At 59.1% G+C, this 57,671-nt stretch carries 47 protein-coding genes and 1 tRNA gene (2 of these 48 only partly in view); 26 read left to right on the top strand and 22 right to left on the bottom strand.

Annotated features, from left to right (window positions below; translation table 11 throughout):
• Positions 1 to 1,283, bottom strand: partial view of a glycine--tRNA ligase gene (locus NFR47_RS04350; RefSeq protein ID WP_251214358.1) — the 5' portion only. The gene continues 262 nt to the left of window position 1, outside the view; only the first 1,283 of its 1,545 coding nucleotides appear in the window; the start codon lies at positions 1,281 to 1,283; its stop codon lies off the left edge, out of view.
• A gap of 154 nt (positions 1,284 to 1,437) precedes the next feature.
• Entirely contained in the window at positions 1,438 to 4,656 is a 3,219-nt protein-coding gene (locus tag NFR47_RS04345; protein WP_251214357.1) for a glycosyltransferase family 117 protein, read from the bottom strand.
• Between the two features lie 219 nt (positions 4,657 to 4,875).
• Here NFR47_RS04345 and cysS point away from each other — a divergent pair, with 219 nt between their 5' ends.
• The 5 genes from cysS (at position 4,876) to NFR47_RS04320 (ending at position 10,618) form a co-directional block, all read left to right on the top strand.
• The gene (cysS, locus tag NFR47_RS04340; RefSeq protein ID WP_251214356.1) at positions 4,876 to 6,351 is read left to right on the top strand and encodes a cysteine--tRNA ligase; all 1,476 of its coding nucleotides are present in this window, start codon (positions 4,876 to 4,878) and stop codon (positions 6,349 to 6,351) included.
• Positions 6,352 to 6,485: 134 nt separating this feature from the next.
• Entirely contained in the window at positions 6,486 to 7,880 is a 1,395-nt protein-coding gene (locus tag NFR47_RS04335) for an MATE family efflux transporter (protein ID WP_251214355.1), read from the top strand.
• A gap of 1 nt (position 7,881) precedes the next feature.
• Positions 7,882 to 8,523: a cytidylate kinase-like family protein gene (locus NFR47_RS04330; RefSeq protein WP_251214354.1), complete on the top strand. Its 642-nt coding sequence runs from the start codon at positions 7,882 to 7,884 to the stop codon at positions 8,521 to 8,523.
• On the top strand, positions 8,520 to 9,632 hold the full coding sequence (prfB, locus tag NFR47_RS04325; protein WP_251214353.1) for a peptide chain release factor 2: 1,113 nt from the start codon (positions 8,520 to 8,522) through the stop codon (positions 9,630 to 9,632). Before NFR47_RS04330 ends, prfB begins: the two co-directional genes overlap by 4 nt.
• 20 nt (positions 9,633 to 9,652) lie before the next feature.
• On the top strand, positions 9,653 to 10,618 hold the full coding sequence (locus NFR47_RS04320) for a type I phosphomannose isomerase catalytic subunit (RefSeq protein ID WP_251214352.1): 966 nt from the start codon (positions 9,653 to 9,655) through the stop codon (positions 10,616 to 10,618).
• Here the strand turns inward: NFR47_RS04320 and NFR47_RS04315 are convergent, their stop codons facing one another.
• Positions 10,619 to 10,993 (bottom strand): DUF2752 domain-containing protein, encoded by a 375-nt coding sequence (locus NFR47_RS04315; protein WP_251214351.1) that lies wholly within the window; start codon positions 10,991 to 10,993, stop codon positions 10,619 to 10,621.
• Positions 10,994 to 11,010: 17 nt separating this feature from the next.
• The gene (locus NFR47_RS04310) at positions 11,011 to 11,286 is read right to left on the bottom strand and encodes a CD225/dispanin family protein (RefSeq protein ID WP_251214350.1); all 276 of its coding nucleotides are present in this window, start codon (positions 11,284 to 11,286) and stop codon (positions 11,011 to 11,013) included.
• A 294-nt stretch (positions 11,287 to 11,580) separates the two neighbouring features.
• On the opposite strand from NFR47_RS04310, the gene NFR47_RS04305 reads away from it, so the two are divergent.
• From NFR47_RS04305 to NFR47_RS04290, 4 genes are read left to right on the top strand one after another with little or no spacing between them, the layout of a single operon-like run.
• On the top strand, positions 11,581 to 12,855 hold the full coding sequence (locus tag NFR47_RS04305; RefSeq protein WP_251214349.1) for a replication-associated recombination protein A: 1,275 nt from the start codon (positions 11,581 to 11,583) through the stop codon (positions 12,853 to 12,855).
• 23 nt (positions 12,856 to 12,878) lie between these two features.
• On the top strand, positions 12,879 to 13,403 hold the full coding sequence (locus tag NFR47_RS04300) for a porin family protein (protein ID WP_251214348.1): 525 nt from the start codon (positions 12,879 to 12,881) through the stop codon (positions 13,401 to 13,403).
• Positions 13,404 to 13,408: 5 nt separating this feature from the next.
• Positions 13,409 to 13,906, top strand: coding sequence for a metallophosphoesterase family protein (locus NFR47_RS04295; protein WP_251214347.1), 498 nt, complete (start codon positions 13,409 to 13,411; stop codon positions 13,904 to 13,906).
• 27 nt (positions 13,907 to 13,933) lie between these two features.
• Positions 13,934 to 14,461 carry an energy transducer TonB gene (locus NFR47_RS04290; RefSeq protein ID WP_251214346.1) on the top strand — a complete coding sequence of 176 codons (528 nt, stop codon included), beginning with the start codon at positions 13,934 to 13,936 and terminating at the stop codon, positions 14,459 to 14,461.
• 65 nt (positions 14,462 to 14,526) lie between these two features.
• On the opposite strand, the gene NFR47_RS04285 is transcribed toward NFR47_RS04290, so the two are convergent.
• The gene (locus tag NFR47_RS04285) at positions 14,527 to 15,615 is read right to left on the bottom strand and encodes an alkaline phosphatase (RefSeq protein ID WP_251214345.1); all 1,089 of its coding nucleotides are present in this window, start codon (positions 15,613 to 15,615) and stop codon (positions 14,527 to 14,529) included.
• 86 nt (positions 15,616 to 15,701) lie between these two features.
• On the opposite strand from NFR47_RS04285, the gene ung reads away from it, so the two are divergent.
• Entirely contained in the window at positions 15,702 to 16,364 is a 663-nt protein-coding gene (gene ung / locus NFR47_RS04280) for a uracil-DNA glycosylase (protein ID WP_251214344.1), read from the top strand.
• Positions 16,365 to 16,643: 279 nt separating this feature from the next.
• On the opposite strand, the gene NFR47_RS04275 is transcribed toward ung, so the two are convergent.
• The 4 genes from NFR47_RS04275 to NFR47_RS04260 form a co-directional block, all read right to left on the bottom strand.
• Positions 16,644 to 18,680 (bottom strand): transketolase family protein, encoded by a 2,037-nt coding sequence (locus tag NFR47_RS04275; RefSeq protein ID WP_251214343.1) that lies wholly within the window; start codon positions 18,678 to 18,680, stop codon positions 16,644 to 16,646.
• Positions 18,681 to 18,789: 109 nt separating this feature from the next.
• Positions 18,790 to 20,067, bottom strand: coding sequence for an ATP-dependent Clp protease ATP-binding subunit ClpX (gene clpX, locus NFR47_RS04270; protein WP_275556998.1), 1,278 nt, complete (start codon positions 20,065 to 20,067; stop codon positions 18,790 to 18,792).
• Positions 20,064 to 20,735 carry an ATP-dependent Clp endopeptidase proteolytic subunit ClpP gene (gene clpP / locus NFR47_RS04265; protein ID WP_251214342.1) on the bottom strand — a complete coding sequence of 224 codons (672 nt, stop codon included), beginning with the start codon at positions 20,733 to 20,735 and terminating at the stop codon, positions 20,064 to 20,066. The genes clpX and clpP overlap by 4 nt, the downstream gene beginning before the upstream one ends.
• Positions 20,736 to 20,824: 89 nt before the next feature.
• Positions 20,825 to 22,150: a trigger factor gene (locus tag NFR47_RS04260; protein WP_251214341.1), complete on the bottom strand. Its 1,326-nt coding sequence runs from the start codon at positions 22,148 to 22,150 to the stop codon at positions 20,825 to 20,827.
• Positions 22,151 to 22,395: 245 nt separating this feature from the next.
• Here NFR47_RS04260 and NFR47_RS04255 point away from each other — a divergent pair, with 245 nt between their 5' ends.
• The 7 genes from NFR47_RS04255 (at position 22,396) to NFR47_RS04225 (ending at position 33,630) form a co-directional block, all read left to right on the top strand.
• The gene (locus NFR47_RS04255; protein WP_251214340.1) at positions 22,396 to 23,205 is read left to right on the top strand and encodes a glutaminyl-peptide cyclotransferase; all 810 of its coding nucleotides are present in this window, start codon (positions 22,396 to 22,398) and stop codon (positions 23,203 to 23,205) included.
• A 1-nt stretch (position 23,206) separates the two neighbouring features.
• A complete protein-coding gene (gene metH / locus NFR47_RS04250; protein ID WP_251214339.1) occupies positions 23,207 to 26,815 on the top strand; it encodes a methionine synthase in 3,609 nt (1,202 codons plus the stop codon).
• Positions 26,812 to 27,777, top strand: coding sequence for a methylenetetrahydrofolate reductase (locus tag NFR47_RS04245; RefSeq protein WP_251214338.1), 966 nt, complete (start codon positions 26,812 to 26,814; stop codon positions 27,775 to 27,777). The genes metH and NFR47_RS04245 overlap by 4 nt, the downstream gene beginning before the upstream one ends.
• 3 nt (positions 27,778 to 27,780) lie before the next feature.
• Positions 27,781 to 28,893 (top strand): M20 metallopeptidase family protein, encoded by a 1,113-nt coding sequence (locus NFR47_RS04240; protein WP_251214337.1) that lies wholly within the window; start codon positions 27,781 to 27,783, stop codon positions 28,891 to 28,893.
• Positions 28,890 to 31,154 carry a ribonuclease R gene (gene rnr, locus NFR47_RS04235; protein WP_251214336.1) on the top strand — a complete coding sequence of 755 codons (2,265 nt, stop codon included), beginning with the start codon at positions 28,890 to 28,892 and terminating at the stop codon, positions 31,152 to 31,154. The genes NFR47_RS04240 and rnr overlap by 4 nt, the downstream gene beginning before the upstream one ends.
• A gap of 119 nt (positions 31,155 to 31,273) precedes the next feature.
• The gene (locus NFR47_RS04230; protein ID WP_275556997.1) at positions 31,274 to 33,097 is read left to right on the top strand and encodes an acyltransferase family protein; all 1,824 of its coding nucleotides are present in this window, start codon (positions 31,274 to 31,276) and stop codon (positions 33,095 to 33,097) included.
• Between the two features lie 359 nt (positions 33,098 to 33,456).
• Positions 33,457 to 33,630: an Lcl C-terminal domain-containing protein gene (locus NFR47_RS04225; protein ID WP_251214334.1), complete on the top strand. Its 174-nt coding sequence runs from the start codon at positions 33,457 to 33,459 to the stop codon at positions 33,628 to 33,630.
• 72 nt (positions 33,631 to 33,702) lie between these two features.
• On the opposite strand, the gene NFR47_RS04220 is transcribed toward NFR47_RS04225, so the two are convergent.
• From NFR47_RS04220 to NFR47_RS04185, 8 genes are all read right to left on the bottom strand, one after another.
• Complete coding sequence (locus NFR47_RS04220; RefSeq protein ID WP_251214393.1) at positions 33,703 to 34,134, bottom strand: ATPase; 432 nt, start codon at positions 34,132 to 34,134, stop codon at positions 33,703 to 33,705.
• Between the two features lie 152 nt (positions 34,135 to 34,286).
• Positions 34,287 to 36,116 carry a V-type ATP synthase subunit I gene (locus tag NFR47_RS04215; protein ID WP_251214333.1) on the bottom strand — a complete coding sequence of 610 codons (1,830 nt, stop codon included), beginning with the start codon at positions 36,114 to 36,116 and terminating at the stop codon, positions 34,287 to 34,289.
• 8 nt (positions 36,117 to 36,124) lie between these two features.
• Positions 36,125 to 36,733 carry a V-type ATP synthase subunit D gene (locus NFR47_RS04210; protein ID WP_251214332.1) on the bottom strand — a complete coding sequence of 203 codons (609 nt, stop codon included), beginning with the start codon at positions 36,731 to 36,733 and terminating at the stop codon, positions 36,125 to 36,127.
• 6 nt (positions 36,734 to 36,739) lie between these two features.
• Complete coding sequence (locus NFR47_RS04205; RefSeq protein ID WP_251214331.1) at positions 36,740 to 38,059, bottom strand: V-type ATP synthase subunit B; 1,320 nt, start codon at positions 38,057 to 38,059, stop codon at positions 36,740 to 36,742.
• 4 nt (positions 38,060 to 38,063) lie between these two features.
• Complete coding sequence (locus NFR47_RS04200; RefSeq protein WP_251214330.1) at positions 38,064 to 39,818, bottom strand: V-type ATP synthase subunit A; 1,755 nt, start codon at positions 39,816 to 39,818, stop codon at positions 38,064 to 38,066.
• Between the two features lie 9 nt (positions 39,819 to 39,827).
• Positions 39,828 to 40,661 (bottom strand): DUF2764 family protein, encoded by an 834-nt coding sequence (locus NFR47_RS04195; RefSeq protein WP_251214329.1) that lies wholly within the window; start codon positions 40,659 to 40,661, stop codon positions 39,828 to 39,830.
• Positions 40,662 to 40,666: 5 nt separating this feature from the next.
• Positions 40,667 to 41,281 carry a hypothetical protein gene (locus NFR47_RS04190; protein ID WP_251214328.1) on the bottom strand — a complete coding sequence of 205 codons (615 nt, stop codon included), beginning with the start codon at positions 41,279 to 41,281 and terminating at the stop codon, positions 40,667 to 40,669.
• 184 nt (positions 41,282 to 41,465) lie between these two features.
• A complete protein-coding gene (locus tag NFR47_RS04185; RefSeq protein ID WP_251214327.1) occupies positions 41,466 to 42,899 on the bottom strand; it encodes a DUF4301 family protein in 1,434 nt (477 codons plus the stop codon).
• An 88-nt stretch (positions 42,900 to 42,987) separates the two neighbouring features.
• Here NFR47_RS04185 and murB point away from each other — a divergent pair, with 88 nt between their 5' ends.
• The 9 genes from murB to fic all read left to right on the top strand — a co-directional run bounded on the left by murB (position 42,988) and on the right by fic (position 50,623).
• Positions 42,988 to 43,998: a UDP-N-acetylmuramate dehydrogenase gene (gene murB / locus NFR47_RS04180; RefSeq protein ID WP_251214326.1), complete on the top strand. Its 1,011-nt coding sequence runs from the start codon at positions 42,988 to 42,990 to the stop codon at positions 43,996 to 43,998.
• A 152-nt stretch (positions 43,999 to 44,150) separates the two neighbouring features.
• Positions 44,151 to 45,491 carry a tRNA lysidine(34) synthetase TilS gene (tilS, locus tag NFR47_RS04175; protein WP_251214325.1) on the top strand — a complete coding sequence of 447 codons (1,341 nt, stop codon included), beginning with the start codon at positions 44,151 to 44,153 and terminating at the stop codon, positions 45,489 to 45,491.
• Between the two features lies 1 nt (position 45,492).
• Positions 45,493 to 46,563 carry a DNA polymerase III subunit delta gene (gene holA, locus NFR47_RS04170; RefSeq protein ID WP_251214324.1) on the top strand — a complete coding sequence of 357 codons (1,071 nt, stop codon included), beginning with the start codon at positions 45,493 to 45,495 and terminating at the stop codon, positions 46,561 to 46,563.
• Positions 46,560 to 47,273, top strand: a complete 714-nt coding sequence (locus tag NFR47_RS04165; RefSeq protein ID WP_251214323.1) for an aminotransferase class IV — start codon at positions 46,560 to 46,562, stop codon at positions 47,271 to 47,273. Before holA ends, NFR47_RS04165 begins: the two co-directional genes overlap by 4 nt.
• A gap of 205 nt (positions 47,274 to 47,478) precedes the next feature.
• On the top strand, positions 47,479 to 47,949 hold the full coding sequence (gene coaD, locus NFR47_RS04160; RefSeq protein WP_251214322.1) for a pantetheine-phosphate adenylyltransferase: 471 nt from the start codon (positions 47,479 to 47,481) through the stop codon (positions 47,947 to 47,949).
• Positions 47,950 to 47,959: 10 nt separating this feature from the next.
• Complete coding sequence (gene lpxD, locus NFR47_RS04155; protein ID WP_251214392.1) at positions 47,960 to 48,991, top strand: UDP-3-O-(3-hydroxymyristoyl)glucosamine N-acyltransferase; 1,032 nt, start codon at positions 47,960 to 47,962, stop codon at positions 48,989 to 48,991.
• 37 nt (positions 48,992 to 49,028) lie between these two features.
• Positions 49,029 to 49,619, top strand: coding sequence for a crossover junction endodeoxyribonuclease RuvC (gene ruvC, locus NFR47_RS04150; protein WP_251214391.1), 591 nt, complete (start codon positions 49,029 to 49,031; stop codon positions 49,617 to 49,619).
• A 180-nt stretch (positions 49,620 to 49,799) separates the two neighbouring features.
• Positions 49,800 to 49,873 (top strand) — tRNA-Arg (locus NFR47_RS04145).
• Positions 49,874 to 50,074: 201 nt separating this feature from the next.
• The gene (gene fic / locus NFR47_RS04140; protein ID WP_251214321.1) at positions 50,075 to 50,623 is read left to right on the top strand and encodes a protein adenylyltransferase Fic; all 549 of its coding nucleotides are present in this window, start codon (positions 50,075 to 50,077) and stop codon (positions 50,621 to 50,623) included.
• 925 nt (positions 50,624 to 51,548) lie between these two features.
• Here the strand turns inward: fic and NFR47_RS04135 are convergent.
• The 5 genes in view from NFR47_RS04135 to NFR47_RS04115 are tightly spaced (at most 51 nt apart) and all read right to left on the bottom strand, a layout consistent with a single transcriptional unit that may run on beyond the window.
• A complete protein-coding gene (locus NFR47_RS04135; RefSeq protein ID WP_251214320.1) occupies positions 51,549 to 51,953 on the bottom strand; it encodes a hypothetical protein in 405 nt (134 codons plus the stop codon).
• Between the two features lie 51 nt (positions 51,954 to 52,004).
• The gene (locus NFR47_RS04130; RefSeq protein WP_251214319.1) at positions 52,005 to 52,700 is read right to left on the bottom strand and encodes a M48 family metallopeptidase; all 696 of its coding nucleotides are present in this window, start codon (positions 52,698 to 52,700) and stop codon (positions 52,005 to 52,007) included.
• Complete coding sequence (locus NFR47_RS04125; protein ID WP_251214318.1) at positions 52,700 to 55,831, bottom strand: type I restriction endonuclease subunit R; 3,132 nt, start codon at positions 55,829 to 55,831, stop codon at positions 52,700 to 52,702. Before NFR47_RS04125 ends, NFR47_RS04130 begins: the two co-directional genes overlap by 1 nt.
• A gap of 3 nt (positions 55,832 to 55,834) precedes the next feature.
• The gene (locus NFR47_RS04120; RefSeq protein ID WP_251214317.1) at positions 55,835 to 57,304 is read right to left on the bottom strand and encodes a TIR domain-containing protein; all 1,470 of its coding nucleotides are present in this window, start codon (positions 57,302 to 57,304) and stop codon (positions 55,835 to 55,837) included.
• Positions 57,305 to 57,306: 2 nt separating this feature from the next.
• Positions 57,307 to 57,671, bottom strand: partial view of a restriction endonuclease subunit S gene (locus tag NFR47_RS04115; protein ID WP_251214316.1) — the 3' end only. It continues 793 nt past the right edge of the window; 365 of the gene's 1,158 nt are visible here — the last part of the coding sequence; the start codon falls outside the window, past its right edge; its stop codon occupies positions 57,307 to 57,309.

Here is a 57,671-nt window from a genome sequence, read left to right as displayed (position 1 = left end):
GCGATTTCGGGCATGCCGTCCTTCTTGACGAGCGGCAGGATGGCCGCCTTGACGGGAGCCAGTGCCGCGGGCAGGCGCAGCACCACGCGCGAATCGCCGCCGTCGAGCTGCTCTTCGGTATAGGCCGCCGACATGACCTGCAGGAACATGCGGTCGACGCCGATCGACGTCTCGACGACATAGGGCACGTAGCTTTCGCCCGTCTCGGGGTCGAAGTACTGGATTTTCTTGCCCGAGAACTTCTGGTGGTTGCCCAAGTCGAAATCGGTACGCGAATGGATGCCCTCGACCTCCTTGAAACCGAACGGGAAATTGTACTCGACGTCGGTAGCGGCGTTGGCGTAGTGGGCCAGCTTGTCGTGGTCGTGGAAACGGTAGTTGTCGTCGCCGAAACCGAGGGCGCGGTGCCAGGCCATACGGGTATTCTTCCACTCGTTCCACCACTCCATTTCGGTGCCGGGACGCACGAAGAACTGCATCTCCATCTGCTCGAACTCGCGCATGCGGAAGATGAACTGCCGGGCGACGATTTCGTTGCGGAACGCCTTGCCTATCTGCGCGATACCGAACGGCAGCTTCATGCGGCCGGTCTTCTGCACGTTGAGAAAGTTGACGAAGATACCCTGCGCCGTCTCGGGGCGCAGGTAGATGGTGCTGGCGCCGTCGGCCGTGGAACCCATCTGCGTGGAGAACATGAGGTTGAACTGCCGCACCTCGGTCCAGTTGCGCGTACCCGAAATGGGGCAGACGATTTCGCAGTCGAGGATAATCTGCCGCAGCTCGTTGAGGTCGTTGTCGTTGAGCGCATCGGCGAAACGCTTGTGCACGGCATCGCGCTTGGCGAGGGTCTCCTGCACGCGGGGCGAAGTCTCGCGGTACTTGGCCTCGTCGAACTGCTCGCCGAAGCGCTTGCGGGCCTTCTCGACCTCCTTTTCGATCTTCTCGTCCTGCTTGGCGAGCCAATCCTCGACAAGCACGTCGGCGCGGTAACGCTTCTTGGAATCGCGGTTGTCGATGAGCGGGTCGTTGAAAGCGCCCACGTGGCCCGAAGCCTCCCAAGTGCGGGGGTGCATGAAAATGGCGGCATCGAGTCCCACGATGTTCTCGTGGAGCTTGACCATCGAATCCCACCAGTAGCGCTTGATGTTGTTCTTGAGCTCCACGCCGTTCTGGCCGTAGTCGTAGACGGCGCCCAGCCCGTCGTAAATCTCGCTCGACGGGAATACGAAACCGTACTCCTTGCAATGGGCGACCAACTTTTTGAAGAGTTCTTCCTGCGTCATCGTATTGTGTGCGTTTTTTGATTTTCCAGCCTGCAAAAATACAAAATAAAAAGCAATAGTCGCCTATAACCGCCGGACTTTTCTTGCGGCGGCGGGCGGAAACGAAAAACGCACCGGATTCCGTCCGGTGCGTTTTCAGAAGTGCTAAAACGTTTTAGCTGCCTATCTGCACGGAATCGGCCTGCCGGGGCTTGTCGCCGACGTCGACCAGGCTATCCTCGGAGACGCCCAGCGTGCGGTAGTAGGCATTCAGCTGAGCGATGATGTCGCGGCGCCCGGCATAGGACGCTAAGTAATAGAGGTCGCCCAGCTCTTCGAGCTTGTCGTCGACGATGGACGAAACCATGTCGCCCTGCACGCCCTCGAAACGCAGGTAATACTCGATATACTCGATGAGGGTCTGCGCGTACTCCTCCAGCAGGGCGTCGCCTTTCTCGACAGCCCCCTCGACGCCCATCGCTCCGGCAGCGTAGTAAGCCTCCAGGAACGGATAGGTGTTGGTGTCGGTGAAACGTATCTGCGAAGTCGGCAGCCGCTCAAGCCCCAGGTCGAGCAATTCGACGGCCTCTTCGGGCCGCTCCTGCCGCAGCAGCTCCTTGGCCACCCGGGCGAAAGCGTCGCGGGCATGCGAGGCCGAAAGATTGTATTGGAGGAAATAATCGACGTAGACGTCGGGGTCGGCCAGATTGCCGTAGCGGAACGTATCGCGCAACAGCGGCACGGCATAGTCGACATCGACGCGGCCGATTTCCCACGGATTATCCACCGGAGTGAGAATCGGCACGAAACGGTAGGCGTAACCGTCGAACTGGAGGTAGTCGAGCAGGCCGAGGTCCTGGAAGATGTAGATCTGCGTCATGTAGATGGGCCGCTTCCAGTCGAAATTGGCCAGCATGTCGAGAATCATCAGCTGGCTCTTGTCCAGCGCACTCTTGCGCAGGTTGATATAGACGGTGTCGACCATCAGGTCGCGGTCCTTCTCGGCGACGATACCCGCAGCGAGGGCATTCTCCTTGTTGACCGGGAGCGCAATGCGCTTGGTGGGGATATAGTCGGTCTGCGTACCGTCTTCGAGGGCGATTTTGGTGCGCGGGTCGTCGCTGCGGATGAAGTCGATGACCTGCCCGATTTCCACCGCGCGGTCGATGCGGTTGTTGACGGGAATCCAGTCGTTGTTGTAGGTGTACTTGCTTTTGGGCAGCGAGAACGGCACGCCTGCCGCATCGTTGGCCCGGGTCTTCATCTCGTCGATATACCACTCGCCGCCGAGGTACGAAGTATTCATGATCCGCACGTCGGGCCGCACGCCGTAGACCTCCTGGTTGTTCCACAGGGGGAAAGTGTCGTTGTCGCCGTAATTGAGGATGATGGAATTCGGCAGGGTCGACATGAGGTAGTTCCAGCCGATGTCGCGGGCCATGTAGCGGCCCGAACGGTCGTGGTCGTCCCAATTCTGCGCGGCAAGAATAGTCGGCACGCCCATGCAGACCGCCGTAGCGACGGCAGCGGCGGCGACGTTGTTGCGCTTGGTGAGCCATGCCACGAAGTCGCGCACGGCCAACACGCCGAAGCCTATCCAGATGCAGAACGCGTAGAACGACCCGGCGTAAACGTAGTCGCGCTCGCGCGGCTCGGAGGGCGCCGAATTGAAGTAGACGACCAAGGCGATGCCCGTCATGATGAAGAGCCACATGACAATCGAGAAATTGCGCTGGTCGCGGTTGAGCTGGTAGACGAGCCCTATCAGCCCGAGGATGAACGGCAGGAAATAATAGGTGTTGCGCCCGCGGTTTTCGGCAATCTCGCGCGGCAGGCTGTCCTGCGGCCCGAGGAACGCCTCGTCGATGAAACGGATGCCCGAAAGCCAGTTGCCGTCGGTGATGGTGGAAGCCGAGGGCTGGATGTCGCTCTGCCGCCCGACGAAATTCCAGAGGAAATAACGCCAGTACATGTAGGAGAGCTGGTAGTTGAAGAAATAGCTGAGGTTCTCGCCGAACGTGGGCTCGACGATGGTCTGCAAGCCGTAACCGTCGTCGAACGTGCGCTTGCGGCCGAAGTCGACGACCTCCTGGCGGAGCGGCCGCCCCTGCGCATCGCGCACAAGCTCGCCGCTGTCGTCGCGCACGTAGTCGGTCTTGGTGCGGTAGGCGGCCCACTGCTTGTAGTCCTTTTCACCTTTGGAACGGTTCCACATGCGGGGGAAAAGGTGCATGAACTCGGGCGCATGGGTGTAGCCCGTGATGATGCTGGCGGGCTTGTACTTGCCGTCCTCGTCGAGGTAATAGACGTGCTTCTCCTTGTAGTCGGCAGGCGGCGCCGAATAATAAGCCCCGTAGAGCAGCGGACGGTCGCCGTACTGGTCGCGGTTGAGCACCGAAAGCAGCGCGTGCGGGTTGTCGGGCTTGTTGGAATTCATCGGCGGATTGGCGGCGGCGCGGATGGAGACCGACGCGTAGGACGAGAACCCGACGAGGATCATGGTCGTGGAAAGCAAGACGACGTTCCAAAGCACCTTGCCGCGCTTGTGGGTCGCCCATGAAGCCCAGCCCAGACCGCCGATAAGCGCCAGCGCGAAGAAGACCATGCCCGAATTGACGGGCAGGCCGAGCGTGTTGACGAAAAAGAGGTCGAACATGGCCCCGACGTAGACCGTATAGGGGATGATGATGCCGTTGATGACCAGCAGAATGGCCCCGGCTATCAAGGTGGCGCCGACCAGGCCGCGCCAGGTGACGCTCGGCGTAGTACGGAAGTAATAGATGAAGACCAGCGCGGGGATGGTCAGCAGGTTGAGAATGTGCACGCCGATGGAAAGGCCCATCAGATAGGCAATCAGCACGATCCAGCGCGAAGCGTGAGGCTGGTCGGCCTCCTCCTCCCACTTGAGCATGAGCCACACGACCAGCGCGGTGAACATGGACGAGAGGGCGTAGACCTCGCCCTCGATGGCCGAAAACCAGAAAGTGTCGGTAAAGGTATAGGCCAGCGCCCCGACGGCTCCGGCGCCGAGCACGGCCCAAACGTTGGCGGCCGAAAGCTCGCGGCCGTCGCGCGTGACGAGCCTGCGGGCGAGGTGGGTGATGGTCCAGAAAAGGAAAAGGATGCAGAAGGCGCTGGCGATGGAATTCATGGCGTTGACGGCCATGCCGACGTACTCGGGATTGCCGAACGCGAAAAGCGTAGACAGCCGTGCGAGCATCATGAACAGCGGAGCTCCGGGCGGGTGACCGACCTCGAGCTTATAGGAAGTGGCGATGAACTCCGAGCAGTCCCACAGGCTCGACACGGGCTCCATGGTCAGCAGATAGACGACGGCCGCGACGGCGAAGACCGCCCAGCCGACGAGGTTGTTCCAACGTTTGAAAAGATTCATTGAAAGAGAAGAATATGTTTCCGACTTGCAAAAGTAATCAATTAACGGAGAATAGCAAGGCCTTCGGCAGGCCGAGTGCGCAGCCCGGCCCGAACGGACCATGCCGAAGCGGGAAAAGCCGCATGCCGCAGACCCGACCGCACATACGAACGGAAGCCGGCCGCCGAAATTTTTCAGATTGGCGGAAAATTGCTAATTTTGCCTAAAATATCTCCGACGATGGAATCGAAACTGACGCTTTACAATACGCTCACGCGGCGCAAGGAGGCATTCGAGCCGCTGGTACCGGGGCGTGCGGGCATGTATGTGTGCGGCCCCACGGTCTACGGCGACCCCCACCTGGGCCATGCCCGCCCGGCCGTGACATTCGACCTGCTGTTCCGCTATCTGAAAGCGGCGGGCTACAAGGTCCGCTACGTGCGCAACATCACGGACGTCGGCCACCTGGAACACGACGCCGACGAGGGCGAAGACAAAATCGCCAAGAAAGCGCGTCTGGAACAGCTCGAACCGATGGAAGTGGCCCACTACTACACCGAACGCTACCACCGGGCGATGGAAGCGCTCAACGTGGAGACGCCCTCCATCGAACCCCACGCATCGGGCCATATCATCGAACAGATAGCTTTCGTACAGCGCATACTGGACGAAGGGTTCGCCTACGTATCGAACGGCTCGGTCTACTTCGACGTGGAGAAATACAACGCCAAGCACAACTACGGCCGCCTGTCGGGCCGCAACCTGGACGACATCGTGGCGAACACGCGCGAACTGGACGGCCAAAGCGACAAACGCCATTCCTACGACTTCGCGCTGTGGAAAAAGGCCTCGCCCGAACACATCATGCGCTGGCCCTCGCCCTGGAGCGACGGATTCCCGGGCTGGCACATGGAATGCTCGGCCATGTCGACCCGCTACTTAGGCGAACGCTTCGACATCCACGGCGGCGGCATGGACCTGATGTTCCCCCACCACGAATGCGAAATCGCCCAGTCGACGGCCGCCCTGGGCCACGATTCGGCACGCTATTGGGTACACAACAACATGATTACCATCAACGGGCAGAAGATGGGCAAGTCGCTGGGCAACTTCATCACGCTGGAAGAACTCTTCACGGGCAGTCACAAACTGCTGGCGCAGGCCTATTCGCCGATGACGATCCGCTTCTTCGTGCTGCAAGCCCACTACCGCTCGACGCTCGACTTCTCGAACGAAGCGCTGCAAGCCGCCGAAAAGGGGCTGGACCGGCTGATGAAAGGCATCGAAGCGCTGGCCAGAATCAAACCTGCGGCGACCTCGACGGTCGACCCGTCGGAACTGGAAAAACGCTGCCGCGCGGCGATGGACGACGATCTGAACTCGCCGATGGTCATCTCGGCCCTGTTCGACTGGGTACGGATCATCAACCAACTGGCCGACGGCGCGCAGACGATAACGGCGGCCGACCTGGAGACGCTGACGGCGACGGTTCGCCGATACGCTTTCGACATCCTGGGGCTGAAAGACGAAAAAGCCGCCGGAACGGCCGCGGGCCGCGACTATGTGACGCCGCTGGTCGAGATGCTGCTGGCCGAACGCCTGCAAGCCCGGGCCGCCAAGGACTGGGCCGCCTCGGACCGCATCCGCGACGGGCTTGCCGCAGCGGGAATCCGTGTCAAGGACCGCAAGGACGGCAGCGACTGGGAACTGGAATAAACGGGGCCCGATTATTCCAAATTAAAAATGAAGAATGAAAAATTAAAAATCGCCGTTGCCGCCGAAAAGTTCGCAGACAAAAGGAATCAAAAATCATTTTTAATTTTTCATTTTTAATTCTTAATTATCGAAAATTGACAGAATTGAAGTCGGCAGCTGCGGAATTAGGCACGGAACGCATCCGCAAACTGCTGCTGCAATACGCCGTTCCGGCGGTCATAGCGATGACCGCGTCGTCGCTCTACAACATGGTCGACAGCATCTTCATCGGCCAGATGGTAGGGCCGCTGGCCATTTCGGGGCTGGCGCTGACGTTCCCGCTGATGAACCTCGCCGCGGCGTTCGGCTCGCTGGTGGGCGTGGGCGCGGCGACGCTGATTTCGATGCGCTTAGGACAGCGCGACTACGACACGGCCCGGCGTGTGCTGGGCAACGTGGTGGTGCTCAACGCCATCATCGGTGTGGCGTTCGCCGCCGTGGTGCTGGCATTCCTCGACCCGATTCTCTACTTCTTCGGCGGCAGCGAAGCGACGGTAGGCTACGCCCACGAATACATGACCATCATCCTGCTGGGCAATGTGGTGACCCACATGTACTTAGGGCTCAACGCCGTGCTCCGCGCCTCGGGCCACCCCCGGCAATCCATGTATGCGACCATCAACACCGTCATCATCAACACGGTGCTCGATGCGCTTTTCATCTACGGCTTCGGCTGGGGCATCCGCGGAGCCGCCATCGCCACGGTGCTGGCGCAGGTCGTATCGCTCATGTGGCAGTTCCGCATTCTCTCCGACAAGAACGAATTGCTGCACTTCCGCCGCGGCATCTACCGGCTCAAGAAACGCATCGTGCGCGACATCATGGCCATCGGCATGTCGCCGTTTCTGATGAACCTCGCGGCGTGCTTCATTGTCATCCTTATAAACAAAGGGCTGCAACGCTACGGCGGCGACCTGATGATCGGCGCCTACGGCATCGTCAACCGCCTGGGATTCTTCTTCGTGATGATTGTCATGGGCGTCAACCAAGGCATGCAGCCCATCGCGGGCTACAACTTCGGCGCACGCCAATACGAACGGGTGCTGCGTGTACTGCGGCTGACGATCATGGGCGCCACGTGCATCACGACCACGGGATTTCTTATCGCCGAACTGGCGCCGGGAGCGGCCGCCTCGCTGTTCACGACCGACGAAGAACTGATCCGCCTTTCGGCCACGGGAATGCGGCTCGTATTCGCATTCTTCCCCATCATCGGGTTTCAGATGGTCGCGACCAACTTTTTCCAAAGCATCGGCATGGCGGGCAAGGCGGTCTTCCTGTCGCTGTCGCGCCAACTGCTGTTCTTGGTGCCGGGCCTGCTGCTGCTGCCCGGATTCTTCGACGCGGCGACCCCGTGGAACGGGAGCTGGGGCGTCTGGTGCGCCATGCCGCTCTCGGACCTGCTGGCCGCCGTGGTCACGTTCTTCATGCTGACGGCCCAGCTGCGCAAGTTCCGGGCGATGATGGCACAACCTCAAAACGCAGAGTAAGATGGAACAACCGTTCGCAATCAATATCGGCCGGCAAATCGGCAGCGGCGGCAAATCGGTCGGCGAAGCGCTGGCCCGCCGCTTAGGAGTGAAACTCTACGACAAGGAACTCATCAACCTGGCGGCGCAGGAGAGCGGCCTTTGTCCCGAAATCTTCGAGCAGGCCGACGAAAAGCAGTCGCACAACCGGCTGGCCACCCTGCTGGGCTACCTGCGGGCACCTTTCGCGGGCGACGGCGACACCACGGCCAACGTGCTGTCGAGCGATGCGCTGTTCAAGATACAGAGCGACGTCATCCGCGAAGTGGCGGCGCGCGAACCGGCCATCTTCGTAGGCCGCTGTGCCGACTACATCCTGCGCGACCATCCGCGCTCGCTGAACATCTTCCTCACGGCCGACGACCCCGACCGAGTGGCCCGCATCTGCGGCCGCACGGGCTGCTCCGAAGCCGAAGCACGCCAGACGATGGCCCACGGCGATGCGCGCCGGGCCGACTACTACAACTATTACAGCATGCGCACATGGGGTGCGGCCGCCACCTACGACCTGTGCGCCAACACCTCGGTGCTGGGCATCGAAGCGACGGCGGAACTGATACTGCGGTTCGCGGCCCGGAAACTCGACTTGAAAACGGACTTATGATACTTGCCGAACAGATAAAGGAACTCGGGACCCGCCGGGAGGTGCTGGAACGCTGCCTGGACATCGAACAGAAACGCATCGACCTGCGCAACGAAGAGGAGAAGACGCAGGAACCCGACTTCTGGAACGACCCGGCCGCGGCGCGCGAACAACTGCGCAAGGTAGCCGCCATCAAGGCGTGGGTCGAAGACTACGACGCGGTGCGCAAGGATGTCGAAGACCTCGAACTGATGCCCGACTTCGTGAAAGAAGGGGTGGTGAGCGAAGCGGAACTCGACGAACACTACGCCCGGACCCTGGAACGCATCGAACAGCTCGAAATGCGCAACATGCTGCGCCGCGACGAAGACAAGCTGGGCGCCATCCTCGACATCAACGCCGGGGCGGGCGGCACCGAAGCGCTCGACTGGGCGTCGATGCTCCTGCGCATGTACACCCGCTGGGGCGAAGCCCACGGCTACAAGGTCAAGGTACTCGACTATCAGGCGGGCGACGAAGTGGGCGTCAAGTCGTGCACGCTCGAATTCGAGGGCGAATACGCCTACGGCTATCTGAAGAGCGAAAACGGCGTGCACCGCATGGTGCGGCTGTCGCCGTTCAACGCCAACAACAAACGGCAGACGACCTTTGCGTCGGTCTTCGTGTCGCCGGCCGTGGACGACACCATCGAAATCACGGTCAACCCCTCCGACATCGAGTGGGACACGTTCCGCTCGTCGGGCGCGGGCGGGCAGAACGTCAACAAGGTCGAGACGGCCGTGCGCCTGCGCTACCACGGCAAGGACCCCGACACGGGCGAACCGGTGGAATTCCTGATCGAAAACATGGAGACCCGCTCGCAGCTGATGAACCGCGAAAACGCCATGCGCATCCTGCGCTCGAAACTCTACCAACGCGAACTCGACAAACGCATGGCCACCCAGCAGGCGCTCGAAGCCTCGAAGAAGAAAATCGAATGGGGCTCGCAAATCCGCTCCTACGTCTTCGACGACCGCCGGGTGAAAGACCACCGCACGGGCTGCCAAACCTCGGCCGTGGAAGCGGTCATGGACGGCGAACTGGACGCCTTCATCAAAGCCTACCTGATGGAATTCGGGGCACAGGCCTAACCTGCAAACACCAAACGACCATGTATAAATTCATCCCCATCCTCAAATCGCCCCTTTGGGGCGGCGAAAAAATCGCCACCTACAAACAGATTACCACCGACCGCAAGCAAATCGGCGAAAGCTGGGAACTCTCGGGCGTCGAAGGCGACGTCTCGGTGGTGGCCGAAGGGCCGGACGCCGGAAAGACGCTGACCGAACTGCTCGCACGCGACAAGGAACGACTGCTGGGAAACCGCAACTACGAACGCTTCGGCACCGAATTCCCGCTGCTTATCAAGTTCATCGACGCACGCGAGGACCTCTCGATCCAGGTACACCCCGACGACCGGCTGGCATGGGAACGCCACCGCTCGAAAGGCAAGACCGAAATGTGGTATGTGGTGGCGGCCGACGAAGGGGCGCACCTGCGCTCGGGATTCACGCGCCAGGTAACCCCGGCCGAATACGAAAAGAGCGTGGCCGACGACACCATCACCGACCTGCTGACCGACCACGAAGTACGCCCCGGCGACGTCTTTTTCCTCCCGGCGGGCCGCATCCACTCCATCGGCGCGGGGTCGTTCATCGCCGAAATCCAGCAGACCTCCAACATCACCTACCGCATCTACGACTTCAACCGCCGCGATGCGAACGGCAATCTGCGCGAACTGCACACCGAACAGGCCAAAGGAGCGATAGACTACTCGGTGGAGGCCGACTACCGCACGCGCTACGAAGCGGTCAAGGACCGACCCGTCGAACTGGTCGCCTGCCCCTACTTCACCACGACGCTCTACGACCTGACCCGCCCCTGCGAAATCGACCTCGCGGCGACCGATTCGTTCCTCGTGGTCATGTGCATCGAGGGCTCCGGTACGCTCACCGACGACCAAGGCTCCGCCATGCCCCTCCGCCAGGGCGAAACCGTTCTCGTGCCTGCTTCGGCCAAGTCGCTGTCCGTCAGTCCCCAAAGCAGCATCAAGTTGTTGACCAGCAGAATCGACTAACTAAATAAAGAGATTCCGGAGAATCCACCAAAGGATAATCAAGACAAGGTAAGCACGGACGACGCAAGGGTGCTGAACGAAACGCAACCACCCCTGCCCGGGCGGGCGGAAAGTCGTATAGGCGACGAGACAAAGATACGGCAGGGAGACCACGAGAAAAGGGTTGCAGCCCCAGGCCTCGGCCCAACGCCCGTGCAGCACGGCATGGAACGCCCGCTGAGTACCGCATGCCGGACAATCCAACCCGGTGAGCAACCGGAACGGACACTTGGGCATCCAGACCGAACCTGCCGGGTCGACGAAGTAATAGGCGGCCGCAAGCCCTGCAAGGAGCCCTGCGACCGCCCATTTGCTGAACGGACCGGAATGACGCAAACCGGACACGGGAACGGCTACAACTGGCTGCCTACCACCGCCAACCCGGCTACGCCGGCAATCAGCAGAAAATAAAGCACGATAACCACAACCGAGACGATGACGCTGACCCAGCACCATTTGCGGGCGTCGGCGGCCGCCTGCACGGCCTCGTCGTATCGTCCGGCGGCCCAAAAGCTGTCGACCTGCGTAGACTTGATGATAGCCACGATGCCGAACGGCAGACAGCACAAAACGGTAGCCAAAATGGCCCACACCAGATTGTTATCCGGTTTCTGCATGTTTGTTTCCATGATATTGCGATTTTTGAATTCGGATTCTGCCAACAAAGATAACACAAAATTCATTTGGTACTGCATACAAACTTCGTTTGCTTTTCCTCTCGCCTTGCACTTTACCTGCGCTACGCTTGGTTTAGGCAGGCTACGGCTCGGCAATGCTCAAATAAATTTGGCATTGCGCTCGCCTTGCACTTTACCTGCGCTGCGCTTGGTTTAGGTAGGCGGCGGCTCGGGAAAATGCAAACTTCGTTTGCTTTTCCTCTCGCCTTGCACTACCTTTGTAAAAAGAATCAACCGCCCCCAACCATGTCCGCACCCTTAGCCGAACGCCTGCGCCCCCGCACCATCGAAGAATATATCGGGCAGGAACACCTCGTGGGCAAGAACGGCGTATTCCGCAAATTCTTCGAGACGGGCAACGTACCGTCGTTCATCCTGTGGGGCCCGCCGGGCGTAGGAAAGACCACCCTTGCCAAAATCGTCGCGACACAATTGGAACGGCCGTTCTTCACCCTTTCGGCTGTGACGTCGGGGGTGAAGGAAGTGCGCGAGGTCATCGAATCGGCCCGCAAACAACAGTTTTTCGACCGCAAGCCACCGTTTCTTTTCATCGACGAAATCCACCGCTTCAACAAATCGCAGCAGGATTCGCTACTGGGCGCCGTTGAACAAGGCGTAGTCACCCTTATCGGCGCCACGACCGAAAACCCCTCGTTCGAGGTTATCTCGCCGCTGCTGAGCCGCTGCCAGGTCTACATTCTGAAATCGCTGGAAGACAAGGATCTGCAAACGCTCCTCGACCGGGCGCTCAAAACCGACACCGAACTCAAGGAACGCAAAATCGAAGTCAAGGAAACCGCAGCCCTGTTCCGGTTCTCGGGCGGCGATGCCCGCAAACTGCTCAACATCCTCGACATCGTAGTAGGAGCCACCGACGGCGAGGTAACCATCACGGACCAATACGTCACCGACTGCCTTCAGCAAAACATCGCCCTCTATGACAAGAACGGCGAACAGCACTACGACGTCATTTCAGCCTTCATCAAATCGGTGCGCGGAAGCGACCCCAACGCCGCCATCTACTACCTCGCGCGGATGCTGGCCGGGGGCGAAGAACCGCGCTTCATCGCCCGGCGGCTGGTCATTCTGGCGTCGGAGGACATCGGGCTGGCCAACCCCAACGCCCTGCTGCTGGCCAACGCCTGCTTCGACACGGTGCACAAAATCGGAATGCCCGAAGCCCGCATCACGCTGGCCGAAACGACCATCTACTTAGCGACCTCGCCCAAGAGCAATTCGGCCTACATGGCTATCAACAAGGCCCTTGCGCAGGTCGAACACGACACGACCAACCGCCCCGTACCGCTCCACCTGCGCAACGCCCCCACCAAACTGATGAGCGGCGCAGGCTACGGCAAGGGCTACAAATACGCCCACGATTTCGAGGGCCATTTCGCCGAACTGGAATTCCTGCCCGAGGGACTTTCGGGCACGAAATTCTACGAACCCGACCCGCAGAACGCCGCCGAAGCCAAAATCGCCGAACGCATGGCGCAGCTCTGGAAAGACAAATACAAATAACCGAACCTCAAAACTTAACGACCATGAAGAAACTTCTTGCCCTATCGCTCGCCGCAGCCATGCTGCTGGCCGCCGGAACCGTCTCCGCACAGGAAAAACCCGCCCCTGCCCCCAAAGACAAAGGCTGGTGGGTCGGCGGGCAAATCGGTTATTGGTACGACGCCGGAGAAAACACTTATGCCATAGCACCTGAAGCAGGCTACGATTTCAATAGCCGATGGGCCGTAGGCGCCTCCGTAGGTTTCGCAGGTCTGGATGATGTCATAGTATTTGAACTTGCACCTTATGCGCGTTGGAAATACTACACCACCGGGCGACTGACGCTTTTTCTCGATGGAGGGCTGAGCGTAGCTTGCGGAGACATGACCGGATTCCGGATAGGATTCCAGCCCGGACTGAGCATAAGAATCAACGACCGTTTCAGATTCTTGGCCCATGCAGGATTCTTAGGCTACTGCAATGAATTCTACAACGGCGGCTGGGGAGACGGTTTCGGACTGAAATTCTCGTCGTCCGACCTCAAGTTCGGCTTCTACTACACGTTCTGACCCGGATGAAACGCATCGGCATCATCTCCGACACCCACGGCACGTTCGACGACAAACTGCGGGAATTCCTGCGCGACGTCGACGAAATCTGGCATGCGGGCGACATCGGGTCGCTCGCGCTGGCCGACGAAATCGCCGCATTCAAACCCCTGCGCGCCGTGTCGGGCAATATAGACGGCGGGCTGACCCGCCGCGTTTATCCCGATTTCGCCGCTTTCCGCTGCGAGGAGGTGGAGGTGCTGATGACCCATATCGGCGGCTATCCGCGTCACTACGACCCCCGCGCCGTCGCCCGCATCCAGGCCGTGCGGCCCAAGCTCTTCGTCGCAGGCCATTCGCACATCCTCAAAGTCATGTACGACCCGGTCTATCAGCTGCTCGCCGTCAATCCCGGTGCCGCCGGAGAGTTCGGGTTCCACCGCGTCCGCACGGCCGTCCGGCTCACCGTCGACGGGACCGACATGCGCGACATGGAGGTCGGCGAATGGCCCCGCCGCAGCTGAGAACTCATCCGCAAAAAACACTCACAAATGATAATGATTGGCCAACGCCCGGGCAGATACGCCCTGCTATTGTCGACAGGAATCTTGCTCTGTCTGCTTTGCATTTGCACGGCTCGGGCGGCAGAAATCCGGATGCCGTCGGGCACTCCGCACATGATCTGCGACACGCTTGCCGCCACGGAAAAACCGAAGATACCGCCCGCGTGGGACGAAAGCGAAGAACCGAAAGAAGACGAACTCTATCTGATGGCTGAGACGATGCCGAAGTTCCAGGGTGGCGGCATCAACAAGTTCCGCACATGGATTTCTCAGCACATGAAATATCCCCAAGCAGCCTTGAAACGAGGAATCAGCGGATCGGTTTTGGTAAGTTTCGTGGTAACGAAAAACGGTTCGATGACCCAAATCGAAGTGCTGTCGAGCCCCCACGACCTGCTGACGCACGAAGTAATTCGGGTATTGAGCCATATTCCGCCCGGAAGCTGGACACCCGGGATTCAAGAGGGGCGGAAAGTAAACGTCAAATATACGCTGCCGCTCAATTTCCGGCTGTAAGGACAAGCCCCCGCATTGTTTCGAGCAATGCGGGGACTATATTCATGCCGGAATCCGGCGGAAGACTACCTGCGCTCGGCGATAAGCTGCTTGATACGGTTCGCCAATCCGGTATTGTCCATCAGCCCGCGGATGCGGTCGGCACCCGTGCCGTAGAGGTAGACGGGGACCATCGACGCCGAATGCCCGCCTGTGGAGAATTCGACCATCACGCCCGAATCGGGCAGCGTGAAATCCGATTCGCCGCTGGGAAGCGTCAGCCCGCCCGTCTCGTGGTCGGCCGTGACGACGACCAGCGTACCGGGATGGCTGTCGGCAAAGTCCATCGCCGCAGCGACCGCCCGCTCGAAATCGCACATCTCGTTGAACAAACGGATAGCGTCGTGGCCGTGGCAGGCCATGTCGATTTGCGACCCCTCGACCATCAAGAAGAAACCCTCGTCGTTGTCGGCCGACAGCAGTTCGAGCGCCTTGCGGGTAGCCTGCGGCAGGTAGTCGCCGCGCTCGGCAATGGCGGGCAGATGCTTGTCGGCCACAGCAGCCACGACAGGCAACCCCGACAAGGTATCTATCTGCTCCGGCTCCAGCACGACACGGTAGCCCAGGGCCCGGAATTCGTCGAGACGCGAACCTCCCTCGGGCAGCTGCTCGGAAAGGGCCTTGCGGCCGCCGCCCATCAGCAGGTCGATGCCGCTGGCAGTCATATCGGCCGTAATGGCCGCCACGTTGTCGCGGTCGGCGACATGGGCATAGAACGCGGCGGGCGTCGCATGGTAGAGGTGGCTGGTGACGACCAGTCCGGTCCGCATACCCTGCTGCCGGGCGCACTCGGCGATGGGAACCAGCCGCTGCCCGGCCGTATCGAGCCCCAGCCAGGCATTGTTGGTCTTGCAGCCGCTGCTGAGCGCCGTACCCGCAGCCGCCGAATCGGTCACACGGTTGTTGGCCGACCGCGTGGCAATCAAGGCGACGCCCTGCGCACGGTCGAACGCCGTAGGCTCGTAATCCCTGGCGATCTGCAACAACGAAACCTGCGCCAACCCCATGCCGTCGCCGATCATGTAGATGACGCTGCGCACTTCGGGCTCCCGGTCGGAAAAACAACTGCACGCCGCCGCAAACGACGCGCACAATACGAGGAGGAATTTTTTCATGACTGCGAAATAAGATTGCAAAGACAAAGTTAGCAGGATTCTGCGAACTTTTCAGTATATTTACCGAAATTTCAAACCCGCAGAAGATGGACGTGAAAATCGCCGCCGACTGGAAAGAACTGCTGGCACCCGAATTCGAGAAACCCTATTTCCGCGAACTGACCGACTTCGTACGGCAGGAATACGCCCTGCGCCGCATCTACCCGCGCGGCAGCAACATCTTCCGGGCGTTCGACAAATGCCCGTTCGAGCGGCTCAAGGTGGTCATCATCGGGCAGGATCCCTACCACGGCCCCGGGCAGGCCAACGGGCTCTGCTTCTCGGTAGGCGACGGAGTGCCCTTTCCGCCCTCGCTGCAAAATATCTTCCAAGAGGTACACGACGACACGGGAACCCCCGTACCCCCGACAGGCAACCTCGACCGCTGGGCCGAACAGGGCGTCCTGCTGCTCAACGCCGTACTGACGGTGCGGGCCCACGAAGCGGCCTCGCACGCAGGCCACGGCTGGGAGACCTTTACGGATGCGGTGGTACGGGCCATCAACGAACGCAAGGAAGGAATCGTCTACATGCTTTGGGGCAGCTACGCCCAACGCAAGGGCGCCATTGCCGACCCGGCCCGCAACTGCATTCTCAAGGCCGTGCACCCCTCGCCGCTCTCGGTCTACCGAGGATTCTTCGGCTGCCGCCACTTCTCGCGCGCCAATGAATACCTCCGCTCGGCAGGCAAGGAACCTATCGTGTGGTAGGCATCCCGTTTTAGATTCTTCGCTAACGCTCAGAATGACAGCCGGCACAAGGCTGATGCGAACAAAAATCCCGGACCTCAACGGCCCGGGATTTTACTATCCGGAATATCAGCGGCACTAAACGCTACCGCCGGAAAACTATCTTCCAACTTCGGCGGCGACCCAAAGACGCTGCCGCCGAAACCCAATCTTCCAACCCCGGCGGCGACCCAAAGATGTTGCCGCCGAAACCCAATCTTCCAACCCCGGCGGCACTAAAAAGATGTTGCCGCCGAAGAACTATTTCTTCTTCAACAAATTCTTGACTTCGGCGGCGACGGTTTCACCGTTGAACCCGAACTTCTCGTCGAGCACCTTGTAAGGCGCCGAGAAACCGAAGTGGTCGAGCCCATGGATGAACCCGGAATCGCCGACCAGACCGAGCAAGTTGACGGGCAGGCCGGAAGTCAGACCATAACGCACGATACCTGCGGGCAACACACTTTCCTGGTAAGACTTGGGCTGGTCGCGGAAAAGACCCTCCGACGGCACGTTGACCACGCGGACGGCGATACCCTCCCTGGCCAGCAGCTCGGCGCCCTCGACGAGCGTAGCGACCTCCGAACCGGTAGCCACCAACACGGCGGCAGGTTTGGCGGCGTCCATGACCACGTAACCGCCCTTGGAAACCTGCGCGGCTTCCTCGCGGCGGGTCTTGCTGCTGAGCGTCGGCAAATTCTTGATATTCTGACGCGAAAGCACCAACGCCACGGGGCGGTGCTCCTCGATGGCGGTCTTCCACGCCATCAGCGTCTCCTCGCCGTCGGCGGGACGCAGAACGACCATCGAACGCTCGCCGTGGTGGTTCTTGAGGTGCTCCATCAAGCGAATCTGCGCTTCGTGCTCGATGGGCTGGTGCGTAGGACCGTCCTCGCCGACGCGGAACGAATCGTGGGTCCAGATATAGACGACGTGCAGGCGCATCAACGCCGCCAGACGCACGGCAGGTTTCATGTAGTCGGAGAAGACGAAGAACGTTCCGCAAGCGGGGATGACACCGCCGTGCAGCGCCATACCGTTCATCACGCAAGCCATCGTCAGCTCCGAGACACCTGCCTGGAAGAACTTGCCCGAGAAATCGCCCTTGGTGAAAGCCTTGGTCTTCTTAAGGAAACCGTCGGTCTTGTCCGAATTGGAGAGGTCGGCCGAAGCGACGATCATGTTCTCGACTTTCTCGCCATAGAGGCTCAGCACGGTCGCCGAAGCGGCACGCGTAGCGACGTCGGCTTTCATGTCGACCGCCTTGTAGTCGATTTCGGGCAGCTCGCCCTTGAGGAACTTATCGAGCTTGTGCGCCAGCTCCTTGTGCGACTGACGCCACGACTTTTCGACCTTGGCCTGCTCGGCGACCCATGTCTTGAGCGCTTCACGGCGGGCGCCGAACACCTCGCGGCTCTCCTCGAAGAACGCGAACGGCTGCTCGGGGTCGCCGCCGAGGTTGCGGATGGTGGCGGCCAGATCGGCTCCGGCGGCCGACAGCGGCTGTCCGTGGGTCGAAACCTTGTCCTCGTAGCACGACCCGTCGGCGGCCACAGCCCCCTTGCCCATCGTCGTGCGGCCGATGATGAGCGTCGGCCGCTCGGTCTCGGAATGGGCCACGACGAGCGCTTCGCGCAGCTTGTCGATGTCGTGCCCGTCGACCGTCAGCACGTTCCAACCCCAAGCCTCGTACTTCTGGGCGACGTTCTCGGTGTCGACCTCCTCGACCTTGGTCGAGAGCTGGATGTTGTTGGAATCGTAGTACATGATGAAATTCGCGAGCCCCAGGTGCCCGGCGATGCGGCCCACCCCCTGCGAAATTTCCTCCTCGACACCGCCGTCGGAGATATAGGCGTAAGTCTTGTGGGCCATCCACTCGCCGAAACGGGCCACCATGAAGCGCTCGGCAATGGCAGCGCCCAACGCCATGGCATGCCCCTGTCCCAACGGGCCGGAGGTATTTTCCACTCCGCGCATCACATCCACCTCGGGGTGGCCGGGGGTCACGCTGCCCCACTGCCGCAGCGACTGCAGGTCCTCGGCCGAATAATGCCCGGCCAGGGCCAGCGTCGAATAGAGCATCGGCGACATGTGGCCCGGGTCGAGAAAGAACCGGTCGCGGTAGGGGTAGGCCATGTTGTCGGGGTCGTAGCGCAGGAACTCGGTGAAGAGCACGGCCACGAAATCGGCACCGCCCATGGCACCGCCCGGGTGCCCCGACTTGGCTTTCTCGACCATGGCGGCCGACAGGACACGGATGTTGTCGGCGACACGCGTAAGTTTGGAATTCGTAGACATAGGTATTATTGCTGTTAGATATTTTTCCGCTAACAAAGATAACGCAAATCGGATGCAGTACCAAATTTATTTGAGCCTGCCGGGGTTTGTGAAGGCAATAAATCCGCGGCTATCCCACCTGTTTGAGCGGGCAGATATTCGCCTGCTCGATTTTTTGCGTCGCGTAGGGGCGTGTGACCGTGAAGCGCGACTGGTCGCCCGAAGGCAGGTCGAACATGGCGTCCATCATGACCGCTTCGCAAATCGAGCGCAGGCCGCGGGCTCCGAGCTTGAACTCCACAGCCTTGTCGACGATGTAGCCCAGTGCCTCGTCGTCGAACTTCAGCTTCACGCCGTCCAGCTCGAAGAGCCGCTCGTACTGCTTGACGATGGCGTTCTTGGGCTCGGTCAGAATCCGGCGCAGGGCCTCGCGGTCGAGCGGCTGCATGTAGGTCAGCACCGGCAGACGCCCCACCAGCTCGGGAATGAGCCCGAACGACTTGAGGTCCTGCGGCGTGACGTACTGCATCAGGTTGCTGCGGTCGATGCGCGAACTTTCGCTGCGGCCGTAGCCCACGGCCCGGGTGTTGAGCCGCTGGGCGATCTTGCGTTCGATGCCGTCGAACGCCCCGCCGCAGATGAAGAGGATGTTGCGCGTGTTGACCTGGATGAATTTCTGGTCGGGGTGCTTGCGCCCGCCCTGCGGCGGCACGTTGACCACAGTCCCCTCCAGGAGCTTGAGCAGCGCCTGCTGCACGCCCTCGCCCGAAACGTCGCGCGTGATGGAGGGGTTGTCGCCCTTGCGGGCTATCTTGTCGATTTCGTCGATGAAGACGATGCCCCGCTCGGCCAGCTCCACATTGTAGTCGGCTACCTGCAACAGCCGCGAGAGGATGCTCTCGACGTCCTCGCCGACATACCCGGCCTCGGTGAGCACCGTAGCGTCGACGATGGTGAAAGGCACTTTCAGCAGCCGGGCGATGGTCCGGGCCATGAGGGTCTTGCCCGTACCCGTAGGACCTACGAGCACGACGTTCGACTTGTCGATTTCGACCTCGTTCTCCTTGGAGGGGAACAAAAGGCGCTTATAATGGTTGTAGACCGCCACGGAAAGATAACGCTTGGCGGCGTCCTGCCCGATGACGTACTGGTCGAGGAAATCCTTGATTTGCGCAGGCTTCAGCAGGTCCTCCCTGCGGAACGGAGCCGCCGCACCCTGGTGCCGCTCGGCGAAAAGGTTGTTGTCCTCCAGAATCTTGTAGCCGTTCTCGATGCACTTGTTGCAGATGTTGGCACCGTCGGAGCCCTGGAACATCAGCTCCACGTCGTCGCGCCGCGCGCCGCAGAACGAGCAGCAGTCGTTGGGGTTATCGCCGCCGTGGCGGCCGTTGTGTCGGTTTTGCGTCATTGTTTTTCACGTTTGGAGAGCACTTCGTCGATGAGCCCGTAGTCGCGGGCTTCGCGGGCCGAAAGCCAGTAGTCGCGGTCGGCGTCGCGCTCGATTTTCTTGACCGAGACGCCCGAATGGGCCGCAAGAATCTCGTACAGCTCGCGCTTGGTCTTCATGATTTCGCGCGCCGTGATCTCGATGTCGGAGGCCTGCCCCTGCGCCCCGCCCAGCGGCTGGTGGATCATCACCCGCGAATGGGGCAGCGCCGAACGCTTGCCGGGAGCCCCGGCCGTGAGCAGCACGGCACCCATCGAAGCGGCGAGCCCGGTGCAGATGGTTGCCACGTCGGACGCCACGAGCTGCATGGTGTCGTAGATGCCCAACCCCGCCGAGACCGACCCGCCGGGCGAATTGATATAAATCTGAATGTCTTTCTCGGGGTCGACCGACTCCAGAAAGAGCAGCTGCGCCTGGATGATGTTGGCGGCATCGTCGTAGATGGGGGCGCCGAGGAAGATGATGCGGTCCATCATCAACCGCGAAAAGACGTCCATCGTAGCGATGTTCAGCTGACGCTCCTCGATGATGGTAGGCGACACATAAGCCTCGCAGACGGACTGGTAGTCATGAAGTTTCAGCGAACTGATGCCGCACTTCCCGCGGGCGTATTTCTCGAATTCGGACATAATGCTTGGATAAACGGTTCACACTCAAAAAAAGGACTTTGCAAACATCACGCCTGCAAAGTCCGAAGATGGGTTTTTCCTGCGAAAAACTAAATCTCCTTTGCCAATTTGGCGAAATCGTCGGCAGAAACGGCCTTTTCCGTCACCTTGACTTTGCCCTTGACGGCTTCGACGACCTTCGTCTCGAACAGCTTCTCGTAGATTTTCTGTCCCTGGTCCTTGTCGGCGAGAATCTTTTCGGCGTAGCCGGCCAGCATGTCGTCCGGCGCCGAGGGCATGCCGTACTGGGCGAACTGCGCGGCGGCCAGCGCCTTGGCTTCGGCCACGGCCTCTTCCTTCGACACGGCGATTTTCTCCGTCTGGATGAAGTGCTTCTGGAGGTAGTTCCACGTGAACATCTTCAGGAACTGGTCGAAGTCCTTGCCGATTTCCTCCATCGTGAACTTGCCCTCGTTGATGGTGTAGAGCCAGCGCTTGAGGAACTCCTCGGGCATCTTCAGCCCGGCTTTCTTAATCAGATAGTCGCGCAGCTGAAGCGTGAACAGGTAGTCGCTTTCGCGGGCGAGCTCCTTGGCGATTTCTTCGTCCACGAACTTGTCCAGCCCGGCTTCGTCGGCCACGTTGCCGCCCGGGAAAGCCATCTTGAAGAACTCTTCGTTCAGCTCCGGCTCGGCGAACTTACGGATTTTGGTGATTTCGAGCGAGAATTCGGGTTTGATGCCCTCCAGCTCGTCCTGCTTGACCTGAAGTACGGCGGCACGCTGCGACGGGTTCTTGTAGAGTTCGTTGATGTTGACCTCCATCTTGTCGCCCACCTTCTTGCCGATGAAAGGCTTGCGCTCCTCCTCCGACATCGAGATAAGCCCCACGTAGGCATCGGCCACGTTCATGTCGCCGTTGTCGAGCGTCACGCCCAGCGCTTCGTCGGCGGTCACCTTCTCGGTGTCGACCAGGCGGCCGAAGCGGCGCAGGAAGTTCGAGCGGTAGTCGTCGTGCATCTTCTTGTCGACCTTGATGCGGTTGTAGGTCACCTTGTCCTTGTCGGTCAGGTCGAGCTTGATTTCGGGAGCTTCGCCGAACTCGAAGACGAACTCGAATTCCTTGCCGTTCTCGAAGTCGAAACCGCCCTGCTCGTCCGACGGGATGACGTCGCCCAGGTAGTCGATCTTCTCTTTCTGGAGGTAGTCGAAAGCGGCGTTCGACGCCATGCGGTACGACTGCTCGGCCACTACGCCCTTGCCGTACATCTTCTTGACGATTCCCATGGGCACCATGCCGGGACGGAAGCCCGGAATGTTGGCCTTGCGGCGGTAGTCGCGCAGCGCCTTCTCCACTTCCTGGGCGTAGTCGGTTTCGCCGACCTTGATGCGGAGCAGCGAGCTGCCCCCGTCGCGTTGTTCTCTTACGATCTTCATAGTCAGGTTATTGTATCTATTTTTCTTTCGTTTCTTCCTCGCAATCGGGGCCAAAGATACTAAAAGCCGAGCGGAAAAGCAAATGCAGTATGCTGTTTGATTTTCCCGAGGCGCACTATCTTCAGCGAAGCCAATGTACCAAAAGCCAAGCAAAAGCGAACTTGTCCGCATTTTCCCAAGGCAACGTACCTAATCTTAACCGGATTATCCTTACCTTTGCACATTATTTATATTAGCTTCAACCGATGAAAAGCACTTTCATGTTCGCCCTGCTGGCTGTTTTGCCGGCCGCCTGCGGTGGCAGTGCCGCCCGCAGCGGCTCCGCGCCCGCCGCACCGGCAGCCCCACGGCAGAGCGAACCCGCCGAATACACTTACCGCATCAAGGCCGCCTACCCCCACCCCACCGACGCCTACACGCAGGGGTTGCAGTACGCCGACGGCATCCTTTGGGAGGGAACGGGCCAGTATGGGCAGTCGGTCTTGCGGACGACCGACCTTGCCACAGGACGCAGCCGGACGGTGGCGCGCCTGCCGCGTTCGGAGTTCGGCGAGGGAATCGCCCTGCTCGACGGCAGGCTCTACCAGCTGACCTGGCACGCCAACACCTGCCACGTCTACGACGCGGCCACCATGCGGAAGCTCCGCGACTTCCGCTACCCCGGCGAGGGGTGGGGACTGACCACCGACGGGCAGAAGCTCTACATGTCCGACGGTTCGGCCCGCATCCATACGGTCGACCCCGCGACTTTCCGGCGCGAGAAGCGCACGACCGTCACCTACAAGGGACAGCCCGTCGACTACCTCAACGAACTGGAGTGGATCGAGGGTAAAATCTGGGCCAACGTCTACACCACCGAGCAAATCGTCATCATCGACCCGGCTACGGGCATCGTCGAGGGGGTGGTCGACCTCGCGGGCATCCTGCCCGAATCCGAACACGGCCCCGAAACCGACGTGCTCAACGGCATCGCCTACGACGCCGAGGGCAAGCGCATCTTCGTGACGGGCAAGAACTGGAGCCGGATTTTTGAAATCGAAATCATCCGCAAGTAACATGGCCGCGACGCTCGAACAGCTCCTGGAATCGCGCATCCTGCTCTTGGACGGCGGGTTGGGCACGATGATTCAGCAATACGGTTTCACCGAAGAAGATTACCGCGGCAAGCGGTTCCGCGAGTGGCCCGTGCGGCTGCGCAGCTGCAACGACCTGCTGGTCCTCACACAGCCCGAAGCGGTGAGGGCCGTCCACGAAAAATACCTGGCGGCAGGCGCCGACATCGTGACCACCGATTCGTTCAACGCCAACGCCATTTCGCTCAAGGACTACGGATTGGAGGAGTACGCCCGCGAGATTTCGCGCGCGGCGGCGGCCCTTGCCCGGAGTGCGGCCGACGAATTCACGGCCCGCAACCCCCGGAAACCCCGGTTCGTCGCCGGGTCGATGGGACCCACCAACCGCACCGCCTCCATCTCGGCCGACGTGGCCAATCCGGCGGCCCGCGAGGTGACGTTCCGCCAGCTGGTCGACGCCTACACCGAGCAGGCGCGCGGTCTTCTGGACGGCGGCGCCGACGTCCTGCTTATCGAAACGGTCTTCGACACCCTCAACGCCAAGGCGGCGCTCTACGCGGTCGACCGGCTCTCCGAGGAGCTGGGCCGCGACATTCCCGCCATGCTCTCGGGCACGTTGGCCGACGCCAGCGGCCGCACCCTCTCGGGGCAGACCGTCGAGGCTTTCTGCGCTTCGGTCTCGCACGCCCGGCTGCTTTCCGTGGGCTTCAACTGCGCCTACGGAGCCAAACAGATGCTGCCCTACTTAGAGCGGCTGGCCGCCGTGGCGCCGTTCCGCATTTCGGCCCATCCCAACGCCGGACTGCCCAACGTCATGGGCGGCTACGACGAAACACCCGCCATGTTCGCCGACGACGTGGGCGAATACCTCCGGCGCGGGCTGGTCAACATCGTCGGCGGCTGCTGCGGCACCACGCCCGAACACATCTTCGAGTTGCAGAAAATCGTGGGCGGCTACACGCCGCGCCCCCTGCCCACGCCCAGACACGAGACCATATTGAGCGGCTTGGAGCCCCTGCGCATCGTTCCCGAAGCCAACTTCATCAACGTCGGCGAGCGGACCAACGTGGCCGGTTCGGCCAAGTTCGCGCGGCTCATCCGCGAGGGCAACTACGAAGAAGCCCTTTCGGTGGCGCGCGCGCAGGTCGAAGCCGGGGCGCAGGTCATCGACGTCTGCATGGACGACGGGCTGATAGACGGTCCGGCCGCCATGCGCACGTTCCTGAACCTGATGGCTTCGGAGCCCGAAATCGCCCGCGTGCCGGTCATGATAGATTCCTCCAAGTGGGAAGTGCTCGTGGCCGGGCTCGAAGTCACGCAGGGCAAAGCCATCGTCAACTCCGTTTCGCTCAAGGAGGGCGAAGAGGAATTCCTGCGCCGGGCCCGCGAAATCCGCCGCTACGGCGCCGCGGCCGTCGTGATGCTTTTCGACGAGCGCGGGCAGGCCGACACCTACGAACGCAAAATCGAGGTGGCCCGCCGCGCCTACGACCTGCTCACAGCCAGCGGATTCCCGGCCGAAGAGATCGTTTTCGACCCCAACATCCTGGCCGTCGCCACCGGAATCGCCGAGCACGACGGTTATGCCAAGGCGTTCATCGACGCCACGCGGTGGATCAAGCAGAATCTGCCCCACGCCAAGGTCTCGGGCGGGGTGTCGAACCTCTCGTTCGCGTTCCGCGGCAACAACGCCGTGCGCGAAGCGATGCACTCGGCGTTCCTCTGCCACGCCATCGCCGCCGGAATGGACATGGGCATCGTCAATCCGCAGATGCTCCGGGTCTACAGCGACATCGAGCCCGGGCTGCTGGAACGGGTCGAGGATGTCATCCTCTGCCGCCGCCCCGATGCGGCCGAGCGGCTGGCCGAATATGCCCAGCAGGTGCGGCAGGACGCCGAAACCAGACCGCAGCCCACCGATGCATGGCGCGCCGGAACGCTCCGGGAACGAATCGGATACGCCATGCTCCGGGGCATCGCCGACCATATCGAGGAGGACGCGCTCGAAGCCTGCCGCGGGCTGGGTTCGCCCATGGCCGTCATCGACAGCCTGCTGATGCCCGCCATGGAGCAGGTCGGCACCCTTTTCGGCGAGGGCAAGATGTTCCTGCCGCAGGTGGTCAAAACGGCCCGCGTGATGAAGCGCGCCGTAGCAGCCCTTACCCCCTACATCGAGCAGAGCGCCGGGCAGTCGCATTCGGCGGGCAAGGTGCTGATAGCCACCGTCAAAGGCGACGTTCACGACATCGGCAAGAACATCGTTTCAGTCGTCATGGCCTGCAACGGCTACGCCATCCGTGACCTGGGCGTGATGGTCGATCCGCAGCGCATCGCCGACGAAGCCGAAGCATGGGGCGCCGACTGCATCTGTCTGAGCGGTCTGATCACCCCCTCGCTCGACGAAATGGCGCACGTCTGCGAGGAGCTGGAGCGCCGCGGGTCGCGCATCCCCGTTCTTATCGGCGGCGCCACCACCTCCGACATGCACACGGCCGTGCACATCGCCCCGGTCTATTCGGGCACGGTCGTCCGCTCGCCCGACGCCAGCCGCAACACGCAGATACTCGCTTCGCTGCTCGGTCCCGGCCGCGCCGCCTACGAAGCCCGCATCCGCAGCGAGCAGGAGACCCTGCGCGAGCAGTTCCGCAGCGCCGAAAAGGCACGAAACCTGCTGCCGCTGGCCGAAGCGCGCAAAAACAGGCCCGCCGCCGTCCATACGCCCGTCGTGCCGCTCCACCCGGGACGCATGGTCTTCCCCGACTTCGACGTGGCCGACGCCGAACCCTATATCGACTGGAGTTTCTTCTTCGCAGGCTGGGACCTCCCGGGCCGCTATCCCGAGGTGCTCGACCACCCCGAAAAGGGGGCCGAAGCGCGCAAGCTCTTCGCCGACGCGCAGGCCCTGCTGGCCCGCATCCGCGACGAGCGGCTGCTGACGCTCCAAGGCGTCGTCGGCATCTTCCCCGCCCGGTCCGAGGGCGACGACATCGTCGTGACCGACCCCAAGGGGCGCGAACACCGGCTGGCCATGCTGCGCAACCAGACGCGCGGCGCCGACAACCGCTCGCTGGCCGACTTCATCGCCCCCTCGGGCGACTGGATAGGCTGCTTCGCCCTCACGGCGGGCATCGGGCTCAAGGAACTCGCCGCCAAGTTCCGCGACGCGGGCGACGACTATTCGGCCATCATGGCCAAACTGCTGGCCGACCGGCTGACCGAAGCCTTCGCCGAGGCGGTCCACCTTTTCGTCCGGCGCCGAATGTGGGGTTACGAAACCGACCCGATGCCCGCCCCCGCGCAGGTCGTCCGTGGCAGCTACCGCGGCCGCCGCATGGCTTTCGGCTACCCCGCGTCGCCCGACCACACGCTCAAACGCGAGGTCTTCGACCTGCTCGCGGCCGAAGTCACCACCGCCATGAAGCTCACCGAAAACCACATGATCGACCCCGGCGAAGCGCTCTGCGGGCTCTTTTTCGCCGACGCCGACTATTTCGCCGTGGGACCCGTCGACAAGGAGCAGTTCGCCGACTACGCCCGGCGCCGCGGGCTCGAACCCGACGAGCTGCGCAAAGTCATACCCGACAACCTATGAACGCAACCGACATCATCCACAGCGCGCTGGCCCAGCACAAAACCCGCTTTGCGTTCGAGCTCCTGCCGCCCCTCAAGGGCGACGGCATGGGCGGCACTTTCGCGGCCATCGACCCGCTCATGGAGTTCGACCCGGCCTATATCAACGTGACGTTCCACCGCGAGGGGCTCAAACAGACCCTTTTGCCCGACGGACGGACCGAGCGCCATGTCGTGCGGCGGCGTCCCGGCACGGTGGGCATTTCGGCCGCCATCCGCAAGAAGTACGGCGTCGAGACGGTGCCCCACCTCATCTGCGGCGGCCTGTCGCGCTACGACATCGAAGACGCCCTGATCGACATGGATTTCCTGGGGCTCCACAGCGTGCTGGCCCTGCGCGGCGACAAGTCGCAGAGCGAGGAGCGGTTCGCGCCCCACCCCCAGGGCCACGCCCACGCGGCCGGCCTCGTGCGGCAGATTGCGGGCATGAACCGCGGCGAATTCGTCGACGGCGAGGTGGAGGTGTGCCACCACTCCCGGTTCTCGGTCGGTGTGGCAGGCTATCCCGAGACCCATCCCGAAGCCCCGTCGCCCGAAGCCGACATGCAGTTCCTCAAAGCCAAAATCGACGCCGGAGCCGACTACATCGTGACCCAGCTGTTCTACGACAACGCCTGCTTCTTCGACTTCGTGCGCCGCTGCCGCGAAGCCGGGATTACGGTCCCTGTCATCCCGGGCATCAAACCGCTTTCCACGGTGCGCCACCTCACGCTGCTGCCCGAGACCTTCGGCTGCCGCATCCCCGAGGAACTCCGGCGCGAGGTGCTGGCCCACCAGGACGACAAAGCCGCCGTGCGCCGCATCGGCACCGAATGGGCCATCGCCCAAAGCCGCGAGCTCAAGGCCGCGGGCGTACCCGTGCTCCACTACTACCCGATGGGCAAGGCCGAAAACATCATCGAAATCGCCAAAACCGTCTTTTGAAAAATGGATACCGTCGCTTTCCGCCGTCATCTGCACGCCCACCCCGAGCTCTCGTTCCGGGAGCAGGAGACCGCGGCTTTCATTTCCGCGCAGCTTGCCGCCGCAGGTATCGAACATCGTCCGATAGCCGGCACGGGGGTTCTTGCACGCATCGAGGGCCGCATCCCCTGCGACGACCGCCGGACCGTGGTGCTGCGGGCCGACATCGACGCCCTGCCCGTCGAGGAGCGGACCGGGCTGCCCTACGCGTCCGGGAATCCCGGGGTCATGCACGCCTGCGGCCACGACATGCACGCCGCCGTGCTCTACGGGACGCTGCTCCGGCTGGCCGCCGCACCCGATTTCTGCGGCACGGTCTTCGGGCTGTTCCAGCCCGGCGAGGAGTGCAACCCCGGCGGCGCTTCGCTGGTGCTGGCCGAAAATCCGTTCGAGGGCTGCGACGTCCGGGCCGTCGTCGGCGAACATGTGGAGCCGCAGCTGGAAGTCGGGACCCTCGGATTCCGCGCCGGGAAATACATGGCCGCCAGCGACGAACTGCGCTTCCGCGTGCAGGGGACGGGCGGCCACGGAGCTCTGCGCGGCCAGCTGAAAGACCCCGTAGCGGCCGCCGCCGAACTCGCAACGGCGCTGCTGGACCTCAACGAACCGGAGCGCGTGCTCTCCCTCGGCCGCATCGAAGCGGCGGGCGCCACCAACGTTGTGCCCGACGAGGTATACATGGAGGGGACCCTCCGCACTTTCGACGAAGCCGACCGCACAGCCGCCCACAGCCGCATCGCCGAACTCGCCGCCGCCACCGATGCCCGCCACGGCACGAAAACGGCTGTCGGCATCAACCACGGCTACCCTCCGGTCGTCAACGATTCCCGGCTGGTCGGACTGGCCGCCGCGCAGGCCGCGGCGCTCGGACTGCACACCGAAATGCTGCCCCTGCGCACCACGGCCGAGGATTTCGGATTCTACTGCCGGCGCTACCCTGCGCTTTTCTACCGGCTGGGCGTAGGCGCCGCGGCCGGACGCCCCCACACGGGCACTTTCGCGCCCGACGAACGGGCGCTCGAAGCGGGCACGGACTTCATGCGAAGCCTGGCCCTGCAAATTCTCAACGAACCATGAAACAGACAAAAAAACAGCGTCCTGCCAAACGGACGAAAAACAGCGACCGGGCTTCGATGATTCTGAGCCTGCTGCGCGAATTCCCCAACAATAAGTTTTCGCTCAAACACCTCGCGTCGGCTTCGGGCGGCGCCACCAAGGAGGGCCGCCGCGAAACGCTGGCCGTCCTCGACCGGCTCTACGACGAAGGCATCGTCGAAGAATGCGCCCGCGAGAAATACCGCCTCACGCGCCGCCACCTGCCCCGCTACGAGGGGCGCGCCGACATGACGGCCAGCGGCTCCCTCTACGTGCGGGTCGAGGGGCTGGAAAGCGACGTCTTCGTGAACCAGCGCAACACGGCCAACGCGCTCGACGGCGACCGGGTCGAAATAGTCGTCATGCACCGCGGCCACAACGGCAAGCTGGAGGGCGAAGTCACCCGCATCGTCGAGCGCAGCCGCAAACCCTACGTCGGCGTGGCCGAGGTGGGCGCCCACCAGATATTCGTGCGGGCCGATTCGCGCAAGATGCCGATGGACATCTACCTCTCCAAGCGCGAAAACCCCGGCGTGCGCGAGGGCGAAAAAGTCGTCGTGCGCATCGTCGACTGGCAGCCCGGCAGCAAGAGCCCCGTGGGCGAGCTGGTCGAAGTGCTGGGCATGGCCGGGCAGAACGACACCGAGATGCACGCCATTCTCTCCGAATACGAACTCCCCTACCGCTTCGAGCCGGAGGTCGAACACGCCGCCGAGACCATCGACGGCCGCATCACCGAGCAGGAAATCGCCGCCCGGCGCGACTTCCGCGCGACGACCACTTTCACCGTCGACCCGGCCGACGCCAAGGACTTCGACGACGCGTTGTCGGTGCGCCGCGTCCGCGACGGGGTGTGGGAAATCGGCGTGCACATCGCCGACGTGACCCACTACGTCCGGCCGCACTCGGTCATCGACGACGAAGCCGTCGAACGCGGCACGTCGGTCTATCTGGTCGACCGCACCGTGCCGATGCTGCCCGAACGGCTCTCCAACGAACTCTGCTCGCTGCGGCCCGACGAAGACAGCCTTTGCTTCTCGGCGGTCTTCACCCTCAATGAGAATCTCGACATTCTCGACGAATGGTTCGGCCGCACGGTCATCCACTCCGACCGCCGTTTCACCTACGCCGAAGCGCAGGAAATCATCGAAACGGGGCGCGGCGACTACGCCGAGGAGGTGCTGACCCTCAACCGGCTGGCCCAGGAACTGCGCCGCCAGCGCTTCAGGAACGGCGCCATCAGCTTCGAGCGCGAAGAAATGAAATTCCAGCTGGACGAAACGGGCCGCCCCATCGGCGTCTTCTTCAAGGAACAGAAGGAATCGAACCAGATGATCGAGGAATTCATGCTGCTGGCCAACCGCCGTGTCGCCGAATTTTGCAGCCACCGCGTCGACGCCAACGGCCGCAGGACGCCCCGGACGATGGTCTACCGCGTCCACGACACCCCGAGCGAGGAGAAGCTCGACCGCTTCCGCCAGTTCATCCTGCGCTTCGGCATCCTTTTCAAAGCCTCGAAAGGCCGTGCCGTCGCCCGCGAAATGAACAAGCTCTTCGCAAAAATCAAAGGCTCGACCGAAGAAAACGCCGTCACGACGATGGCCGTGCGCTCGATGGCCAAGGCGTTCTACACCACCGACAACATCGGCCACTACGGACTGGCGTTCCCCAGCTACACCCACTTCACCTCGCCCATCCGCCGCTACCCCGACATGATGGTCCACCGCCTGCTGGCGCGCTACCTCGGCGGCGGCAAGTCGGCCGACAAGCAGACGCTCGAAGAACTCTGCGTGCGGGCGTCGGAACGCGAAGTAATCGCCGCCGAAGCCGAACGGGCCTCGATCAAATACAAGATGGTCGAATTCATGAAAGAGCGTATCGGCGAGGAATTCGAGGGCCATATCTCGGGACTGACCGAATGGGGCGTCTACGTCGAGCTGGACGAAACGCATATCGAGGGCATGTCGTTCCTGCGCGACGTCGAGGGCGACTTCTTCGACTTCGACGAACAGCGCTACGAGATAGTCGGGCGCTCGACGGGGCTCCGCATGACCCTGGGCGACCCCGTGCGCATCCGCATCAAGCGCGCCGACCTCCAGAAACGGCAGCTCGATTTCGACCTGCTGCTGCCCGCAACAAAAAAAACATCGCTCAAAAATGCCCCGGTTCCACACTATGGTGCAACGAAGAAAAACAAAATAACCGTTTCGCCACTTATCCGAGAACAGCCGCACAAACGATAGTTCTTTTATGAAGACTATCCTAAATTTTAGCTACCTTTGTCTATAATTTAGCATTCGTTCGGGCACTTGTTCGATATTGACACGCCGGACAGCCGACAGATGCGGAACAAAAATCCATAATGACCCGACCTAACAAAACATACAGAAGCGACCTCGACTTATTGAAAGGGTTCGCAATCATGGCCGTCGTTCTCTACCACATGGGAATTTCTGCGAGCGGCTATCTCGGAGTGGATGCGTTCTTCGTCATCAATGGCTTCCTGATCGTACCCAAAGTCGTTCGTGATATAGCGAACGGACAATTTCGCTATTTTGCATTTTTGGAAAAACGAACGGTCCGTCTGTTTCCGCTGGCAGTCCTTGCAGCGGCCCTTTCGCTTTTGGCCGGCTACTATGGCATGGTGCCCGACGACTACGAAAATCTGGCGCAATCGGTAGTGGCCACCAATATTTTCTCGAACAACATTTTAGCATCCATTACAACAAGAAACTATTGGGAGACCGTCAATGAATTCAAACCACTGATGCACACCTGGTACCTCGGCATTCTGTTCGAGTTCTATCTGTTCTTCCCTCTGGTCGTAATGGCCGTGAAACGGCTCTCGAAAAAAATGGGGTTCGGATTCGACAAATATGCGGTCATCACGCTTCTGGCTCTTTCGACCCTCTCGGTGCTGCTTTACCTTAATCCTTCAGTAAGCACGGGCGACCGGTTCTACCTACTGCCTTACAGATTCTTCGAGCTCTCATTCGGAGGACTTGCAGGCATGTGGATCGCAGATCATCGGCAAGGGCGGCTCTACCGGCACGGAGCGCTTAGCGGTGCTTGCTTCGCAATTTTATCGCTCATCCTATTTGTCGGAGCGTTTCAGATCGGCGAACAGCCGGTTGGATACAATCTTGACAGCGGCGCTGCCTACACAGGCGATTACTTTATTCCTCAAAATATCTTATTGCTGACAACCGTAGTACTGACCCTCTTCTTCCTTGTTTCCGAAAATACGCAAAGCTGCTTGGTATCTTGGCTCCAAAAAGCCGGGGGGGGGATATTTTGCACCCTCGGGATCATCAGCTACAGCATCTTCATCTGGCATCAGCCGATACTTGCATTCTATCGTTATTACATTTCGACCGACCTTTCGCTGCGTTTCGTTCTCGTCTATGTCATCGCAGTACCCACACTGTCATACATTACCTATCGCTGGATAGAACAGAAAGTCAAATTATGCCTGCAAACGAGAATCGTACTTCTGCTGGCCTTTGTCCTGACCAGCGGAGCTGCCTTGGCTCTCTATCTGCATGCCGGGGTAGTACGCGACATTCCGGAACTATATGTTCAGAAAGACAACGTGTCCAGAAGCATGTTTGCCGAATACAATGACAGAGTATATGCGTACGACGTCGATTTCCCCCAGGACAACGGAAAAATCAATGTTCTCGTCGTCGGCAACAGCTTCGCGAGAGATTGGGTAAACATTCTGCTCGAATCCGAAATGGCCGGCAAGGCAAACCTGTCATATGCCTATCAGATCGACAAAAAACATATCGGCAGAATCCGCCGGAGCGACCGCATCTTCATCTTCGGCTGGAAACACGACGTTCCCTACTATGTTTGGGAAAATCTGCGGCCCGAAGCGGAAGTCTGGGGTATCGGAACCAAGAATTACGGCAACAGCACCGGCACCATCTACAAGAACAGGCACCGGTCCGACTACTTCCAGCAGACCATCAAGATCAATCCCAACTTCTTCGTCATAAACGATCTTCTGAAAGCGGAGTGGCAAGACAAGTACATTGATTTGCTCAGCATATCGGCAGTCGGCAAGAACTCGGTGGCCGCTTTCTCGCCGGATCATAAGCTCATCAGTCAGGATACCAAGCATCTGACCTTGGGCGGGGCGAAATATTACGCCAAAACGATAGACTTCAAACAAATATTCTAACGATAGATAAACAGCTACACAATCCGCCAAAAGCAGCCGAGAACCCGGAATGGCACGGGCTACGGGTCGTGCCAGTGCGGTTCGCAGATTCAGCAATCCGCTGGCGGCAGGGATTTCCGGGCCGTTAAAACGTTTTAGCAAACCGCTGAAACGTCACGGCACGCCGCCAGCTATACATCCCAGTCTGGCAGAAAACTTGGGCTAATGAATAATTAACAATGAACAGTGAATAATTGAACTGCTTTTATGTCTTGGCTGATTATTCCCTATTAACTATTCATTATTCATTTTTTTGCCATTCATTCCAGCGATTGCTCCGACCGCCTGCTGCGGGCTACCGCAACAATTCAACGGGAGCCTTGACGAATGTCGGCACGAACGGCTACGTCTACTCCTCGTCGTCCTATGCCGCAGGCGACCGCAACGCGGGCTACTTGAACTTCAACTCGGGCAACGTGAACCCGCTGAACAACGCCAATCGGGCCGCGGCCCTCTCCGTGCGCTGCGTCCAGCATCTGCACGGCTGCTTTTAACCCACACCAGGCCCGGGCAACAAAAATCCCGCAAGGCGACGCCTTGCGGGATTTCATTGTAGCACAGCGGACCTATCGCACGATGTTGGCGATGAGGAACGTAGCAGCGACGGTGAGAATGGCGTAAAGCTCGGGGAACGCGGCGAGAATCAGCGTCTTACCCATCACGTCGTGGCCGTTGCCGATGGCGGCGATACCGTTGGCGCAGACCTTGCCCTGGAAAATCGCGGCGGCGAGGTTGACGATACCTACCAAGATACCGGCACCCAGCACGGCTGCGGCCTGCACCATCGTGGGGTTCTGCAAGAAACCCTGCACCATGAAGAAGCAGACGAAACCGTAGAGACCCTGCGAACCGGGCAGCGCCGAGAGAATCATGTAGCTACCGAACGCGCCGTTGTTCTTCTTCATGGCGCCGACGGCCGCCTGACCGCAGATCGAAGTACCCACGGCCGACGCGATACCTGCCAGACCTACCATCAGAGCCACGCCCACGTAGGCCATTACCAAAGCTGTTGTTTCCATAATCGAATGATTTTTTTGTTTGTTATAGAATTTTCAGTCTTTTTGTTTCGGATGCCGCACCCGGTCGGAACGATACGCTCGGAAACAAGCTCCGGAAAGCGCCGCCCGCTCCTTCTGCGGAAGCCGGCTTTTCACCTTTCACCTTTCACTTTCTGAAGCGGCTCGAAGTTGCGCGTAGCCATCTCGAAGCCGGCGTTCTTGTAGAATTCGACGAACGTCAGACGCATCGGGTGTACGAACGATGAAATAGTCGACATGAAGAGGTTGATGCCGTGGCCGATCAGCAGAATCGGCAGCATGATAAGAATCCGCACGACGATATTGGCGCCGTCGGGCACGAATCCTTCGGCCAGCGAATTGAACACCAACGCCAGCACGCCGCCCGACAAGCCGATGGCGAAAAGCCGGATGTACGACAGCACGTCGCTGAGCAGCCCCGTCAGATTGTTGTAGAAATTCCACACGCCCGACCCGAGGTTGAGCAGCGGATTGCGCCCGGGCGTGTTGAAGAACAACATCAGCACGGCGCCGATTCCCAACACGACATAGAACGCCACCGACGAGGTGGTGAAACCGGGAATGACCCACTTTTCGTTGAGCATCGGAAGCCCTCCGGCGACGGAAGCAGCCAGCAGGATGATGAACCACCCCATCGTGCCCAACGAATAGCGCACGCCGAACGTCCGTGCCGTCACGACCACGCTTATCAGCATGCCGAACAGAATCTGCACCATGCCGATGGCCAGCGCGATGGAGAAGAACTGCCCCTGGAAGTCGAAGAACGGAATCGAGGGGAAGTAATCCTTGAGGTTCATGCCGAAGAACGACCCGCAGAACAATCCGAACAGAATCGTCGCCGCGGCGCACATCGTAGCGAACCACGCGGCCTGCCGCATCATGCCGGGCTTGGGATTCTTGCGGAGGAGCCACAGCCCCATGCCGAGCAGAATCAACCCGTAACCCGCATCGTTCAGGCAGATGCCGAAGAAAAGCATGTAGAACGGTGCGAAGAACGGCGTAAGGTCGAGCGTGCCGTACTTGGGCCGGGCGTACATGTCGCCCACGAGCTCGAAAATCCGCGCGAACCAACCGTTTTTCAGCTTCACCGGGGTGTTGTCCTCGGGTGTGGGGTCGCTCTTGATATAGACCACGTTGGGATACTCCTCCAACAAGGCGTCGACCTTGGCGGAAGTCTCCGTCTCGGCCCAACCCTCCATAACGACCAGCGTGCCGTCGGCCGCCTGCCGGGCCGTAGCCTCGACCTTGACGCCCTGCAACCGCTCCTTGAGCGACGCGACGTAGGCCGCCAGCAACTCGCGGGAAGCCGCAGCCCGGGCGAATTCCGCATCGAGCGCCGCGACCTTGGCCTGCTCGGCGGCGATGGCCTCCCCGGCCTGCCGGACGTCCATCTGCGGCGTCTTCATCTCCTGCGCATCGAGGTTGATTTCCTGCCCGGGAGCAGCCACCACGATGAACCACACGGTCGAATCGGTCCGGTTGATTTCGGAAACGGCGTACTGCTCCGACCACTCGGCCGACATCTTGTCGTAGGTGTTGCGCTGAGCGGAGAAGTAACGCAGAACGATTCCTTGCCCGGCGAGCTTCTGCACGCGGGCCACGTCGAACTCGCCCCACGGCCGGAGCTCCTCGGCGCTCTTTTCGAGCCGCGCGATTTCGGTCCGCGAAGCGGCAAGGGCCCGCTGGGCGGCCGCATACTGCCGGAACGTCTCCTCGCCCGAAGCATAGGGCTGCGCCCCGGTCTGCTTGTGCTCGGATTCTCCGGCCCACGCCTTGAGGAAATCGAGCGCCTTGGTACCCGCTTCGATGTCCAGAAGCAGCTGGCGGTCCTCCTCGGAAGGCTCCCACCCTGCGGTGGTGATGTCGACCAACCCGAGGTCGCGCAGTCTATCGACAAAATCGGCGCTCTGTGCCGCAAAGAGCACAAAGTCGTATTTCGACATTCTTGCTATCATAACGTGGCGCCCTCCCCGGCCTGCTGCTGTTTGGTTTTGACGATTTTCTGAGCCGACTTGGAGAGGTTCTCCTCGTCCTCCATGAAGCGCTTGATCTTGCGGATGGCGTCCTCGTAACCGGGAATCTGCACCTTTTCGTAGAGGTTCACCTTCTGCGTGGTCTTGCGCCGCGCGAAGTCCAGAAGCTCCATCTTGCGCTCGTAGACCTCGAACTCCAGGGCCAGGCGGGCCAGCCGCTTGAGAATCTCCACGCCGTCGGCGAACCACACGGGAGCGGAGAAGAGGTCGTAGGGCTTCTCCTCGAACTTCACGTCGGTCAGCACGGGTGTCCGCACGCCGGCGATTTTCTGCGTCGAGAGCTCCACGTCGGCGATGCGCACCAGCCCGTCGTCGAACTCGCCCCACAGCGCCGCCATGTAGTCGTACTCGGCTTTCAGGGCGTCGAGCCGACGGCGGTAGTCGCCCGCGGAATCCTTCGCCTTCTTGACCTCGGAACGCAGGGCCGACTCCTTGCTTTTGATGGTCGGAAGGGCCTTCTGCCGCATCTTGAGCTGCTTGCCGAGTTCGCCGAGCGAAGTTTTGTTATATTGGAATTTGATGGCCATGGCAAGCTATGCTTTCCAGTATTTCTTGATGAGCTCCTCCTTGATGGCGACCTCCTCGGGCGAGAAGTACTCGGCGAAAAGGGCCCACGCCGTGTCGAGCATCGCGGTGATGTCGATGTTGACGTCGATGGCCAGCAACTTCTCGGAATAATCGTGGGCGAACTTCAGCGTACGCTCGTCGTAGTCCGAAAGGTCGAAACCGTTTTCGAGCTTGGTCTTGGCATTGGCGGCGTCGGCATAGAGACGCACGCAGGCGTTCATCACCTGCGGATGGTCCTCGCGGGTCTTCTTGCCGATGACGAGCTGCTTCAGACGCGACAGCGAACGGAACGGGTCGACGATGACCTTGCCCGTGTCGGAATCGTTGCGCAGGAACAACTGGCCCTCCGTAATGTAACCCGTATTGTCGGGAATGGCGTGGGTGATGTCGCCGCCCGAAAGGGTCGTCACGGCGATGATGGTGATCGAACCGCCGTTGGGCAGCTGCACGGCCTTCTCGTAAATCTTGGCCAGGTCGGAATAGAGCGAACCGGGCATCGAATCCTTCGACGGAATCTGGTCCATACGGTTCGAGACGATGGCCAGCGCATCGGCGTAGAGGGTCATGTCGGTGAGCAGCACCAACACCTTTTCGCCCTTGTCGACGGCGAAGTACTCGGCGGCGGTCAAAGCCATATCGGGCACGAGCAGACGCTCGACGGGCGGATTCTCGGTGGTGTTGACGAACGAGACGATGCGGTCCAAGGCTCCGGCGTTCTCGAAGACCGACTTGAAGTAGAGAAAGTCGTCGTTCGTGAGACCCATACCGCCCAGGATGATTTTGTCGGCCTTGGCGCGCAGGGCCACATTGGCCATGACGGCGTTATAAGGCTGGTCGGGGTCGGCGAAGAACGGAATCTTCTGACCCGAAACGATGGTATTGTTCAAGTCGATGCCGGCGATACCCGTAGCGATGAGCTCCGAGGGCTGGATACGCTTGAACGGATTGACCGTCGGACCGCCGATTTCGCGGGCCTCGCCCTCGACGGCCTCGCCGCCCTCCAAAGGCTCGCCGTAGGCGTTGAAGAAACGCCCGGCGAGGTTGTCCGAGACCTTGAGCTTGGGCGGCTCGCCGTGGAACATCACCTCCGAATCGGTGGCGATGCCCTCCGTACCGGCGAAGACCTGCAAGGTGACGTTCTCGCCCATGATTTTGACGACCTGCGCGAGCTTGCCGCCGACGGTGGCCAACTCGTCGTTGCCGACGCCCGAAGCGCGGAGTGTGACGGTAGCTTTGGTGATGTTGTCGATTCGGGTATATATCTTCTGAAATGCGCGTGTTGTCATGGCTTTATTCGGTTTTGGCAAGTACATACTGCTCGATCTGCTGCTTGTAGCCGTGGAACTTCTCCGACTGCCACTCGGAGTAGTTCATCTGGCGGAAAAGGTTGATGAGCCCCTTGAAGAACTGCGAGCACTCCTCGAAGTCGGTGAAGCGGAAATCCCTGCGGCAGATGCCGAGCACCATCTCGTACATCATCTTCTGACGCTCGACGGGGCAGTTGGCGTCGATGTCGTCGAAAGCGTCCTGCTGGAGGATGACGAAGTCGATGAGCTCCGATTTCCAGAAACGCTCGTGGTACTCGATGGGCACGCCGTCGTCGCCGAGGATGTTGATCTGGTCGTTGGCCTCCTTGCCTCGCTGCACGATCGTCTTGCCGGCATAGACCATGTCGACCCACCCCTTGCCGATGTGCTCGTCGAGGTACTGGCTGATTTCGGGATACTCCAGATATTTGGAATAGGATTCCAGCGGGTCGATGGCCGGGTAGCGCTTCGAGTCGGCGCGGCCCTGCGAAAGGGCGTAGAAACAGCGGGCCGCTTTCTTGGTCGATTCGGTGACAGGCTCCTTGAGGTTACCGCCCGCGGGCGATACCGTTCCGAGGAACGTCACGGAACCTGTGGCGCCGTTGCTGAGCTTCACCAAGCCTGCACGCGAATAGAAGTTGGAGATGATGGCCGAAAGGTCCATCGGGAAAGCGTCCTGACCGGGCAGCTCCTCCAGACGGTTGGACATTTCGCGCAGCGCCTGGGCCCAGCGCGACGTGGAGTCGGCCATGACAAGCACCTTGAGCCCCATGGCGCGGTAATACTCGCCGATGGTCATACCCGTGTAGACCGACGCCTCGCGCGCGGCGACGGGCATGTTGGAGGTGTTGCAGATGATAATCGTACGCTCCATGAGCTTGTGGCCCGTGCGGGGGTCGACCAACTCGGGAAACTCCTTGAAGATTTCGACCACCTCGTTGGCACGCTCGCCGCAGGCCACCATGATGATGACGTCGGCGTCGGCCTGCTTCGAGATGGCGTGCTGAAGCACCGTCTTGCCTGCGCCGAACGGCCCGGGGATGAAGCCCGTACCGCCCTCGGCCATGGGATTGAACGTGTCGATGGCGCGCACGCCGGTCTCCATGACGCGGGAGGGGCGGGGCTTCTCGGTATAACAGCGGACCGCCTGCTTGACGGGCCATTTCTGCACCATGGAGATGTTGTGCTCGCGGCCCTCGGCGTCGACGACCACGGCCATCGTGTCGGTAATCTTGTACCTGCCCGCGGCGGCGACGCTCTTGACCGTATAGGTGTCGGTCATCGTGAACGGCACCATGATTTTATGGGTGAGCCACTGCTCCTTGACCTCGCCGAGCCACGAAGCGGCCGACACCTTGTCGCCCTCCTTGGCCAGCGGCGCGAACTCCCACTCAGCCCCGAAATCGACGGGCTCGGTCATCGAACCGCGGGCGATGAACAGACCGTCCATCTTTTCGAGGTCGTTCTGCAGACCGTCGTAGTTGCGCGACAGCAGACCCGGAGCCAGCGTCGCTTCGAGCATGTGACCCTCGAATTCGACGCGGTCGCCGATTTTCAGACCGCGCGTGCTGTCGAACACCTGCACATAGGCCGCATCGCCCATGACCTTGATGACCTCGGCCATCATCTTCGTATCGCCGGCATATACGTAACATATCTCGTTCTGGCCCACGGGTCCGTCGGCCTTGACGATGACGATGTTCGAGATGATGCCGTTTACACGTCCAGTAGTTTTCATTTGTATGCTTTATTGTTTTTCTATCAGTTCCTTGCCGTCCAGCTCGGCCAGCAGCCGGGCGAACATTTCGCGTCCGCGCGCAGGGTCGAGCAGCGTCCAGCGGGCCACGATGTTGACCCGCACCAGGTAGGAAAGAACGGCGTTGATGTCGAAATAATCGAACGTGGCGAGTTCGAGCGCCTCGTTCCAGCGGATAAGGTCTATCTTGCGCTCCTTCTCCACAAGGTTGGCTTCGTCGCCCACGGCCGCGATCACGGCGTCGATATAGCCCAGCTCGCCCCGCAGACCGAAGTCGGCGGCCGAACTGCGCTGCAATTGCTCGACGACGTCGCCCCCGCCGACGGTGACATCCTCGACGGGACGTCCGGCGGCCCGGGCCGTCACGGCGGCGGTCAGGTTGCGCAGGTTGCGGTCGAACACGGCCCATGCGCGCAGGAAGCGGCAGCCCTTGCGTTCGCAAAGGTCGTAATAGGCCGCGAAGAGCGACTTCTCGAACCGCCGGGCGGTATCGACCGTCTCGGCATCCTCGCCCTCGGGGTCGTTGTACGCACGCACCACGCGGGCCAGCTCCTCGGGCAGCCGGGAGGGACGCTTCAGCTCTTCGGCCAGCTCCTCGCGCGAAAGGTTGCCCAGCGGACTGAACGCCGAACGCCCGGCACGCAGCGCGGCCAGGTTCTCGCAGTCGTAGTAGGCGTCGAGCAGCCGCACCTGCCGGGCATCGCGCTCCGTGAGGGCCTCGAATATCTCGGCGACGATGGCCGCCGCGTCGAACCCCTTGGTATCGGCGTCGAGCGCATACTCGCGAAGTCCGGCGACGAGCGTATAGTAATTGGTCGCGAACATCTTGCCTACGCCTTGAACAGCATCCGGGAAACTTTCTCGCGCAGGTACTCGCCCAGCAGGGCCTCCATGTCGGCGTCGGAGAACGAAATGTAGTAACCGCCCTCCTTGGCGCCGACCTTGAACCCGGTGCGGACCTCCTTGGAATAACCCACTTCGATGCCTGCGGCGAGCAGCTCCTTGGCGCTCTGCTCGAAAGCGGCGTCGAGCTTCTCGCGCTCGCCCTCGGGCAACAAGGCTTGCAGTTCGACCTTACCGGCATCGGCACCGTTCCAGTTCTTGGCCACGGCGAGCAGCATCTCCTTGATGAACGCAGGGTCGACGGCAGCTTCCTTGACACCCGCCCCGGCAGCCTCGGCGACGATCAGCGAAGCGATTTCGGACTTGATGCGGGCCACGGCCTGCTTGCCGGCCAGCGCGATTTCGGTCAGCGTGTTCTTCTCCACGTCCTCGGCCTTGGCCTGCGCCCTGCGGAGAATCTCCGCAGCCTGCGCATCGGCGTCGGCCACAATCTTGTCGGCCTTGGCACGGGCCTCGGCCACCAGCCGCTCGGCTTCGGCGCGGCCCTTCTCCAAACCCTCGTCGTAGAGCGTCCGGGTCAACTGTTGAAGTTTGTTTTCCATAGCGATTATCTGTTTTGATTTTCGTTTTCCGATTCGCGCAACAAATTTAATAAAGATTCTCAGAACAACAAGCCGCCCCGCGAACAATTTATCCCCATTTCGCCAACAAATCGCCCGAAAACGACAAAAAAGCCCCCGCGAGGTTTCGGCTTCGCGGGGACACGGACTTAACAGCGCATGCAACTTACTGATGCTGAGGACGCAGCAGGTCCTGCACCACCTTGACGGGCGAGAAGGTCGACACGGGCACGTCGACGAAGACGGTGTTCCAGCGGGCCATCGCACCGTTCCACAGCCCCGGCAACTCCTGCGCGCGCAGCTCGCGGCCGCCCGACGACTTCGACGAAATGAAGCCTGTGGAGGGGTCGGTGTAGTTGCGCAGGTCGTATTTGCCGCCGTCGGCCTTGCGCACGCCGCACACCAGGTCGACCGGGTTGAAGTGGGTCGCCGACTTCATCAGCGGCATGTCGTCGGGCCCAATCTGGCTCGATTCGGCAATCTGGAGCGATTCGGTGCCGTCGGGATTGGCCACCCAGAACGGACCGCCGCCCGGCTCGCCCTCGTTGCGGACCATGCCGCAGACACGAATGGGACGGTCGAGGATGCTGCGCAGCAAAGCCGCATCGTAACGCTCGGGCAGCTTCACGCACAACTCCTCGCGGACGAATGCGGCGACCTCCTCCGAATCGGCCGTACCGGCGTCGAGCGCTTCGAGATAAGCGAACGCCCGCTCCTGCAACCCGAGCAGCACGCCCGCCAGCACCTTTTTGAAACGGACCGTATCGGCGCGCAGGGCGTCGGTCGTGACGTTGTCGATGTTCTTGATGAAAATCAAGTCGGCGTCGATTTCGTTCAGATTCTCAATCAACGCACCGTGACCCGCAGGACGGAACAACAGTCGCCCGTCGTCCTGCCGGAACGGCGTGTTGTCGGGGTTGACGGCGATGGTGTCGGTCGAGGGCTTCTGCACCGAAAACGAAATGTCGTAGCGGATGCCAAAACGTTTTGCATAGGCCGGGACCTTCTCGGCCAACAGCGCCTCGAAACCCGCCCGGTGCTCGGGCGAAACGGTGAAATGGATACGGGCCACGCCGTCGGCAGCGGCATAGGCGGCCGCCTCGACCAAATGTTCCTCGACGGCCTTGCGCGCCCCGTCGGGATAGGCATGGAACGTCACCAGCCCCTTGGGCTTGGACCCGTAGCCGAGTCCCTGCCCCACGATAGCGCCGACAACAGCCTTGTCGTCGGCCCCCTCGGGCAACACGGCCTTGAGTTCGGGCCAGAACGCAAAACGCTCGATATTTTGCAGCAAAGTGTCGATTCCCTTGCCGCGCTTATCGTCGTTGACGAACTCGAACAACTCCTTGAACATGCGCGTAGCGGCGCCCGAAGCGGGTACAAACTTCACGACGGAACACGACGCGGCGGCCGCGTCGTAACGGGCTACGGCCGCATCGGCCGCCGCGGTGTCGAGCACCGCGATGCCGTCGCCGGGCGAAGCGGCCCGCACGACCCTGAGAAAGGGAAAACCGCGCCGGAAATCGGCGATTTGCCGCTCGACCGCCCCGGGCGTCAGCCCATGCCCGGCGATCTGCTGGAGGTCTTCTTGTGAAAACATGGTTGTAAGGTATTTAGGTTTCAATCGGTGGCTTTATCGGCGACATCTTCTGTCGAAGATACGAAATTTATTTCTAACTTTGCGCATCATGACCAAAGAATTTCAACAGGCCGACCTGAGCGGCCGCAACAGCTTCCATGTGAAGCAACGGGCGGCGCGGCTGGTCGAATTCGAGACGGCCGACGACCTGCGGGCCCTTTTTGCGGCGGGAATACCCGACCGCTGGATGGTGCTGGCGGGAGGCAACAACGTGCTGTTCACGTGCGACTACGACGGACTGCTGCTGACCCCCGTGTCGCAGAAAATCGAAGTGACGGAAGACGACGGCGAGCGGGTGCGCGTACGCGTGGACGCGGGCGTCGAATGGGACGACCTGGTGGAATGGGCCGTCCGACGCGGCCTGTGGGGCATCGAAAACCTCTCGCTCATACCGGGCAAGGCGGGCGCGGCGCCGGTGCAGAACATCGGGGCCTACGGCCGCGAAGCCAAGGACGTCATCGAACGGGTGGAAATGTACTGCGTGGAGAGCGGCTCGATGCTGACCCTCGATGCGGCGCACTGCGAATTCGGCTACCGCGAAAGCGTCTTCAAGCACGCGCTGAAAGGGCGCGTTGTCATTACGGCCGTCGAAATCGCCCTCACGCGCACGCCGCAGCCCCATTTAGGCTATGGCGACGTGGAACGCGAAGTCGAGGCCCGCGGCGGAGCGACCCTGCGCAACATCCGCGAAGCGATCATCGCCATCCGCCGCACGAAACTCCCCGACACGGCCGAACTGGGCAACGCGGGCAGCTTTTTCAAGAACCCGGTAGTAGACCAACCCGTAGCCGAACGGCTGAAAACGGAGTGGCCCGACATGCCGCTCTACCCGGCGCAAGAGCCCGGCAAGGCGAAGTTGGCAGCCGGGTGGCTGATCGACAAGGCGGGGATGAAAGGCTACCGCGAAAGTCGCGTAGGCGTACACGAACGGCAGGCGCTGGTGCTGGTGAACCTGGGCGGCGCCACGGGCGGCGAAGTCATCGCGCTGGCCCGCAAGGTACAGACCGCCGTCCGCGACAGATTCGGCGTGGAAATCGACACGGAAGTAAACATTCTATAATTAAAAATGAAAAATTAAGAATTAAAAATCTATGGAAAGCCCCGCCTGTCGGCTATGGGCAACGCAGCCGTCGCAGATTCCTTGCAGAGGCTCCCGACAGCAGAAATGCGGAATTTTTAATTTTTCATTCTTAATTTTTAATTGACCGATTCATGGCTCTTCCCGAAGCGTTTGAACATTATATAAAGGAGAACGGACTGCTGGCGCCCGACGACCGGGTGCTGCTGACCGTATCGGGCGGTGTGGATTCGATGGTCATGCTGCGGCTTTTCACCGGGTGCGGCTACCGGGTGGGCGTGGCGCACTGCAACTTCCAGCTGCGGGGCACCGAAAGCGACGAAGACGAAACGCTGGTGGCCGAAGAAGCGGCCCGGCTGGGCGTGGAGTGCTACAACCGCCGCTTCGACACGCTCTCCGAGATGGAACGCACGGGCGAATCCATGGAAATGGCGGCGCGGCGCCTGCGCTACGCATGGTTCGAGGAGCTGCGGCTCGAACACGGCTACACGGCCGTTGCGGTGGCCCACCACGCCGACGACTCCATCGAAACGTTCTTCATCAACCTGCTGCGCGGCACGGGACTGCGCGGGCTGACGGGCATTTCGCAGCAGGCAGGACGCATCGTCCGCCCGCTGATGTTCGCCTCGCGCAAGGAAATCCTCGAATATGCCGTAGCCAACAAGATACCCTACCGCGAAGATTCGTCGAACCGCTCGACCAAGTACCTGCGCAACAAAATCCGGCTGGGCCTCGTGCCCCGCATCCGCGAAATCAACCCGGCGTTCACCTCCCTGATGCGCCGCAACATCGGCCGTCTGACCGACGCCCAGCGCTTCATCGACCACGGCATCGAACGCATCCGCGGCGAAGCGGTGACCTCGGAAAACGGCATCGACATCATCCGCCCGGACCGCATCGACCCGGCGTTCCCGCGCGGATTCGTCATCTACGAACTGCTGGCGGCCTACGGCTTCAAGAGCGACGTCATCGACGCACTGTGCCGGGCCCTCGACCAACAGGCGACAGGCCGCCGCTTCTACTCGCGCACGAAGATGGCCTGCATCGACCGGGGCGCCATCGCCGTGGCGCCCATTGCCGACGACGACCCCTGCACATGCCAGGTGACGCACGGCGCGGCGCGCAGCTACTGCGGCAATGCAGTCCTCTACTACGAATGGACCGACATCGACGCCGTGAAGGATTTCGGCGTACCGGAACACATAGCCCAGCTCGACGCCGACAAACTGCAATACCCGCTCACGCTGCGCCGCTGGCAGGAGGGCGACTGGTTCGTGCCCTTCGGCATGACGGGCCGCAAGAAAGTGAGCGACTTCCTGACCGACGCCAAGGTCTCGGCGGCGGCGAAACAGCGCCAGTTCGTCCTCGTCTCGGGCGACGAAATCGTCTGGCTGGTAGGCCGCCGCATCGACGACCGCTACCGGCTGACCGACGGGACCGAAAACGTGCTGCGAATCACCAAAGAAATCGTCTGACATGGCCAAAAGCGCACTCCGCTTCCGCGACACGGTCGCCCAATACGAACGTCTGACCGCCGACGTGGCGGCCCGCCGCTATGCCCCCGTCTACCTGCTCATGGGCGACGAAAGCTACTTCATCGACGCCCTGTGCGACCAGCTGGCGACGGGCGTGCTGGGCGAAGCGGAACGCGCGTTCAACCAGATAACCGTCTACGGCAAGGATTCGGAAACGGGCCAGATCATCAACCTCTGCCGCCAGATGCCCATGATGGGCTCCTACCAGGTGGTCATCGTCAAGGAAGCGCAGCAGCTGCGGGGCATCGAGAAACTCTCGCTCTACACGCAGAAACCCTCGCCGACGACGATACTGATAATCTGCCACAAGGAAAAGAGCGTCGACAAGCGTTCGGCGTTCTACAAAGGCTGCACGGCCAACGGCGCGGTGCTCGAATCCATCCAGCCGCGCGACTACGAAATCGTGGCGTGGCTCCAGCAGTTCACCAAGCAGAAAGGGCTGAGCATCGACCCCAAGGCGCTCTCGATGCTGAGCGACCACCTCGGGACGAACATCTCGAAGATAGCCAACGAACTGCAAAAGCTCATGGTCTCGCTGCCGGCCGGCACGACGAAGATAACCGACGCCGACATCGAAGCCAACATCGGCATCTCGAAAGACTTCAACAACTTCGAGCTCTGCAAGGCGGTGATGACCCGCGACATGGCCCGTGCGCTGATGATTGCCGACCACTTCGCCCGCAATCCCAAGGACAATCCGCTGCTGCTGACCATCATGGCGCTGTTCGGCCAGTTCCGCGACCTGTTCGTGGTCAACTACCTGCGCTGGCTCTCCCGCCACAAAGGACAGCCGTTCCCGCAGGACACGGAACTGATGCGCACCCTGCGCAAGAACAACACTTTCGTAATCAACGAAATCAAGCAGCACGCCGCGCTGTGGGACAACCGCAAGGTATTCCAGATATTGGGGCTGCTGCGCGAATACGACGCCAAGAGCAAGGGGCTGAACACGGGCGGCGCACCCGAGGGCGAACTGCTGCGCGAACTGCTGCTGAAAATCTTCCTGCTGTGACAGAACTCTTTCTCTATCAGACGGTCCACGTCTGCGGCGGACAGCCCCGGCTGGTCGAAGCCCATGCGGCCCGGCTGACGGAAGCGGCCCGGACGCTTTTCGGCTGCCGCTACGCGCCGGACGTCCGGCAGCTGGAAGCACGCATCGCCGCCGCGGCCAAGGCCGAACGCTACCCACAATCGGTCTCGGGATTCGTCCGCATCGAACTCACGGCCGACGGAGCGGAACGGCTGTGCGGGGGCGGCGTATCGTACTACGACGGCTATGCCCTGCGCAGCCTGCGGCCCGACGCCTGCGCACTCTGCTACGACCTGCCGATGGCCGAACTGCCGACCTCGGCCCGCGAAACCGCGGCGCTGCTGGCCCGCCGTCAGGCCGAACTCGCGGGCGCCGAAACGGCAATCCGCTGCGACCACGACGGCATCTGCCACACGGCCGACGACGCACCGCTCTTTGCAGTCCGCGGCACGACGGTCTGCACCACGCCAGCCCCCCCGAGCGTCGAACGCACCCTGGCCCTCCGGGCTATCGAAGCGGCAGGGCTGGAACTGCGCGAAGAACCCCTTGCGCGGGAAATGCTGCCCCGGATGGACGAACTTTTCTACGCCGACCACCGCGGCGTCACGGCGCTGGCCCACTTCGAGGGAATGCCCTACATGGCCCTTATCGCCGAACGCGTCGCCAAAGCGATGGAGAAGCTGTTCGGGTAATTAAAAATGAAAAATTAAGAATTGAAAATCATTCCGGGACATTGCCCGTCACGTTCAAAAAGCCGGGTTCGGAATATTCCGCAACAATTTTCAGCGACTTCTGTTCGGAGGGTGCAGCTTGCATTCGCAAAAACAGATTTGCCTGCACGGAACGATTTTCAATTCTTAATTTTTCATTTTTAATTTTTTCGCTACCTTTGTTTTCATGGAGAGAATCGCAATCTTCCCGGGCTCGTTCGACCCGTTCACACGCGGCCATGCGGCGCTGGTGGACGATGCGCTGAAACTGTTCGACCGCATCGTAATCGGCATAGGCAACAACACGGCCAAGCAAGGGCTGCTGACGGTCGAAAACCGCAAACGGCTCATCGACGACATCTATGCCGCCGACCCGCGTGTCGAAGCACGGGTATACACGGGGCTGACGGGCGAATTCGCCGAAGCGGTCGGCGCCTGCGCCATCATCCGCGGCGTACGCAACACCACCGACTTCGAGTACGAACGCACGATGGAAGCCACGAACCACCGCATCTACCCGACGCTGACGACCGTGATGCTGTTCACCCCCTCGGCCGTGGCCGACATCTCATCGTCGACCGTGCGCGAAGTGCTGGCGTTCGGCCGCTCGGTGGAGGAGTTTCTGCCGGACGGAATCGACATTACAAACTACTTATAATACTATGGCAATGGAATTCACAGCCGAGATGATCGCCGGGTTCTTGGGCGGCGAAATCGTCGGCGACAAAGCGGCGGCCGTCCACACCGTGTCGTCCATCGAACAAGGCAAGGCCGGTTCGCTGGCCTACCTGACCAATCTGAAATACGAACCTTTTCTGTATACCACCCAGGCCAGCATCGTGCTGGTAGACCGCACGTTCACGCCGTCGCAGCCTGTAAGCGCCACCCTCATCAAGGTCGACAACGCAGGCGCCTGCGTCGTGAAACTGCTCGAAATGTACAACGCGGCCAAACCCCGCCGCACGGGCATCAGCAGCCGCGCCGCAGTCTCGGAGAAAGCGACGGTGGGCGAAAACTGCTACGTCGGCGATTTCGCGGTAGTGGAAGACGGCGCGAAAATCGGCCCCGGCTGCCAGATTTATCCGCAGGTCTATGTCGGCGCCGGCGTGGAAATCGGCGAGGGGACGACCCTCTATCCGGGCGTGAAGATTTACGAGGGCTGCAAGGTGGGCGCCCGCTGCATCCTCCACGCAGGAGCGGTCATCGGAGCTGACGGATTCGGCTTCATGCCCAATGCGGAGGGCGGTTTCGACAAGATACCCCAACTGGGCAACGTCGTCATCGAAGACGACGTGGAAATCGGCGCCAACACCTGCATCGACCGGGCCAAGACCGATTCGACCGTCATCCGCCACGGCGTGAAGCTCGACAATCTGATTCAGATAGGCCACAACGTGGAAATCGGCGCCAACACCGTCTCGTCGGCCCAGACGGGCATTGCGGGCACCTCGAAGGTGGGCAGCAACTGCTTCCTGGCAGGCCAGGTGGGTGTGGCGGACCATGTGACGATAGGCAACCGCGTGCAGGTGGGCTCCAAGAGCGGCATCGACAAGAGCGTGCCCGACGGCGAAATCCGCTTCGGCTATCCGGCGCTCCCGGGCATGCAGTACCACCGTTCGTCGGCCGTGTTCAAGCGCCTGCCGGAACTGGACAAGCGCGTGCGCGACCTCGAAAAAGCGATCGAAGAACTGAAGAAATAGCGAACGTTCGTTGGCGTCCCGACCGTCATACCGCATCATGGGCATCGACCCTGGTACCAACTACATGGGCTACGGTGTGCTGGAGGTCGAGGGCCGCACGGTCCGCGCCGTGGTGCTGGGCGACATCGACCTCCACAAACTGACCGACCCCTACGAAAAGCTGCGCCATATTTTCGAGCGGGTGGGAGCCCTTATCGACCAGTACGAACCGCGCGAGGTGGCGCTCGAAGCTCCGTTTTTCGGCGAGAACGTGCAATCCATGCTCAAGCTGGGACGGGCGCAGGGGGTCGCCATGGCCGCCGCGCTGAGCCGCGGGCTGAGCGTTTCGGAATACGCGCCGATGCGCATCAAGCAGGCGATTACGGGGCGCGGCTCCTCGGCCAAGGAACAGGTGGCGGCCATCGTCTGCCGGACGCTGACCATCGACCAGCCGCCCAAACGGCTGGACGCCACCGACGGAATGGCTGTGGCGCTGTGCCACTACTACACGACCGCTTCGCCGCTCAACGCCGCCTTGGGCGACGCCCGGGTGAAAGGGCTCGGGGGCGGCAAGAAAGCGGCCTCGAAAGGGGGCTCGCAAAGCTGGGAGAAATTCCTGCGCGAGAACCCCGACCGCGAAATAAAATAATTGCACCTTGCATTAAAACGTTTTAACACCGCCTTTCATTCGGATTGCCCCGGCGCCTGCTAAAACGTTTTAACGACGGTTATTTGCGGATTCCGCAGCCCGGCAGGCAAATCTTCGTAAAATTTTCCGCAATTTATTTGCGCATGTCGGATTTTTGCCCTACATTTGCATTCGCAATTCGGCACCGTAGCTTAATTGAATAGAGCATCTGACTACGGATCAGAAGGTTACAGGTTTGAGTCCTGTCGGTGTCACACTCTCAGTCAACCACTTGCAGCGATGCAGGTGGTTGATTAGTTTCAGGCCGGGTACACAATTTAGACACAACTCCGGAGATTTTGCATCGCGGCGAATCCCTCTCCGAACAAGAAAATCATAATTTTTACTACCTTTGTCTCACAGGCATCTTTCCAGTGCGGCATAACATTGGAATAGAAAACCCCGACCGACAAAAGATGAAAACGCAAGAAATCGACGCTGCCAGCCTTGAAAAAGCCCGCGCTCTGTTCGAGAGCGGAGCGATAGACCGTATCGAAATCGGCACGGTGCGGGGATTATGCGACATTCACGCGGCACTTTTCGGCGGGCTCTACGACTTTGCGGGCAAAATCCGCACGCTCAACATAGCCAAAGGAGGGTTTCGCTTTGCGAACAGCCTTTATCTGAATGAAATCCTGCCGGTCATCGAACGGATGCCGGAAACCACCTACGAAGAGATCGTTGCCAAGTACGTGGAGATGAACATCGCCCACCCCTTTATGGAAGGCAACGGCCGGGCGACACGTATCTGGCTCGACATGATGCTGAAAAACCGGCTCGGCAAGGTTGTGGACTGGCAACAGATCGACAAGGATTCCTACCTCTCGGCGATGGAACGCAGCCCGATCAACGACCTCGAACTGCGAACCCTGCTCTCGTCAGCCTTGACCGACCGCGTAACCGACCGGGAAGTAATCTTCAAAGGCATCGAACAATCCTACTACTACGAAGGGTATGAAGCGTAACTCGACTATTAGGAGTGTACGAGATACTATTCAGCCGATTGTCGGGTTGCATCTGCTATCCACCCAAGCTATCAAGCACATCGACGAGGATAACAGCGAAGAGTCCTCTTAATACTCAAACTCAAAACGGTACCTGCACCTTGTCGAGGGTAGAAATCCGCACCCTCGCTACCCTTTGGGGTGGGTAGGTGGGCACCTACCCCTATCCGTTGTCAGGGTACCTCATCATTTTTAACATTGGGGTACATGGGTACTGGAATACAAGTAGATAAGTACCCTACCTCACTTGCAGGCAACCCCCAAAGGTATCTATCAACACCGGGGATACCCAGCAAACCGAGGTTGCGATTTTTCCATGAACGAGCGTATTTTCATCATTCGAGCAGGAGATAGCACGAAAACGCTATCCTTGTCGAAACTTTATAGCAAAGCAACAACGGTACAGGGAAAACGGCTGCACCCTACACGGTGCTCCCCAAAATGCAGGGATACAAGGAATTCGACGACGATATACAAACGGCATCCGGAACCTTACAACGCTCTACACGCCGATATGCGACTTTTGGACAATCTACGACAACAGTTCGGCAGACGTGGAAATCAAAATCATTGCATCAGGCGAAAAAGAGGCAACAATCCATATAGAAGATACGTTATCCTACAAAGAGATTGCGGGCTATGAATGAGATCGAAATCAAACAGATGTAGGAGAAAATCAATGCGGGCATTCTGTTGGCCCGCAAACGCCTTGTAGAGAAAACCCGGAAAGAAGACGGCGAACTGGTCGTCATGCGCGACGGCAAAGTTGTACGTATCAAAGCCCGCGATCTGAAATAATACAAACGGCACAAAGCTGCCCATGTAAGATAATAAAACTCCCCGGTATCAAGTATCGGGGAGTTTTATTATGAATACGTAAGTAAAGCTACCTGCCCGACATGGCAAACACCACCGCAACGGAGTAACACCCCGAAGAGATAGCAGGATCTACATCCAACCCCCAAATAAGTTTGGCACCGGAAGTAAACTCCTGAACTGTTTTCAACAAGCCGCACATATTGTCGGCCGATAATTCGCCATCTGCGCTGTCAGAAGCAGTGCCTATTCTCAACACACCATTTCGTACCGAGTGCATGGGCAATGCCGCCAACTCTTTGCGCAATTTTTCGAGCAAATCGGGAAATGCGATGTTTTCGATTTCGACATATGCGAAATCCGAAGCGTCCTTCATTGCTTCTTCAAAATCGGCCCGGCTAATTGCAACGAGATTGCTATGCTCGGTCTTTTCCAGCAGCTTTTCGATTTTCTGCCAAATCGCAGTTGTATTCATTTCGTTTAAAGTTAGAGATCAAACTAAAATCCCCACATTTTCAATTATAGATTACACGATAAATTCATTCAACTCTTCTTTCAGCTGCTTCCAATTGGGAAAATAACGATTCAGTAAAGTTGTAAATTCTTCATTGTGCAACCGCACCCTGATATGCAGCAACTCATGGACAACGATATACTCGATACAATGCAAAGGCTTTTTGATAAGTTCCAAATTGAAGATGATATTTCGTGTTCGGTGATTGCAACTCCCCCACAAGGTTTTCATCTGTTTTACCTCCCATCTGTTTACCTGAACTCCCAGTGCGTTTTCCCATTTGGCGATTAAATCCGACAGCAAGGTTTTCAGTTCCATTCGATACCACTCTTTGAGTATCTCGGCTCTGCGCTCCAATGAACTGTTTTCGCGAACATGCAGAACAAGATACTCATTCCCTTGCACTTCGACTTTTGCAGGGAGGTGGTCATAAACGACCTTCAACCGATAACGTTGTCCTTTGTAATAGTGATTTTCGCCCGAAACATATTCGCGAGACGTCTGACGGTTCTGATCAAGAATTTGCGACACACGCTGGCGAATCCACGGAAGTTTGGTTATCAGAAATAACCTGACAGCATCCTCCGTCATAGCAAGCGGGGCAGAAACGTGTATCCGCGCATCGGGCGGATAGATAGTCAGATGCACGTTTTTAATCTCTTTCCTCTCGACTTCGGCAGACAGACCGAACAGAGTAATAACAGTCATCAATACTCTTTTTGCGAAATGACGATCCGCATGATATCGTCAATCTTGTTTTCCGTAGCGTCGGGCAAGACATTGTAGATGGCTTTGCGCAGTGCTTTCATTTTCAATCCGCCGCTGCTTACATCCCGGAATCCGTCCCGGGCATTCGCCTTGACTGTTTCGTGTACGCGCAGGGCGAGTTCTTCATTGCAATCCAGATTTTCATACAGCGCCTGTTTCCCTTTCGTATCGAGCGATGCTGGGTATTTCGCCCGTCTTTCAGAACGGGCCTCTTTGAGCTTTTCAATCAGTTTTTCTATCAACTCTTTGTATTGCAGCTTTCCATCGTGCTGCTCCTGCAACAGTTGGTTCAACAGATCGGACATCCTGTCGAAATAGGCCGGGTTGTTCGGCCGCTCGCTGATAATCATCTTGCGCATGTTGGCAGCCAGCACTTCGGCAACAGAACGTTCGTTCTGCCGAATATTCTTGGGAAGCGCTTCGATGGCTTGCGCGCCCTCCATATCGAGCAAATCGAGAAAGGAGACATCGGCCAAATCGACCAGTTTCTCGCTGTCGTCGGCCCGCACGTAGTTATCGATTAACTGGCGCATGGCCGGATCATACAATTTCAAATCGAGCGCGTCGCCGCTTTTGAGCTTTATTTCGTCTTTCAGGTCGTTGAAATAATCGACCTGCTGTTTGATATGCTCGGCCTCCTCTTTCGTGTATCCCGCCGCCGTCATTTCGTTGGCAATATCGATATATCGACGGACGAGGGTCGACACCAGTTTATAGAATGTTTCACGCTTCGCGGCCTTGTCCTCGCATTCGGCTTGTTGTGCTTCGACCGGCGTCGTTTCCGAATAGACGAAATAGGTGAAATATCCTGCCTGGGTTTGCGGATTTACCGCTTCGCATAGGGTATAGACCGCCTGCAGCGCTTCATCCAGCCCCTTTCGGCCTTCGGTCAGCCGGTTCGTCAACAAGCCCTGAATATCCTTAGCATCGTATTGGTCGAACGCGCCGCTCGTATAATCCTCGATAGCGTTTTTGATAGCTCCGAACAAATCCTGATAATCGACGATATAACCGAAATCCTTTTCGTCGCTGTCTACCCGATTTACGCGGCAAATTGCCTGAAACAGATTGTGGTCGCGCATCGGTTTGTCGATATACAGATAGGTCGCCGACGGCGCATCGAATCCGGTGAGCAGTTTTTCCACGACAATCAGCAGTTTCATATCTGCCGGATGCTTCACGAATTCTTTTTTCGCCCACGCTTCGAACTGTTCGGGCGTGCGGTCGCCAATCATCCTTTTGTAGATTTCATATTTGGTGAAATCTTCCGTTTCGCCATCGCCGACGTATTCGTCTCTTACCGACGAACTGTTCGCCTCGTAACTCGTCACCACGACGCAATGTCCTTTCAATTCCGTGGATTGGAACACCTCCCAGTAGCGGCAGGCCTGATAAATAGAGTCGGCTACAAGCATCGCATTCCCGTATCCGCCCGAAAGGGCCCGTTTGATGCCCATATCCTGACATATATCCGCCACAATGCGATGAATGCGCTCCTTGCTGCTGAATAGTTTTTCCATCTTCGCCCAGCGCGCTTTCAGAAGCGACCGGGCGGCTTTGCTCAATCCGGCCGTTTTGGCATCGAACCACTCGTCGATCTTTTCGCGCTTGCCGAGGAACTGCTCTACATTCCGGGCTTCATAACGCAGGTCGAGAATCACTTTGTCCCGAACGGCCTCATGGAATTTGTAGCTGTGAATATATGAACCGAACGTTTCGATGGATTTCTTTTTGTCCGTATGCAGCAGCGGCGTCCCGGTAAAACCGATCAGCATGACCTGCTCGCCCATGATGCGCTTCATCGCTTCGTGCAGCATGCCGCCCTGCGAGCGATGACATTCGTCGATGAAGACGTAGATATCGCCCTTGGCCCGGAATCCTTGCGGAAGGTGCTTTGCGACCTCCTCCAAATAGAAATCGAGTGACTTTACCGCTTTTTTCCCTCCTACCGATACGCTGTCGTTGTCATTTCGGTTACCGAATTTATGGATAAGCGTGCAGATCAGCCACGGTTCGGCCTTGTTGAGCATCGAGACCAATTGCGCCCCGCTTCGGGCTCGGCGGATTTTCTCGCCAACATCCTTGAATCCGCTTTCGATTTGTTTGTCCAGCTCGTCGCGGTCGGTGATGACGACCACACGGGCATCGGTGACATTCTCGCGAATCCATTGCGCCAGCCACACCATCGTGAGGCTCTTGCCCGAACCCTGCGAATGCCAGATGATACCGTTCTCTTTGCTGCGCACACGCGGCTGGGCCGCTTTGATAGCAAAATATTGGTTCGGACGCGCCGCCTTTTTGATACCGCCGTCAAAGATGATGAAGTCGTGAATAAACTCCAGCAGCCGGTGCTGTTCGAAGAATTGCAGGACACTGCGACCCAATTCATTCGGGTAGCGCTCCGGAGTGAACTGCGAGGGTTCGCACGGTTCGCCACACGGCTCTTTCCAACGAAGCCAAAACTTTTCGGGCGTTTTGATTACTCCGTAATGCAGGCCTTCGGTATCGTTGCCTGCGCACAACAGCTGCACGGTCGTGAAAAATCGAGGGATGTATTCGTCCTGCTGATTGCGGATATTCTGACGAATGCCTTCATGAACGGACACTGTGCTGCGTTTCAGCTCGATGACGGCCACGGCGATACCGTTGACATAAACGACCAGATCGGGGCGGCGGTCGCTTTTGCCCTGTACGGTTACCTCCTCGGCAATCTGGAAGTCATTCTCCAACGGGTTCGTCCAGTCGATAAGGTGCACCGTCTTTTTGTATTCCGATACGTCCGACTGAACATTTACGCCGTAACGCAGCAACGTATAAACCTCCCGGTTTGCATTATATAGACCCGCACCGATATTCGTTGCCGCTTGCTTGAATTTCGCTACGGCTTTGTCGATCTCCTTGTCGGCATATTTCCGCCGTTTCAGATAACGGCGCAACAACGCCTCTTCGACATTATCGTTGCCTTCGCGATACTCCCAGTTTCCGAGATAGTCGTATTCCAATACGTTTTGAAACAGCCCGACAAGCCGCTTCTGCGTCACCCGTTCCTTCGCCCCGATGTTTGAGTCCATAATCTATATATTCATTTTTTGAATCAGATGATTAACTATTTGGTTAATTTGTTCTTCCACGTTATCTTTAGTTATATCAATGGTTTCATATCCTTTGTTATAAAGAGTATCCATTGGTGACGGTGTGAAATCATCAAATAAAATTGGGATAACTGAATCTTGACCAAACCTTTCTTTATATTTATCAGATTCAAAAACAGTCCATACTTTTTTAGGGTAATAAGAATCAATCATCGCTATTACATATGTTGCCTCTGCTTCATAAATCGGAGCAAAATATTTATCCAGATCTTTCCCTAAAATATCGGCAGTCATATTTTTATCATAAAAAACGCTATATTCATTTTCCACAAGTCGCTGATATAGCATTTCTGCATATTTCCTTTTTTCTCCAGCAAAAGATAATGCGAAATCATATTTTGTCGTACACTCCTCCTGCTTAAATCCCATATCTTGTGCAAATACTCTCCAATCAATATTTTTTAGATAAAATACAAATTTAGGATCTTCTATCGCTAAAATTTTAGATGTAGGTTCATAATATAAAACTTTAGCAACAATCTCATTTTTACTTATTAATTGCGAAATGTATCCTTTATCCGCAATCTGACTGATACTAACCTTATAATGGGGATATTTCATATAGATTTCATGCATTTGCAATGCGCCAGTATCACATTCTGCTAACCATGTTAATAGTTTCAAATAGGGCGCTCGACCATCTCGACGATTTCTGTTCCCTGCCGCAAAAGTTTTTGTCGTTGGAGCAAAAACACGAGCAAGTTCTTGCATTTTTATGTCTATCACTTGTTCTATAGGAACAGTTATAGTAATTTTTTGAGACTGCTGCTCAATCACATCTTGAGCTATACAAATAGTTTTACATAGCATTTGCGCAATATGAAAGCTTCCATATGATTTTTTTATAATCTCATCCTTACAATCTATGGATACATTCAGAACATCCTCCCCTTTGCAAATCAGTTCCGCAATTTTGTATTCTGGATTTTTTTCGAATTTAATAGTGTCTATTCTGTTATTAAGATCCGGAGCTAACTGTATTAAACACTCTCCTGCCCTATTAATACCAATTAGAATTAACTTTATATCCTCACGCATTTCATCTGCCAACACTTTTAAAAGATCAGAAAAAGCCCGTTTAGCTTCCTCCTTTAACAAGTGAAAATCGTCTATAATAACTACACCCACATCACGAGGATCTTGCAATAAAAGATTCATGTATTCAAGATCTTCAATAATACGCGCAGATAAACACGTAGCTGAGATTCCAGTATCCTCAAGTATTTTCTTTATGCATGTTGTTTTACCAATACCTGACGGCCCTTCAACAACAACACCTCGCCCTTTTGTACGCAAGGCAACTTTTGTTTTTGTGTACTCTGATGGCTCTACAAATGTATATTGAGGAACTCCCGAATCGCAATATACATCTTCTAATAAAATCGGTTTCATAATTAAAAAGGTAATCTTATTTGTCCGGTTAATAATTTTTGCATCATGCCGCTTTTGATCAATTTGTACTTATCACGGCGCGCTTCCAAATTCGCAATCTCCTTGTCCATATCGGAAAGGATGGTTGCTATTGCTTGTTGTTCCTCTATGTTATTTGGTAAAACTATACTAAATTCTTCAAAAGTTGGAAGTCGCAAGGAATCAACGGTAGCCTTTACAGACAAAGATAGTGCATACTCGCCAAAATATCTTTGCATATAGTAATAGACATATTTCCCGTATATTGCATCGGCAAAGTCGCTAATTTTATAGACTCGTTGATGATAGTCAAACTTCCCATTTACATAGTGGAATATAGCTCCGATTC

This window comes from Alistipes muris (assembly GCF_943193205.1).
Taxonomy (GTDB): domain Bacteria; phylum Bacteroidota; class Bacteroidia; order Bacteroidales; family Rikenellaceae; genus Alistipes; species Alistipes muris.
The sequence above is the reverse complement of the archived record's forward strand: the minus strand, read 5'-3'. Positions and strand labels throughout refer to the sequence as shown.

What these genes read in the sequence shown, in the direction of transcription:
- NFR47_RS04345 (WP_251214357.1), bottom strand. Translation starts at nt 4,656, where the DNA reads ATGAATCTTTTCAAACGTTGGAACAACCTCGTCGGCTGGGCGGTCTTC.
- cysS (WP_251214356.1), top strand. Translation starts at nt 4,876, where the DNA reads ATGGAATCGAAACTGACGCTTTACAATACGCTCACGCGGCGCAAGGAG.
- NFR47_RS04330 (WP_251214354.1), top strand. Translation starts at nt 7,882, where the DNA reads ATGGAACAACCGTTCGCAATCAATATCGGCCGGCAAATCGGCAGCGGC.
- prfB (WP_251214353.1), top strand. Translation starts at nt 8,520, where the DNA reads ATGATACTTGCCGAACAGATAAAGGAACTCGGGACCCGCCGGGAGGTG.
- NFR47_RS04320 (WP_251214352.1), top strand. Translation starts at nt 9,653, where the DNA reads ATGTATAAATTCATCCCCATCCTCAAATCGCCCCTTTGGGGCGGCGAA.
- NFR47_RS04310 (WP_251214350.1), bottom strand. Translation starts at nt 11,286, where the DNA reads ATGGAAACAAACATGCAGAAACCGGATAACAATCTGGTGTGGGCCATT.
- NFR47_RS04305 (WP_251214349.1), top strand. Translation starts at nt 11,581, where the DNA reads ATGTCCGCACCCTTAGCCGAACGCCTGCGCCCCCGCACCATCGAAGAA.
- NFR47_RS04300 (WP_251214348.1), top strand. Translation starts at nt 12,879, where the DNA reads ATGAAGAAACTTCTTGCCCTATCGCTCGCCGCAGCCATGCTGCTGGCC.
- NFR47_RS04295 (WP_251214347.1), top strand. Translation starts at nt 13,409, where the DNA reads ATGAAACGCATCGGCATCATCTCCGACACCCACGGCACGTTCGACGAC.
- NFR47_RS04290 (WP_251214346.1), top strand. Translation starts at nt 13,934, where the DNA reads ATGATAATGATTGGCCAACGCCCGGGCAGATACGCCCTGCTATTGTCG.
- NFR47_RS04285 (WP_251214345.1), bottom strand. Translation starts at nt 15,615, where the DNA reads ATGAAAAAATTCCTCCTCGTATTGTGCGCGTCGTTTGCGGCGGCGTGC.
- ung (WP_251214344.1), top strand. Translation starts at nt 15,702, where the DNA reads ATGGACGTGAAAATCGCCGCCGACTGGAAAGAACTGCTGGCACCCGAA.
- NFR47_RS04275 (WP_251214343.1), bottom strand. Translation starts at nt 18,680, where the DNA reads ATGTCTACGAATTCCAAACTTACGCGTGTCGCCGACAACATCCGTGTC.
- clpX (WP_275556998.1), bottom strand. Translation starts at nt 20,067, where the DNA reads ATGACGCAAAACCGACACAACGGCCGCCACGGCGGCGATAACCCCAAC.
- clpP (WP_251214342.1), bottom strand. Translation starts at nt 20,735, where the DNA reads ATGTCCGAATTCGAGAAATACGCCCGCGGGAAGTGCGGCATCAGTTCG.
- NFR47_RS04260 (WP_251214341.1), bottom strand. Translation starts at nt 22,150, where the DNA reads ATGAAGATCGTAAGAGAACAACGCGACGGGGGCAGCTCGCTGCTCCGC.
- NFR47_RS04255 (WP_251214340.1), top strand. Translation starts at nt 22,396, where the DNA reads ATGAAAAGCACTTTCATGTTCGCCCTGCTGGCTGTTTTGCCGGCCGCC.
- metH (WP_251214339.1), top strand. Translation starts at nt 23,207, where the DNA reads ATGGCCGCGACGCTCGAACAGCTCCTGGAATCGCGCATCCTGCTCTTG.
- NFR47_RS04245 (WP_251214338.1), top strand. Translation starts at nt 26,812, where the DNA reads ATGAACGCAACCGACATCATCCACAGCGCGCTGGCCCAGCACAAAACC.
- NFR47_RS04240 (WP_251214337.1), top strand. Translation starts at nt 27,781, where the DNA reads ATGGATACCGTCGCTTTCCGCCGTCATCTGCACGCCCACCCCGAGCTC.
- rnr (WP_251214336.1), top strand. Translation starts at nt 28,890, where the DNA reads ATGAAACAGACAAAAAAACAGCGTCCTGCCAAACGGACGAAAAACAGC.
- NFR47_RS04230 (WP_275556997.1), top strand. Translation starts at nt 31,274, where the DNA reads ATGACCCGACCTAACAAAACATACAGAAGCGACCTCGACTTATTGAAA.
- NFR47_RS04220 (WP_251214393.1), bottom strand. Translation starts at nt 34,134, where the DNA reads ATGGCCTACGTGGGCGTGGCTCTGATGGTAGGTCTGGCAGGTATCGCG.
- NFR47_RS04215 (WP_251214333.1), bottom strand. Translation starts at nt 36,116, where the DNA reads ATGTCGAAATACGACTTTGTGCTCTTTGCGGCACAGAGCGCCGATTTT.
- NFR47_RS04210 (WP_251214332.1), bottom strand. Translation starts at nt 36,733, where the DNA reads ATGGCCATCAAATTCCAATATAACAAAACTTCGCTCGGCGAACTCGGC.
- NFR47_RS04205 (WP_251214331.1), bottom strand. Translation starts at nt 38,059, where the DNA reads ATGACAACACGCGCATTTCAGAAGATATATACCCGAATCGACAACATC.
- NFR47_RS04200 (WP_251214330.1), bottom strand. Translation starts at nt 39,818, where the DNA reads ATGAAAACTACTGGACGTGTAAACGGCATCATCTCGAACATCGTCATC.
- NFR47_RS04195 (WP_251214329.1), bottom strand. Translation starts at nt 40,661, where the DNA reads ATGTTCGCGACCAATTACTATACGCTCGTCGCCGGACTTCGCGAGTAT.
- NFR47_RS04190 (WP_251214328.1), bottom strand. Translation starts at nt 41,281, where the DNA reads ATGGAAAACAAACTTCAACAGTTGACCCGGACGCTCTACGACGAGGGT.
- NFR47_RS04185 (WP_251214327.1), bottom strand. Translation starts at nt 42,899, where the DNA reads ATGTTTTCACAAGAAGACCTCCAGCAGATCGCCGGGCATGGGCTGACG.
- murB (WP_251214326.1), top strand. Translation starts at nt 42,988, where the DNA reads ATGACCAAAGAATTTCAACAGGCCGACCTGAGCGGCCGCAACAGCTTC.
- tilS (WP_251214325.1), top strand. Translation starts at nt 44,151, where the DNA reads ATGGCTCTTCCCGAAGCGTTTGAACATTATATAAAGGAGAACGGACTG.
- holA (WP_251214324.1), top strand. Translation starts at nt 45,493, where the DNA reads ATGGCCAAAAGCGCACTCCGCTTCCGCGACACGGTCGCCCAATACGAA.
- coaD (WP_251214322.1), top strand. Translation starts at nt 47,479, where the DNA reads ATGGAGAGAATCGCAATCTTCCCGGGCTCGTTCGACCCGTTCACACGC.
- lpxD (WP_251214392.1), top strand. Translation starts at nt 47,960, where the DNA reads ATGGAATTCACAGCCGAGATGATCGCCGGGTTCTTGGGCGGCGAAATC.
- ruvC (WP_251214391.1), top strand. Translation starts at nt 49,029, where the DNA reads ATGGGCATCGACCCTGGTACCAACTACATGGGCTACGGTGTGCTGGAG.
- fic (WP_251214321.1), top strand. Translation starts at nt 50,075, where the DNA reads ATGAAAACGCAAGAAATCGACGCTGCCAGCCTTGAAAAAGCCCGCGCT.
- NFR47_RS04135 (WP_251214320.1), bottom strand. Translation starts at nt 51,953, where the DNA reads ATGAATACAACTGCGATTTGGCAGAAAATCGAAAAGCTGCTGGAAAAG.
- NFR47_RS04130 (WP_251214319.1), bottom strand. Translation starts at nt 52,700, where the DNA reads ATGACTGTTATTACTCTGTTCGGTCTGTCTGCCGAAGTCGAGAGGAAA.
- NFR47_RS04125 (WP_251214318.1), bottom strand. Translation starts at nt 55,831, where the DNA reads ATGGACTCAAACATCGGGGCGAAGGAACGGGTGACGCAGAAGCGGCTT.
- NFR47_RS04120 (WP_251214317.1), bottom strand. Translation starts at nt 57,304, where the DNA reads ATGAAACCGATTTTATTAGAAGATGTATATTGCGATTCGGGAGTTCCT.